A 57,671-nucleotide genomic window follows, 5' to 3' on the forward strand; every position below is an offset into this window, starting at 1 on the left:
GTTCTCCCTGAGACCTTGAGTCTCCTGAAGGAACGTTAAAGACTATGACGTTGATAGGTCGGGTGTGTAAGCGCAGCGATGCGTTGAGCTAACCGATACTAATGAACCGTGAGGCTTAACCTTACAACGCCGAAGCTGTTTTGGCGAAGAGACAGACACGATTTTCAGCCTGATACAGATTAAACAGAATTTGCCTGGCGGCTTTAGCGCGGTGGTCCCACCTGACCCCATGCCGAACTCAGAAGTGAAACGCCGTAGCGCCGATGGTAGTGTGGGGTCTCCCCATGTGAGAGTAGGGAACTGCCAGGCATCAAATTAAGTAGTAAGCCGGTGCATTAATCCGGTGGTTACAGAAGTATTCGGTGGAGCGGTAGTTCAGTCGGTTAGAATACCTGCCTGTCACGCAGGGGGTCGCGGGTTCGAGTCCCGTCCGTTCCGCCACTTATTAAGACATTAAGCCTGCCCTTCCGGCAGGCTTAATGGCAAAAACTTTAGGGGCGTAGCTCAGTTGGTAGAGCACCGGTCTCCAAAACCGGGTGTCGCGAGTTCGAGTCTCTCCGCCCCTGCCATATAGAATCCTTTGCTTCGGCAAAGGATTTTTTTTTGCCTGCAAAACAGCTCAACACCTTCCTGAAGAATAAGCAGCCTGCGTTTCCGCAGGCTTTTGCGTTAATCCAGTATGCTGGTTTTTAACAGATCTTTTATCTGCGACTGCTTATCGCTGTTTTGCAGCCAAATGGCATACAGCGGTCTGGAGAGCGTTGTCGAATCGGTGACAACATGGAGTGTAGGATTATTATCCGCCCAGCGAACAGGTAACCAGGTACAGCCTTTCAATGCGGGAAGATGCTGGCATGCGATCTCCGCTGAGCTTGTCGTGAGCTGCGGGATATCATCGCTGGCAATTAACCCCGTCTCGTGTTGCTGAAAATCAGGCCCCCATTCCAGGCGTAAATAATTCAGGTCGGCCTTCATCATTGCAGGCTCCGATGCATAGAGCGCCAGGCTAAATTGTCCAACAATCTGGCTGCTAAATTCGTCCATCTTGGGGGCTTCTGTGGTAATCAGCAGATCAAGCTGCCGCTCGTGGAGTTGCTTAACCAGCGACTGACGTTGCGCAATCCTCGCCTCAAATTGCAGATGGTTGTGTGTGCGATATAGCCGCATAAGCCATTGGCTGAGCATGCATTCCCATAGCGATGCGCTGGCACCGATCGAGAATTCATTATGCCGGGAGGTGTGCGCAACCTCCTTTCGCGCTGCCTGCCAGGTATTCATCAGGGTTTCTGCATAAGGCAACAGCTTTTCACCAGCCGGAGTTAAACGAATATTGTTGCGATGGCGGGTAAAAAGGTTCACACCCAGTTGATTTTCCAGCTGTCGAATACGAAAACTGACTGCTGACTGCGTCAGGTAGAGGGCTTCAGCTGCTCGCCCAAAGTGTCGCGTTCTGCTCACTTCAAGGAAAGTTTTTAGCAATTCCGTATCCACATCTTTCTCCACAAAATTATTTGTCGTTATGATTTAAATGTTTTGTTTTACACTCTGTCAAGCGTAACTAATACTCCGCGCCATAAATAGCTCGGCCAAAGAATTAGGAGCGTGTAGGATGGCGGAAAGCTTTACGACGACTAATCGTTTTTTCGACAATAAACATTATCCGCGCGGGTTCTCTCGTCACGGCGATTTCACTATCAAAGAAGCTCAACTTCTTGAGCGCCATGGTTATGCCTTTAACGAGCTGGATCTGGGTAAACGTGAACCGGCAACCGAAGATGAAAAACAGTTTGTCTCTGTTTGCCGTGGTGAGCGTGAGCCGCAGTCTGATGCAGAACGTGTATGGATCAAGTATATGGCTCGCATTAAGCGTCCTAAGCGTTTCCATACGCTGTCTGGCGGCAAGCCGCAGATGGAAGGTGCAGAAGACTACACCGAGTCTGACGATTAAGAAGAGAAGGGGCTACGGCCCCTTTTTTTACGCCAGCATTTTTTGCAGATGCAACAGCAGCCGATCGATCGCACGGTAACTTAATGCCTCCTGCAAATGCCGCCTCTCTATTCCGGGGCAGCCCTCCACGTCGGCGACCGTGCGCGCAACTTTCAACAAACGCTGCCACGCGCGAATGGATAGCCCAAACCGCGTCAGTGCCTCTTCCAGCCAGCCTGCATCTTCAGCGTTGAGAGAACAAAACTGTCGGATCCCGCTGTTATCCAGCCGGGCATTCAGCCTGTTTTGACGAGCATACTGCCGCGCCTGCGCCGCAATAACCCGTTCACGCACAGCTGCTGAGCTTTCGCCTTTGATACCGGTTTGCCTCAGCAGACCGGGTGGGGGCAGGGGGATCTCGAGAGATAAATCAAAACGGTCGAGGAAGGGGCCGGACAGCTTACTCAGATAGCGCAGCGTCTGCTCTGGCGTACAGCGGTTATGGTTGCCCTGATAATGACCCGTAGGGCTAGGGTTCATCGCGGCGACCAGCTGAAACTGCGCAGGGTAGCTTATTTTGGCCCGTGTACGAGACAGATGGATTTCGCCGGATTCAATCGGCTCCCGCAATGCATCCAGCACGCGGCGTTCAAACTCTGGCAATTCATCCAGGAAGAGAATGCCGTTGTGCGCCAGTGAGATTTCACCCGGACCGGGGATCGAACCCCCGCCCACCATCGCGGTAAGAGACGCACTGTGATGTGGAGAGCGGAAAGGACGGCGGCGCCACTGTTTATGCAGCGACGTAGAACTGACCAGGCTAAATATCGCGGCGCTTTCCAGCGCTTCGTGATTATTGAGGGGTGGCAACAGACCGCTCAATCTGCTCGCCAGCATCGTTTTCCCCGTGCCTGGCGGACCTATCAGTAACAGGTTATGCCCACCCGCGGCCGTTATCTCTAACGCCCGTTTACCCTGTTCCTGACCCATAATATCGCTGAGATCCTCGGGCGAATCTGGCGCCACCTCGTCATTCTCCTGCGGCTCGGCAAGCTCGTGTCGGCCTTCCAGCCAGGCGCAAACCTCCTGCAAATGTCCCGCGACAAGACACCCCTTTTCGGCAATAAGGCTAACTTCAGAGGCATTTTCATTGGCCACAATGATTTGTCTTCCCGCGCGTATGGCTTCAAGCGCACCCGAGATTGCTCCGGGAACGCCTCTTAACGCGCCTGTAAGCGCTAATTCACCCACGAACTCGCACGAGCTTAGCCCTGGCGTGTTGAGCTGTTCAGAAGCCGCGAGAAGCGCTATAGCAATAGGTAAATCATATCGCCCTCCCTCCTTTGGCAAATCGGCGGGCGCAAGGTTAATGGTGATCTTCTTCGCCGGAAAAGCATAACCGCTATTAATAATTGCGCTGCGCACGCGATCCCTCGCCTCTTTAACGGTCGTTTCTGGTAAGCCGACCAGCGTCAGTCCGGGCAGTCCATTACTTAAATGAACCTCTACAGAAATAAGCGGTGCCTTCACGCCGATGGCCGCGCGTGTATAAACAACTGACAGTGACATAAGCCCTCCTTGGCGGTGACTATGCCAGCATCATTTTTTCCTGTTTAGCACTAATTCACTGAATTACGGCGCTCGTTCCAGCCTTTTAGCGGCAAAATGTAATCCTTACATGTCGGTGGAATCGGCCTCGCAGAAAAGAGATCATGCGCGCCTTGCCTGATGAAACAGGACAAAAAAATGAAAAATCTTCATTTCTATTTTTTCCCTATATAAAACAACGATTTTGAAATAAATAGTTCGCATGCTACAGATATAGGTCATAAAAAAATCTTGTGTCAGATGAAATATCTGTGGTAACTCTTTAGGTATTCCTTCGAACAAGATGCAAAAGAACTGAAAATGACAGCCCTTCTACGAGTGATTAGCCTGGTCGTGATTAGCGTGGTGGTGATTATTATCCCACCGTGCGGGGCTGCACTTGGACGAGGAAAGGCTTAGAAATCAAGCCTTAACGAACTAAGACCCCCGCACCGAAAGGTCCGGGGGTTTTTTTATGACTAAAAAACTTAAATGAGGAGCAGAGAATGACGACTAGCACAAAATTCTGTTTCTCCAGATTTATGACGGGGAACTAACTATGAATGGGGCACAATGGGTAGTACATGCGTTGCGCGCGCAGGGAGTCGAAACCGTATTCGGTTATCCGGGTGGCGCAATTATGCCGATTTACGATGCACTGTATGACGGCGGCGTGGAACACCTGTTGTGCCGACACGAGCAGGGCGCAGCGATGGCCGCCATCGGTTATGCCCGTGCGACCGGTAAAACCGGCGTCTGTATGGCCACCTCCGGTCCGGGCGCAACGAACCTGATCACCGGCCTGGCTGACGCGCTGCTCGACTCCGTACCCGTGGTGGCGATCACCGGCCAGGTGGCCTCTCCGTTCATCGGCACCGATGCCTTCCAGGAAGTGGATGTGCTCGGTTTATCGCTGGCCTGCACCAAACACAGCTTCCTCGTTCAGTCTCTCGAAGAGCTGCCGCGTGTGATGGCCGAAGCGTTCGAGGTTGCCAGCTCTGGCCGTCCTGGCCCGGTTCTGGTTGATATCCCGAAAGATATCCAGGTTGCACTCGGCGATCTGGAGCCGCATTTCTCTACCGTGGAAAGCGATAATGCGTTCCCGCATGCAGAGGTGGAAGAGGCGCGTCAGATGATGGCGCAGGCCAAACAACCGATGCTGTACGTAGGCGGCGGCGTGGGCATGGCGCAGGCTGTTCCGGCGCTTCGCGCGTTCATTGCGACCACGCAAATGCCCGCCACCTGCACGCTGAAAGGTCTCGGTGCGGTAGAGGCAGATTACCCGTACTACCTCGGCATGCTGGGGATGCATGGTACCAAAGCGGCAAACCTGGCGGTGCAGGAATGCGACTTGCTTATCGCCGTCGGCGCACGTTTTGACGACCGCGTTACCGGCAAGCTGAACACCTTCGCGCCGAACGCCAAAGTGATCCATATGGACATCGACCCGGCGGAGATGAACAAACTGCGTCAGGCGCATGTCGCGTTGCAGGGCGATCTTAACGCGCTGTTACCGGCGCTGGAGCAGCCGCTGGATATCACCCCATGGCGTCAGCACACCGCTGATATGCGTACTGAACACGCGTGGCGTTACGATCACCCAGGCGACGCCATCTATGCGCCGCTGCTGTTGAAACAGCTGTCAGACCGTAAACCCGCAGACAGCGTGGTAACGACGGATGTCGGCCAGCATCAGATGTGGTCAGCCCAGCACATGACCTACACCCGCCCGGAGAACTTTATCACCTCGAGCGGGTTAGGGACGATGGGCTTCGGCCTGCCCGCTGCCGTGGGCGCGCAGGTTGCCCGCCCGAACGATACCGTTATCTGTATCTCCGGTGACGGCTCCTTCATGATGAACGTCCAGGAGCTCGGCACCGTGAAGCGTAAGCAGTTACCGCTGAAGATCGTCTTGCTCGATAACCAGCGTTTAGGCATGGTTCGCCAGTGGCAGCAGCTGTTCTTCCAGGAGCGTTACAGCGAAACGACCCTGACCGATAACCCCGATTTCCTCACCCTGGCCAGCGCCTTCGGCATTCCTGGCCAGCACATCACCCGTAAAGACCAGGTTGAAGCGGCACTCGACACCATGCTGTCAAGCGAAGGGCCATACCTGCTTCATGTCTCAATCGACGAGCTTGAGAACGTCTGGCCGTTGGTACCGCCCGGTGCCAGTAACTCACAAATGCTGGAGAAATTATCATGATGCAACATCAGGTCGCCGTGCAGGCTCGCTTCAACCCGGAAACGTTAGAACGCGTATTGCGCGTGGTTCGCCACCGTGGCTTTCAGATTTGCTCTATGAATATGGAAACGGCCACCGACGCGCAGAACATCAGTATCGAATTAACCGTTGCCAGCCCGCGGCCGGTCGACTTACTGTTTAGTCAGTTATCAAAACTGGTAGACGTTGCCCATGTTGCCATCTGCCAGAGCACAACCACATCACAACAAATCCGCGCTTAAGCGTGACAGGACGAAAAAATGACGACAAAAAAAGCTGATTACATTTGGTTCAATGGTGAGATGGTTCGCTGGGAAGACGCGAAAGTTCACGTGATGTCCCACGCGCTGCACTACGGCACCTCCGTGTTTGAAGGGATCCGTTGCTACGACTCTCACAAAGGGCCAGTGGTGTTCCGCCATCGCGAACACATGCAGCGTCTGCATGACTCAGCCAAAATTTATCGTTTCCCGGTCTCCCAAAGCGTTGATGAGCTGATGGAAGCCTGCCGCGAGGTGATTCGCCAGAACAAACTGACCAGCGCCTATATTCGTCCGCTGGTCTTCGTGGGTGATGTCGGCATGGGCGTCAACCCGCCCGCTGGCTATAACACCGATGTGATCATTGCCGCGTTCCCGTGGGGCGCCTACCTGGGCGCGGAAGCGCTGGATCAGGGGATCGACGCAATGGTTTCTTCCTGGAACCGCGTGGCGCCAAACACTATCCCGACTGCGGCTAAAGCGGGCGGTAACTACCTTTCCTCACTGCTGGTCGGCAGCGAAGCGCGCCGTCACGGCTATCAGGAAGGTATCGCGCTGGATGTGAATGGCTACATCTCCGAAGGCGCGGGTGAAAACCTGTTTGAAGTGAAAGACGGCATTCTGTTCACCCCGCCATTCACTTCGTCCGCGCTGCCGGGCATCACCCGCGACGCCATCATCAAGCTGGCAAAAGATCTGGGTATCGAAGTGCGCGAGCAGGTACTGTCCCGCGAATCCCTGTACCTGGCTGACGAAGTGTTCATGTCCGGTACCGCGGCTGAAATTACGCCGGTGCGTAGCGTAGACGGCATTCAGGTGGGCGAAGGCCGCTGTGGCCCGGTCACCAAACGCATTCAGCAAGCCTTCTTCGGCCTGTTCACCGGCGAAACAGAAGACAAATACGGCTGGTTGGATCAGGTTAATCACTAAATATAAATTTGGGACGGCACGCACCGTCCCATTAAATAGTCAGACGGGAGTAAATAAAGCATGCCTAAGTATCGTTCAGCCACCACCACCCACGGCCGTAATATGGCGGGTGCCCGCGCACTGTGGCGCGCCACCGGAATGACCGACGCCGATTTCGGCAAGCCAATTATCGCCGTGGTGAACTCCTTCACCCAGTTTGTACCGGGCCACGTGCACCTGCGCGATCTCGGTAAGCTGGTTGCCGAGCAAATCGAAGCCTCCGGCGGCGTGGCGAAAGAGTTCAACACCATTGCGGTGGATGACGGTATCGCAATGGGCCACGGGGGAATGCTCTATTCACTGCCGTCGCGTGAGCTGATCGCCGACTCGGTGGAGTACATGGTTAATGCCCACTGCGCCGATGCGATGGTCTGTATCTCCAACTGCGACAAAATCACCCCGGGGATGCTGATGGCTTCCCTGCGCCTGAACATTCCGGTGATCTTCGTCTCCGGTGGCCCAATGGAAGCGGGGAAAACCAAGCTCTCCGACAAAATCATCAAGCTCGACCTGGTCGATGCGATGATCCAGGGCGCGGACCCGAAAGTCTCTGACGAGCAGAGCGACCAGGTGGAGCGCTCCGCGTGTCCGACCTGCGGCTCCTGTTCCGGTATGTTTACCGCCAACTCCATGAACTGCCTGACCGAAGCGCTGGGCCTGTCTCAGCCGGGCAACGGCTCGCTGCTGGCGACCCACGCCGACCGTAAACAGCTGTTCCTTAACGCGGGCAAGCGCATCGTTGAGCTGACCAAACGCTACTACGAGCAGGACGACGCCAGCGCGCTGCCGCGTAACATCGCCAGCAAAGCGGCGTTCGAAAACGCCATGACGCTTGATATCGCCATGGGCGGTTCCACCAACACCGTTCTGCACCTGCTGGCCGCCGCGCAGGAAGCTGAAATCGACTTCACCATGAGCGACATCGACAAGCTCTCCCGCAAAGTGCCGCAGCTGTGTAAAGTCGCGCCGAGTACCCAGAAGTACCACATGGAAGATGTCCACCGTGCGGGTGGCGTGATTGGTATTCTCGGTGAGCTGGATCGCGCCGGGCTGCTGAACCGCGACGTGAAAAACGTGCTCGGCCTGACGCTGCCGGAGTCGCTGGAGCAGTACGACGTGATGCTGACCAAAGACGACGCGGTGAAAAACATGTATCGCGCCGGTCCGGCGGGCATCCGTACCACCCTGGCGTTCTCACAGGATTGCCGCTGGGACACGCTGGATGACGATCGCGCCGAAGGCTGCATTCGCTCGCTGGAACATGCCTACAGCAAAGACGGCGGTTTGGCCGTGCTGTACGGTAACTTCGCGGAAAATGGCTGCATTGTGAAAACCGCAGGCGTGGACGACAGCATCCTGAAATTTACCGGCCCGGCAAAAGTGTATGAAAGCCAGGACGAAGCGGTAGATGCTATCCTCGGCGGCAAAGTGGTGGAAGGCGACGTGGTGGTCATTCGCTACGAAGGGCCGAAAGGCGGCCCCGGCATGCAGGAGATGCTCTACCCGACCACCTTCCTGAAATCGATGGGCCTCGGCAAAGCCTGCGCGCTGATCACCGATGGTCGATTCTCTGGCGGCACGTCAGGCCTCTCCATTGGCCACGTCTCGCCAGAAGCGGCAAGCGGCGGCAATATCGCGATCATCGAAGATGGCGACCTGATCGAAATCGACATTCCGAACCGCGGCATTCAGTTGAAGCTGAGTGACCAGGAGATTGCGGCCCGTCGTGAGGCGCAGGAAGCCCGCGGCGACAAAGCCTGGACGCCGAAAGATCGTCAGCGTGAAGTCTCCTTCGCCCTGCGCGCTTACGCGAGTCTTGCCACCAGTGCAGATAAAGGCGCGGTGCGCGATAAATCTAAACTGGGGGGCTAATGATGGCCGAGTCACAACCCTTATCCGCCGCCCCGGAGGGGGCGGAATACCTGAGAGCGGTGCTACGCGCGCCGGTCTATGAAGCGGTGCAGGTCACGCCCCTGCAAAAAATGGACAAACTCTCTTCACGTCTCGACAACGTCATTCTGGTGAAGCGTGAAGACAGGCAGCCGGTGCACAGCTTTAAGCTGCGCGGCGCCTACGCGATGATGGCCGGGCTGACGGACGAGCAGAAAGCGCGCGGGGTGATTACCGCCTCGGCGGGCAATCACGCGCAGGGCGTGGCGTTCTCCTCGGCGCGTCTGGGGCTGAAGGCGCTGATCGTGATGCCGGTCGCCACCGCAGATATCAAGGTCGACGCGGTGCGCGGGTTCGGCGGAGAAGTGCTGCTTCACGGCGCTAACTTTGACGAAGCCAAAGCCAAAGCGATTGAGCTGGCGCAGCAGCAGGGCTTCACCTGGGTGCCGCCGTTCGATCACCCGATGGTGATTGCCGGGCAGGGTACGCTGGCGCTGGAACTGTTGCAGCAGGACGCCCATCTCGACCGCGTTTTCGTCCCGGTGGGCGGCGGTGGCTTAGCCGCAGGTGTGGCGGTACTGATCAAACAGCTGATGCCGCAGATCAAAGTGATTGCGGTTGAAGCGGAAGACTCTGCCTGCCTGAAGGCGGCGCTGGACGCCGGACATCCGGTCGATCTGCCGCGCGTCGGGCTGTTCGCCGAGGGCGTGGCGGTGAAGCGCATTGGCGACGAAACGTTCCGCCTGTGCCAGGAGTATCTCGACGATATCGTCACCGTCGACAGCGACGCTATCTGCGCGGCGATGAAAGATCTCTTCGAGGATGTGCGTGCGGTGGCGGAACCATCCGGCGCGCTGGCGCTGGCGGGAATGAAAAAATACATCGCCCAGCACAATATTCGCGGCGAGCGTCTGGCGCACGTGCTTTCCGGTGCCAACGTGAACTTCCACGGTCTGCGCTACGTTTCCGAGCGCTGTGAGCTGGGTGAGCAGCGTGAAGCGCTGCTGGCGGTGACCATTCCGGAAGAGAAGGGCAGCTTCCTGAAGTTCTGTCAGCTGCTGGGCGGTCGTTCGGTAACGGAGTTCAACTACCGCTTTGCCGATGCCAAAGATGCGTGCATTTTTGTCGGCGTGCGTCTGAGCCGTGGCGTGGAGGAGCGCAAAGAGATCCTCAGCCTGCTGCATGACGGCGGTTACAGCGTGGTCGATCTCTCCGACGACGAGATGGCGAAGCTGCACGTGCGTTACATGGTCGGCGGCCGTCCATCCAAGCCGCTGAAGGAACGCCTGTTCAGCTTCGAGTTCCCGGAATCGCCGGGCGCGCTGCTCAAGTTCCTGCACACGTTGGGCACGCACTGGAACATCTCTCTGTTCCACTACCGCAGCCACGGCACCGACTATGGCCGCGTACTGGCGGCGTTCGAGCTGGGCGAGCACGAGCCGGATTTCGAAACGCGCCTGAACGAGCTGGGCTATGAGTGCCATGACGAAACCCACAACCCGGCGTTCCGTTTCTTCCTGGCGGGTTAGGTTGTTCGGGAAAATGCCTGATGGCGCTGCGCTTATCAGGCCTACGTTCTAAGGGTTGAACTGCGTGTAGGCCGGGTAAGCGCAGCGCCACCCGGCTTTAGTGGTTCGGCAATATCGTCCAGAACGCATCAATAAGCGGCTCATGCAGCCGCTTTTTTTGTGCGCACACGCCTAGCTCGAACGGCGTTTTCTCGTCACTGCGTTCTAAAATCATCACGCGATTGCGCACCGGCTCTGGGCTGTTTTCCAGCACCACTTCCGGTAGCAGCGCTACGCCGCAGCCGAGCGCCACCATCGATACCATCGCCTCATGGCCGCCGACCGTGGCGTAAATCGACGGGTTACTGATCTTCTGGCGGCGGAACCACAGCTCAATGCGGCGGCGCACCGGCCCCTGATCGGCCATGATAAACGGCACCGTGGACCAGTCCGGTTTCTCCACCGAAACCTGGTTGCGCACCGGGCAGGGCAGCGCCGGGGCAATCAGCACTACCGCCAGATTCTCCAGCATCGAGAACGCCACCGCCCCCGGCAGCGTTTCAGGTTTTCCGGCAATCGCCAGATCCGCTTCGCCCGTAACCACTTTTTCCATCGCGTCGGCGGCATCGCCGGTGGTGAGCTTAATTTCAACCGACGGATGTTCCGCGCGGAAGCGGTCAAGAATGGGGGGAAGATGGCTGTAGGCAGCGGTCACGGAACAGAAAATATGCAGCTCGCCGGAAAGCGACGGCCCTTGCTGGTCGATGGTGTGTCGCAGCTGCTGGTACTGTAATAACGTCTGCTGAGCAAAGATGCGCAGCTCTTCACCTGCTTCCGTGAGGGTGACGGTGCGGTTATCGCGCACGAACAGCGGCTGGCCGAGGTCTTCCTCAAGGCGCTGGATCTGGCGCGACAGCGTGGAGGGGCTGACGTGCATCGCCCGGGCGCTACGGCCAAAGTGACGGCTTTCCGCCAGGTGCAGGAACATTTTCAGATCGCGTAAATCCACCGATTCCACTCCCTCTTTTTACATTGCATAAATTGCAATGTGACGTTGTGAATATATCAATTTCCGCAATAAATTTCCTGTTGTAATGTGGGTACATTCTCGCTGAAACGCGAACCGAACAATAAGACACACAACATCACGAGGTATCACCCATGGCTAACTACTTTAATACACTGAACTTGCGCCAGCAGCTGGCGCAGCTGGGCAAATGCCGCTTCATGGCGCGCGATGAATTTGCTGATGGCGCGAGCTACCTTCAGGGTAAAAAAGTGGTCATTGTCGGCTGTGGCGCACAGGGTCTGAACCAGGGCCTGAACATGCGTGACTCCGGGCTGGATATCTCCTACGCCCTGCGTAAAGAAGCGATTGCTGAGAAGCGCGCGTCCTGGCGTAAAGCGACCGAAAATGGCTTCAAAGTGGGCACCTACGAAGAGCTGATCCCGCAGGCGGATCTGGTGGTTAACCTGACGCCAGACAAGCAGCACTCTGACGTTGTGCGTTCCGTACAGCCGCTGATGAAAGACGGCGCCGCGCTGGGTTACTCCCACGGCTTCAACATCGTTGAAGTGGGCGAGCAGATCCGTAAAGACATCACCGTAGTGATGGTGGCACCGAAGTGCCCGGGCACCGAAGTGCGCGAAGAGTACAAACGTGGCTTCGGCGTACCGACGCTGATCGCCGTTCACCCGGAAAACGATCCGAAAGGCGAAGGCATGGCGATTGCCAAAGCCTGGGCAGCGGCCACCGGCGGTCATCGTGCGGGCGTGCTGGAATCTTCCTTCGTTGCGGAAGTGAAATCTGACCTGATGGGCGAGCAGACCATCCTGTGCGGCATGCTCCAGGCTGGCTCTCTGCTGTGCTTCGACAAGCTGGTGGAAGAAGGCACCGACCCGGCATACGCGGAAAAACTGATTCAGTTCGGCTGGGAAACCATCACCGAAGCGCTGAAGCAGGGCGGCATTACGCTGATGATGGACCGTCTGTCCAACCCGGCAAAACTGCGCGCGTTCGCACTCTCTGAACAGCTGAAAACCATCATGGCGCCGCTGTTCCAGAAACACATGGACGACATCATCTCAGGCGAGTTCTCTTCCGGCATGATGGCGGACTGGGCCAATGACGATAAGAAACTGCTGACCTGGCGCGAAGAGACCGGTAAAACCGCGTTCGAAACCGCACCACAGTATGACGGCAAGATCACCGAGCAGGAGTACTTCGATAAAGGCGTCCTGATGATCGCGATGGTGAAAGCGGGCGTTGAGCTGGCGTTCGAAACCATGGTGGATTCGGGCATCATTGAAGAATCTGCGTACTACGAATCGCTGCACGAGCTGCCGCTGATCGCAAACACCATCGCCCGTAAACGTCTGTATGAGATGAACGTGGTGATCTCCGATACCGCCGAGTACGGTAACTACCTGTTCTCTTACGCCTGCGTACCGCTGCTGAAAGAGTTCATGACCACCCTGCAAGCGGGCGATCTGGGCCAGGCGATTGCGGAAGGAGCGGTTGATAACGCGCAGCTGCGTGACGTCAACGAAGCGATTCGCAGCCACGAAATCGAGAAAGTGGGCCAGAAACTGCGTGGCTACATGACCGATATGAAACGTATCGCGGTAGCAGGCTAAACACGACGAATCGGGTGGCGTAAGCCACCCGAACTGTTTTAGCTACGCAATATCGCGCCGGGATAACCCAGCTGGCGCCACGCCTCATACACCACCACCGACACCGCATTCGACAGGTTCATGCTGCGGCTGTCCGGCATCATCGGAATACGAATTTTCTGCTCAGCGGGCAGGGCATCCAGAATGGTGGCCGGCAGGCCGCGGGTTTCCGGACCAAACATCAGATAATCCCCGTCCTGATAGCGTACGGCGCTGTGCGCTGGCGTACCTTTGGTGGTCAGGGCGAACATGCGCTGTGGTTTTTCGGATCCCAGAAACGCGGCGTAATCGTGATGACGAACGACGGCGGTAAACTCATGGTAGTCCAGCCCCGCGCGGCGCAGACGTTTGTCGTCCCACGTAAAGCCCATCGGCTCAATGATGTGCAGACGAAAACCGGTGTTGGCGCACAGGCGGATAATATTACCGGTGTTCGGCGGAATTTCTGGTTCGAATAAGACGATGTTAAGCATGCTGCCCCCTTAATTGCGGGGGCAGAATAGCAGAAAAGAGATGGACTAGGCGACGCCCGGCTCCTGCGCGCGGCTATACAGCATTTTGTAGACGGTTGCCGCCGCAGCCACGAGAGCAGGTACGCTGAGGATCATTAAAATACTGTCCGCCTGCCACTGCATGGAAAGAAGCTGGGCGCTGGTCATGGTGCCCGCCACGCCGCCGAAGCGGCCGATCCCCTGCATCCAGGCGATACCCGTCGCACGGCACTCGGTAGGGTAAAAGGTGGCGGCCAGGGTCTGCATGCCCGACTGCGCGCCGTTCATCGCGATCCCCATCAGGAAAATTAACCCGCCAAACAGGGCGATATGGTTATGCTCAATGCCGAGTAAAAGAATCAGGCCCATCGTCAGCACGAAACCACACGCGACCACCTTGTGCGCTTCCCAGCGATCCATCATCCAGCCCGCGAGCAAAATGCCAGCGGTGCCGCCGAAGGTGAACAGCGAGGTAAGCCAGGCGGATTCCGCCAGCGCATATCCCATCCCCTGCATCAGCGTTGGCATCCAGCTCAGCAGGACGTAATAAATCACCAGCCCCATAAAATAGGTGACCCACAGCATCAGGGTGCCGGGCAGCCAGGGCATGGAAAACAGCTGCGACACGCTGCCTTTTTTCGACGCGACTTTCTCCTCCGCGAGGAAAAAGCCCGTGACGCTATCCAGCGTGCTGCGGGCGAACCGGCTGGCGATGCGGCGAACCTGGGCGACGTCTTTCCCGCGCTGCACCAGAAACTTCACCGACTCCGGCAACAGCAGCGCCAGCAGCACCGTTAAAATCAGCGGCGCAATCGCGCCGGTCAGCAGCACGCTTCGCCAGCCATGGTGAGGGATAAGCCAGGACGAGATTGCTCCGCCGCCCGCCGCACCCAGAGGGAAGCCGCAGTACATGGTGTTAATTGCCATGGCGCGGCAGCGCTGGGGGGCAAATTCGGAGATCAGCGTGATGGCGTTAGGCATCGCGGCACCCAGCCCGAGACCGGTCAGAAATCGCCATAGCGTCAGGGTATTCAGACTTTGCGCCCAGGCCGTGCCCAGGCTCGCCAGGCCGAAGAACAGACACGAAAAGACCAGCACGCGCTTGCGTCCCATCCGGTCCGATACCGGACCTGCAATCAGGGCACCCAGCGACAGCCCCAGCAGCGCCGCACTCAGCACCGGCCCCAGATCCTGTTTATGTATTCCCCACTCCGTCGACAGCGTAGGCGCAATGTAACCCATCGCTGCGGTATCAAACCCATCAATCGCCAGCACCAGAAAGCCCAGCACAATTAGAAGCCAGTGAAACCCTGAAAAAGGACTTTCATCGATCACCTGCTGAATATCCACCTTACCTGAATACGCCATACGCTCCACTCCGATCTGATGTTGTTTTTGTGTTCTTGTATTTGCTTGTCTATACAATTGCGGACGGCAGGTGGATGTCAAATTTTCTTATCCAGAATGTTAAGCAGGTGTTATTTTCGACAAAAAAAGCGCCCGAGGGGGAAGTCGGGCGCGGAAGAAGGGAAGGCTAACCGGGGGAGATCAGGCCGCGTTTCCCTGAGAAAGAGGGGCCAGCGCCGCAGGCAGCTTACTGAGCTCCTGCACCAGAGAGTCTTTGCTGATTTCGCTAATCGACTTCGCACCGGTCAGCGTCATCGCCACCTTCATCTCTTTCTCGATCAGGTTCAGCAGATTCGCCACGCCCGCCTGGCCGCTGGTGGCCAGCGCGTACAGGTAAGCACGGCCCAGCAGCACGCTGTCCGCGCCCAGGGCGATCATGCGCACCACGTCCAGCCCGTTACGGATGCCGCTGTCGGCCAGGATCGCAATATCGCCTTTCACCGCATCGGCAATGGCCGGCAGGGCGCGGGCGGAGGAGAGCACCCCGTCAAGCTGGCGGCCACCATGGTTAGAGACCACGATCCCATCGGCGCCAAAACGTACCGCGTCGCGGGCATCTTCCGGGTCGAGGATCCCTTTGATCACCATCGGGCCGTCCCAGAATTCGCGGATCCACTCCAGGTCTTTCCATGAGATCGACGGATCGAAATTGTTCGCCAGCCAGCCGATGTAATCTTCCAGCCCGGTCGGTTTACCCAGGTAGGCCGAAATATTGCCCAGATCGTGCGGACGGCCGTTCACGCCCACATCCCACGCCCACTGCGGGTGCGTCACCGCCTGCCAGTAACGGCGCAGGGCCGCGTTAGGGCCGCTCATGCCGGAGTGGGCGTCGCGGTAGCGCGCGCCGGGGGTCGGCATGTCGACGGTAAAGACCAGCGTTGAGCAGCCCGCCGCTTTGGCGCGCTCCAGTGCGTTGCGCATAAAACCGCGATCGCGCAGGACGTACAGCTGGAACCACATCGGGCGCTTGATGGTCGGGGCGACTTCTTCAATCGGGCAGACGGACACGGTGGAAAGGGTAAACGGAATGCCTTTGGCATCTGCGGCGGCGGCGGCCTGCACTTCACCGCGACGGGCATACATGCCGCATAAACCGACAGGTGCGAGCGCTACCGGCATGGAGAGCGTTTCGTTAAACAGCTTCGTCTCAAGGCTCAGGTCAGACATGTTCTTCAGCACGCGCTGGCGCAGGGCCACCTCCGACAGGTCTTCCACGTTGCGGCGCAGGGTGTATTCGGCATACGCCCCGCCGTCAATGTAGTGGAACAGGAACGGGGGCAAAATGCGCTGCGCCGCGGCGCGATAATCACTGGCTGCTGAAATAATCATGCTTTGTTCTCCCTGGAAATATCACTCTCGCCAGGCAGACGGGTAATACGCGCCTGTCGGGCCTGATCTTCATCGAATCGTTTAATGGTGGTATGCACGAAGCCGAGATGCGCCATCATCGCCTTGCGCGCGGCCTCGGCATCACCGGCCAGAATGGCGTTGAGCACCGCCTCGTGCTGTTCGGTCAGTTGAGCAAACACCGGCGGGACCAGATACATGCGCTGGCGGCTCTGCTTTACGGAGGATTGCAGCAGGTCGAAGAACCCGCGCATGGTTTGCAGCAGTACCACGTTGTGCGAGGCCTCGGCAATCGCCAGATGGAACCGCACGTCCGCCTGGGAGGCGATGTCCGGGTCGCTGCTTTGCGTGGCCTCAAAACAGGCTTTGAGCTTCTCTTTGTCGGCGTCGGTTGCCCGCATCGCCGCGTGCCACGCTGTACTGGTTTCGATGGCGTGACGCGCTTCGAGGATGTCGAAGCTGTAGTCCGGGTCGTTTTCCATCAGCGTCTTCAGCGGCTGCACGATGTTTTGTTCGGACCAGTCGTCATGCTGCCAGCGCACGAAGGTGCCGCCGCCGCGACGGCTCAGCAGCACCCCTTCACTAACCAGCGTCGCCAGCGCCTCGCGCAGTGAGTTGCGCGACACGCCAAGCTGAGCGGCAAGCTGACGCTCGGCGGGCAATCTCATGCCCGCTTCCAGCTGTTGTTCTTCTATCAGCGCCCGTACGCGAGTGGCAATCTCGTCGGACAGGCGTCTGGGCATCACTATCATGGAATCATCCAGGTTAAGACATAGGCCTGCAATGTGGTGATCACGCCCACCATGCAGGTAAATATCAGGCTGTGTTTAACGGTAAAGCGGAACAGATCCGACTCTTTGCCTACCAGCCCCACCGCGGCACAGGCAATGGCGATGGACTGCGGCGAGATCATCTTCCCGGTCACGCCGCCGGTGGTGTTCGCGGCGACCAGCAGCACGTCCGAGACGCCAATCTGCTGCGCAGCCGTGGCCTGTAGGGCGGCAAACAGGGCGTTAGATGACGTATCTGAACCGGTCAGGAACACCCCCAGCCAGCCGAGGAACGGCGAGAAGAAGGTAAACGCGTGGCCGGTATGCGCCAGCGCTAACGCCAGCGTCGACGACAGGCCGGAGTAGTTCGAAATAAACGCGAACGCCAGCACCATGCCGATGGAGTAAATCGGCAGCATCAGCTCTTTTATCGTCGCCGCAAAGGTCTGCACCGCGGCGGCAGGCTTCATGCGCAGCCACACTACGGAAAGGATAGCGGCAAACAGGATGGCCGTGCCGGTGGCTGAGAACCAGTCGAACTTAAACACTGCCGCATATGGCGTGGCGTCGTGCACCACCGGCGGCATACGGGCGACCATTTTGTCGAGGAACGGCACGGAGATATTAATCACCATGTCGTACAGCGCGCCGCCCGGGGCGAACAGTGCTTTAAACGGCGGAATGCTCCACAGCGTCACGGTGGCGGTCAGGAACAGGAACGGTGACCATGCGCGCACAATCTGTCCGGCGGTATAGCCGGTGCGCGCCAGAGTCTGATCCACATGTGAGGCACCCATATCGGCAAAGCGGAAGATGCGCACCGGCTGCCAGCGTTTCAGGAACAGCGTCAGACAGACCAGCGACACCAGGGAAGAGATGATGTCCGGCAGTTCCGGGCCGAGGAAGTTGGAGCTGAGATACTGGGCAATGGCGAACGAACCGCCCGCTACCATCACCGCAGGCCAGGTCTCCTTCACGCCGCGCCAGCCGTCCATAATCGCCATGATCCAGAACAGCACGATAATGGTCAGGAACGGCAGCTGGCGACCTACCATCTGGCCGATCTCGAAGCTGTCCAGCCCGGTCACCTGGCCCGCCACCAGAATCGGAATGCCCATCGCGCCAAACGCCACCGGGGCGGTGTTCACAATCAGGCACAGGCCAGCGGCATACAGCGGGTTAAAGCCCAGCCCGACCAGCAGAGCGGCGGTGATCGCCACCGGCGCGCCAAATCCTGCCGCCCCTTCAAGGAACGCCCCGAAGGAGAAACCGACAATCAGCATCTGTAAACGCTGGTCCGGTGTAATAGAGAGAATCGACGAGCGAATAATGTCGAACTGCCCGGTTTTGACCGAGATTTTGTAGACAAAGACGGCGGCGATGATGATCCACGCAATCGGCCACAGGCCGTAGAAGAAACCATACACCACGGAGGCCAGCGCGCGATCGACCGGCATTTTATAGAAGAACAGCGCCACCAGCAGGGCGATGGCAACGGTGTACGTTGCGGCAAGGTAGCCCTTCAGCTTGAGCTTTATCAGCGCAAAGAAGAAGAACAGGATCGGTAGCGATGCGATCAGGCTCGACAGCCAGATATTCCCGGCCGGATCGTAGTTTTGTTGCCAGAGGCTCATGCAGGTCTCCTGAGGACCACACAGGTGTTCGTCGGGTGAGTCTCTGCTCATCTCAGCGTCACACTTAGTGTAAAAGTGGTCCGTCCAATATTGTGATGTAGGGTTAATGGCAATAAATGGTTAACCAAGTGTTGCTATTCGGCAATGGTTTTGTGAAGTGGAGCATCAAAACTGTGAACGATGGATAGCTTTGCACATGATTGGTAGGACCAAACCCGCAAAATTAACTCACCGTGTGCGATGGGAGCGGTAGTCAGGTGGAGAGCATTACATTCGTTTTTGAGCAGATACGACGCGTAAAAGATGTTGAATAAAATGGGGAGGTGATAATATTACGTGAATTGAATGAGGTTTGTTTGCTTTATTTGTGTTTTTGAAAAGCTGTATATATGTGAGCAGAGTGATTTATTTCCTATAAATAAAATTTTTTTTGGTTAAAAATGCGAAATCTAAGCTGTAGCAAAAAATTTTAATTAAGGTAAATTTCACATATAGATTTTAACAGTGTATTACAAACGATCAATTGCTGATCGATAAAGAAATATCCTGTTTAACCGTGATTTTTCAGGATAAAGGGCAAGAATTTTTTGCTGAAGTGACATTTTTTGGCTAATAATATTCTGAAATAAATTGATCAAACAATGATCAGTTGGCTCTCTTGTAATTTAGTTACGGTATTAAAAGCAAATTAATAATTATCAGGGCAATCGAAAGGGGTTAAATTTGTTAGCTGAGTGTTAATTCCAGAGTGTTTACAGACGCGGCGTACTGCTTTTCAATACGTAGACGTTAAAAGGCATATGATTTACTATTTATTCAGAAGCAACGTTACAGAAGACATTAAATTTATTACTAACCACAACGTATTCAGTGTTATTTTCGGCCAGAAGTCATTTCCTCAGTTGCAGGATATCTGTGTATGGCCTTCTGAAAATATACGGATTATCACCATGGGATGGACCCTGCTTTATTCTATAAGGTCGCGTCACCCATTCTGCTAAAACCCTTTTGGTGGCGTTTTTAAATCCTTATAGCGGTTATTGTACCTGGTACAACAAGTCTATATCTGTTTAATTTACAGAGGGGAAAGTGTTCCAAATGAAAATCAAAAATGTGGCGCTGGCGATTGCCGCGGCGGGGCTGCTGTTATCTTCTCAATCAGTACTGGCAAGCAGTGATTCTGGTGTTAATGCTTCCCTGGATACAGGCGCTGGCTCGCAGAGCACAGGCGGCGTGATCAACTTTACCGGGAAAATCACCCTTATTTCCTGTGATATTACCCCTGCGTCAAAAAGCAAAACGGTAGACCTCGGCGCGTGGGCGAAAAGCTACTTCGACGCTCACAGCGAAACGACGCCGCGTGAGTTCAAAATCAACGTAGAGAACTGCCCGGAGACGGTTGAATCGGTTGCGGTACTGTTTGACGGAACCAAAGATACGGTGAATGACACACTGCTACAGGTTACGCCAGGCGAAGGTATGGCGACGGGCGTCGGCGTGAAGCTTTATAACAGCGATCGCAGCACCGCGATTAAACCGGGTACGGTATCTGAAACAACCGCACCGGATGCTGAAGGCAATGCTGAATTAACGTTTTATGCCTCTCTCGACAAAGACGGGTCGGAAATTAACGCGGGCGACGTCAATGCCGTTTCCAACTTCCTGATGGTTTATAACTGATTTCACTCTCAGCCACCTCCAGAGATAATAATGATGAAACGTTTATCGTATATTATGCTCACTGCATTAATGGTTAGTTCTGCGTCAGTTTCCGCTGGCGTTGTAATGGGGGGAACACGGATCGTATACCCACAACACAGCAAGGAGGTGGCATTTTCTGTTTCTAATATGGAAAGTGCGGTTCCCTATCTTATTCAGTCGTGGGTTGAAGGTGATGGGCAGGATAAAAATAACGCTGCGCCATTTATTGTCACACCACCTCTGTTCAGACTTGATCCGGAGCAGACCAACACGCTGCGTATTCAATATACCGGCGCTCCGCTGCCCACAGATCGTGAATCTGTATTCTGGCTCGATATTAAAGCGATTGCGCCAAAGCCAAAAGAGAGCAGCAACGAATTACAAGTTAACGTTAAATCGAAATTTAAAATTTTCTACCGCCCGGACAACCTTAAAGGGGACGCTGCCACTGCCTGGCAGAAAATAACGTTTTCGCGGACGGGAAAAGGGCTTAAGGCCGCCAACCCGACGCCATACTACGTCTCTTTTTATCGACTGTCCGTTGGCGGGCATAAAATTGAGCAGCCGGGCATGATCGGTCCAGGGGAAACCCGTGAATGGCCTGTGTCCGCCTCCGGGGGCGTAAGCTGGTCGGCTATTAATGATTTTGGTGCCATCACCGCCACCCACACCCAGCCTCTTTAAGACCATGTCTTTTCGCCTGTTTCGTTACGCGCCGCTTTCGGTGTTGCTGCTTAGCTTCAGCCGCGCGGGGATGGCCGAGGATTACTTTGATCCCGCCGCGCTGGAGCTTTCCTCTACCGAACAGAAAACGGCGGATCTGCACTATTTCTCTGAAAAGGGCGGGCAGATGCCAGGCACCTGGCTCGTGACGCTGGAGATTAACGGACGCGAGGAGCGGCATCAGGAGATCACCTTCGTCAATGAGAAAGGCAGCCTGCAACCCGTTTTAAGCGTATCGCTGCTGGAAGCGCTTGGGGTGAATGTCAGGGCCATTCCTGCATTCTCACGGTTGCGGGAGGGAGAAACGTTCACGCACCTCGCGGATTTCATTCCGGCAGCGCGAACCTCCTATGATTTCAACCAGCAGCGTCTCTTTCTCAGCCTGCCGCAGGCGGCGATGAAACACCGCAGCCGTGGCTACGTGCCGCAGTCGCAGTGGGACGATGGTATCCCGGCGGCATTTACTGATTACAGTCTGTCGGGCGGCCAGGCACATCATCAGCGTGGCGTCACGACATCCAGCTATCTGAGCCTGCGTAACGGTATCAATCTGGGGGCGTGGCGGTTGCGCAACACCTCCGCCTGGAGCCACAGCGACGCGGGCGGCGACCATTTTCAGTCGCAAAGTAGCTGGCTGACCCGGGATATTCGCCGTCTTAACAGCCAGCTACGGATCGGCGATGCCTGGACCGCAGGCGACGTCTTCGATAGCGTGGCGTTTCGCGGGGTACAGCTTACATCAAGCGAAAGCATGTTGCCCGACAGCCAGCGCGGCTTCGCACCAACCATCCGCGGCGTCGCACACAGCTTCGCTAAAGTCTCCGTTTCGCAAAATGGCTATGTGATCTATGAAACCTGGGTGGCCGCCGGGCCATTTATCATTAACGATCTGTTCCCCGGCGCACAAAGTGGCGATCTACAGGTGACGGTCACGGAAAGTGACGGCTCAACGCGCGTCTTTACCCAACCCTATTCTGCGGTGCCGTTTATGCGACGCCTGGGCAGCCTGAAATACAGCCTCAACGCCGGACGATTTCACTCCGGCTCCGGCGATGCGCGTTCACCTGAGTTTGTTGAAGGCGCTTTCTTCTACGGTCTGCTCTCCAGGATGACGGTGTATGGCGGTTTTCGTACGGCGAGCAACTATCAGGCCGGTGCAATTGGCGTAGGCAGAGGGTTTGGCGCATTTGGCTCGCTGGGCATTGACGATACGCTGGCAAAAAGCCGTTTACCCAATGGCAAAAGCGCGATGGGGCAGGCGTGGCGCATTCAGTATCAGAAAGATTTCAGCGCTACCGGCACCGCCTTCAACCTGGCGAGTTATCGCTATGCCTCGCGCAATTACTATGAATTCAGTGAACTGAATCAGTCTGACAGCCAACAGCTGCAACTCAATAATCGCCGTAGCCGCTCGCAGGTCACCTTCTCACAGACGCTGGGTCAGTTCGGCAGCCTCAGCGTCTCGGCATGGATGCAGGATTACTGGCATACGTCCGGGCAGGATAAAACCATCCACATTGGCTGGTACACCAGCTGGCGAGGCATTACCTGGGGCGCGGGGTATGACTACACCGACTCAGCGCTTGAGCAGCATCCCGATCGTACCGTGTCGTTTAACGTCAATGTTCCGCTTGGTCACTGGTTACCGGACAGCTCGGTCAGTTACTTCATCAACCACAACAATCGTGGGATGACCACTCAGCAGGTGTCACTCAACGGCAGTGCGCTGGCGAATCGCAACCTTAATTACAGCGTTCAGCAGAGTAAGGCCAGCGAGGGACAAGCCGACAGTACCAGCCTGGCGCTGCAATACAACGGTGGCTACGGCAACGTCAGCCTCGGTTATGACCACAGCCGAAGCGGTAGCAACGCGAGCCTCGGACTCGCCGGAGGCGTTATCGCCACGCAGTATGGCGTCACGCTTAGCCAGCCGCTGGGCGATACCGTCGCCCTGCTACGCGTGCCCGGCGCGGCGAACGTTGAGCCGGAGGGCTACAACGGGATCCATACCGACAGCCGCGGCTATGCGGTCATGCCAACGCTCTCGGCGTATCGCAAAAATACCGTCAGCCTTGATACGGCGACGCTGGGTGAGAACGTCGACGTTGAGCAGAGCGGTCTGACGCTCATTCCCACCAGCGGCGCGGTGGTGCTGGCCAATTACAAAACCCACATTGGTTATCGCGTTCTGTTTTCCCTGCGCTACCACGGCGAACCGTTGCCGTTTGGCGCGCAGGCTGAAGTGGTGGAGCAGAACCGCCATTCTGCAAACCGAAGCATGGTCGCTGACGGCGGTCAGGCCTACCTGAGCGGGGTACCAGAGCGCGGCACCCTGCGCGTCAGCTGGTATCAGGACGGGGAGCAGCAGCAATGCCAGACACCTTTCAGACTGGGGAAAGCTCATATGGCCCCCGGTATCGCCACGCTATCCGTTGAGTGCCATTAGAGGAATATCATGCGTCGTTTTATTCACTGGTTTTTCTATCTGAGCCTTCTTTCGCTTTTTGGCATGCTGAGTTTTCATGCCCATGCTCAGACCTCATCTTGCCGCACCACGCGCGATCAGTGGGTCGTTCAGGTGCCCTACGCCATAGGGTATGCGCCCGGCACGGCGGACTGGACGCCGATATCTGCGCCGATACAGTCTACCGGGGCGGATTTCTACAGCTGTGATGGCGGGAATGATGCCTGGCGTAGTATCGGCTTTGTCGACGTGGATAACCCCGTCGGCACCGTGGTTGGTGAAGACGGCGCGTCACGTCACGTCTATAAAACTCAGATCGACGGCATCGGCTATGCGCTGGGGTTCCGGGAACAGCAGTACTGCGGCGCCGATGCGGTACGCTATATTGACGGCACAAGTCAGGTGAATGGCAATGAGTCCAGGCGCATTTGCGACGCATCGCAAAACCCCGCCTTTGCCAGCGCCTCAATGTATAAAATGCAGTTCTGGGTGGTGTTTTACAAAATTCCAACGACCAGCGCCATGCCTGACGATAACGCCAATTCCCAGGAGCAAAATGTCGGATCGCTGATATTGCAGGCGGGAGAAAATCAAGCCAGCGCCACCAACGTGGCGACACCGGTACAGATCCATCTCGCCAGCTTCACCGTCAGGCGTACCAGCTGTTCAGTGGGCTCTCGCAGCATTCTTGTTCCCATGGGGAGCGTGAGCCAGCGTGAATTTCATGGCATAGGCTCCCGCGCCGGAGGCGGACGCTTCAGCATTCCGGTGACCTGCGAAAATAACACGGCGGTGAAGATGGGTTTCTTTGGCGATACCACGCCGGGCAACGATCGGGCGCTGGCATTGACGAAGCAGGAGGATAGCGCCAGCGGTGTCGGGATCGAACTGCTTTACGGTGACAATACCGGTTCGGTTCAGGGGCAGGTGGTACCGTGGAACACCCCACAGGTGTCAGCATTTGGGCAAGTGGGGGATAACCAGACGCAAACCTTCTGGTTTGATGCGCATTACCTTCAGACGGAAGAGAACGTGACGGCGGGAAAAGCGGATGCGATGGCGACGTTTAACCTGATTTACAACTGAGTTTCCCCTGCCGCAGCGGCAGGGGAGGACGATCAGAACGCGGTCTTACAAAAACCCGTCATCTCTTTCAGGCCCATTTCGCGACCAAGCTCAGTCATCGGGTGCACCACCACCAGGCCACGGACGCTTTTCTTCAGCTTGCCCATGTCGGCCTGCTCTTTTTTGGTGATCGCGCGGCGATGCGGCATGTTCATCAGCTTCTGCGCTTCTTTACTCAGCTTCTGGCCTTTCACTTCGCGCAGGCGTTCAATTTCCGCCTCCAGCTTCACGGACTCTTTTTCCAGCTCGGCATATTTCTCGGCAGAATCGACCAGGGAGAGGCCAGCCATCTGATGGCGGATCAGATCCAGACGGTCGCTCAGGCGTTTAATTTCGTTCTTTTCGACTTCTTTCATGACAAATAACTCTGAAAACGGGGAATTTACAGGGAAGGATACACCAATGTGTGCGGGCTTACTTCTGAAACGCTTTTTTTAAGCTGATTTTAGAAATCAGCTCAGTCAGGGAAAGCACCATGGTGGAGCGCACAACCTGTTGATAACGCAGCTTTTGCATCGCGTACAGATCAGGGTCGCTGTTATCAAACTGAGGTGTGGGAGGGAGCGCGGATACGCAGTGCAGTTCGCCGAAGGGCCCCAGTATCTCATCATCGGTAAAGGTGTACTCATTACCGTCATGATTGAGCTCTTCGCGCAGCGCCATTAACAGCTCGGCGTCTTCATACTCCTGGCGGTTCAGCACGCCAAGACCGTAAATCAGCTTCAGCCGTACCGATAAATCGCCCAGCGGTCCGTCTCCGTCCAGTAACGGTTCTACAGCATACTTTACCGCGTAGTCGTCTTTGCGAAACACCTGAAGCACCAGAATGTTCACCGCCTCGGTTAACAGCTCGACGGCGGCAATCAGGAAACTTCGTACGGTTTTGCCAGCATTCAGACGCTCAAGCACACGATTTTCAAAGGCCTGGGTTTGTTCCATTATTGCCTGCATATCTGACAATCTGTTATTCGGGCGCAGGCTAACCTGCGCCGGACTCTGCATCATTTGGTTGCGTTGTATGCGCTGACCGCCTCCGCAACTACGTCACTGTTGGCATCCAGACCGGAGATCTGCGCCAGCGCAGCCTGCGCGCCTTTGTCATCAATCAGCTGAGCCAGCTCAATCGCCTGCGGGTCCTGCTCGCTGCGGTAGTGCATGGCGGCAGCGATGCCCTTCACCAGGTTAGCGTGCGGCAGGCCGTATTCCAGCGTGCCCAGCAGCGGTTTAATCAGGCGGTCGCCCGCGCTTAGTTTACGCAGCGGCTGACGACCCACGCGCTCAACGTCATCTTTCAGATACGGGTTTTCAAAACGACCGAGGATTTTCTGGATGTATGCCGCGTGTTTATCAGCATCAAAACCGTAGCGTTTGATCAGCACCGCGCCGCTCTCTTCCATTGCCCCTTTGACCACCGCACGGATGTTCTCATCGAGGATCGCGTCACGAATCGTCTGATGACCGGCCAATTTTCCGAGGTACGCGGTTATAGCATGCCCGGTGTTCAGCGTGAAGAGTTTACGTTCGACAAATGCCATCAGGTTATCGGTTAATTCCATTCCCGGAATGGTCGGCAGCGCGCCCTTAAACTGGGTTTTATCAACGATCCACTCGCTGAAGGTTTCCACGGTCACTTCCAGCGGGTCGTTGGTGGCGGATGCTGACGGCGGAACGATGCGATCCACGGCGGAATCCACAAAACCCACGTGCGCTTCAACCCAGGCTTTATCTTCGTCGGCGACGGCCGCAAGAACGTGGCCTTTCAGCTGCGTGGTGCCGCGCACCATGTTTTCACAGGCGATGATGTTCAGCGGTGTTTCAACGCCCTGTGCTTTACGCTTCGCCAGGCCTTTCGCGACCGCCGGGGCGATACGCTCAAGCACCACCGGACCCACGGCGGTGGTGACCAGATCAACGCTCGCGATGAGGTCAATCACGTCGTCGCCAATGCTGCTTACCGCGTTGACGCCAGAGACCGTTTCAACCTGTTCGTTTTCACCCACCACGTGAACCTGATAGCTATGACGGGCATTCAGGGCATCCAGAACCACCTGATTCACATCGGCGAATGTCAGGGTAATGCCCGCGTCTGCCAGCAGTTTACCGATAAAGCCACGACCGATATTACCTGCGCCAAAATGTAATGCTTTCATAGTGTTAACCTTCATCAATGTTTTTACCCGAGAGGGCTGGGGTGAGGAACGTTTTCCCCTCACCCTAGCCCTCTCCCCGGGGGGAGAGGGAAGAGGCGCTGTTACTTGTTCAGCAGGGCCAGAACTTCTTCAACGCTGGTGGTGTTGGCCAGACGCTCAATAACCGTTTCGTCATCCAGCGCGTTGGTCAGGCTGGTAATCACCTGGATATGCTCGTTGTTGCGAGCGGCGATACCAATCACCAGACGGGCGATGTCGTCCTCTTCTTCACCGAAGCGCACACCATCAGGATACTGACAGAACACCACGCCGGTTTTCAGCACGCGGTCTTTGGCTTCCACCGTACCGTGTGGAACCGCGATGGATTCACCCAGGTAGGTTGGGGTCAGCTTTTCGCGTTCCAGCATCGCCTCAACGTACTCAGGCTGAACGTAGCCGCCTTTCACCAGCTGCTCACCGGCGAAGCGAATGGCCTCTTCTTTATTGGTCGCCGTGCGGCCAAGGAAGATGTTTTCAGCGCCCAGTTTGAACAGATGCGCGTTGCTCTCGTCGAAGCTGTCTTGCAGGCTGGTACGCACTTTCACTTCGTTATCTTCATGGCGCTGCGCCGCCACCAGGCGTTCGGTCAGGCTGGCGTACAGGCCGCTGTCGAGGAAGTTGGTCAGGGAAATGTGCTGTGCCTGCGGTACCTGACGCATAGCGCGTTCGGTCAGATCGCGGTGCGTAATCACCAGGTCAACGTCCGGCGGCAGGCTGTTAATCGCGCTGTTGGTGACGGAGATGTTGGTCAGACCCGCATCCTGCACTTTCTTCCGCAGTACGCCCGCACCCATTGCGCTGGAGCCCATACCGGCATCACAGGCCACGATGATTTTACGCACGTGGCTCAGGTCGTTAGAGACATCACCCGCCGCCAGCGGCGTTGCGCCTTTGGATTCGGCTTTCATGTCATGCATACGACGGGTTGCCGCTTCGATATCGTCGTCTTCTTTCACCTTGCTGGTTTTCAGCAGGATAGCGGAGGCCACGAAGGAGACCGCCATGGCCGCACAGATCGCCGCGATGTTCGCGAAGTAGGCGCCTTTCGGGGTCATCGCCAGCACCGCCAGGATAGAGCCTGGAGAAGCAGGAGACACCAGACCACCGCCCAGTACGCTCAGGGTGAACACGCCGGTCATACCGCCAAGGATAACGGCCAGGATCAGACGTGGGTTCATCAGCACATACGGGAAGTAAATTTCGTGAATACCGCCCAGGAAGTGAATGATCGCCGCGCCGCCAGCAGACTGTTTCGCGCTGCCGCGACCAAAGAACATGTATGCCAGCAGAACGCCCATACCTGGACCCGGGTTCGCTTCAATCAGGAAGAAGATGGACTTGCCGAGATCGTGTGACTGCTGAATACCCAGCGGTGAGAAGATACCGTGGTTGATGGCGTTGTTCAGGAACAGGATTTTCGCTGGTTCAACGAAGATAGACGCCAGTGGCAGCATGTCGTGCGCCACCATGAAGTTAACGCCTGCGGCCAGCAGCTTGGACAGCACTTCAACCGCCGGGCCAATGCCGAGGAACGCCAGAATCGCGAGGATCATCCCGATGATGCCCGCAGAGAAGTTGTTCACCAGCATTTCGAAGCCGGATTTGATCTTGCCATCAACCCAGACGTCAAATTTCTTGATCGCCCAGCCGCCCAGAGGACCGGCAATCATCGCACCGAGGAACATCGGCATATCCGCACCGACGATCACCCCCATGGTTGTGATGGCCCCCACGACGCCACCGCGGTCACCGCCCACCAGACGACCACCGGTATAACCGATGAGCAGTGGCAGGAGATAGGTAATCATTGGGCCAACAAGTTTTGCCAGCGTTTCGTTAGGCAACCACCCTGTCGGAATAAATAATGCGGTGATAATACCCCACGCGATAAACGCGCCGATATTTGGCATCACCATGTTGCTGAGGAAACGACCAAAGCTTTGCACTTTGATCTTGAAATCGGATGACATAAAACACCCCTTCTTATGTTTACGCTTAGGCTTGTGGCCCGAGGTTTATCGTTAATGTGCGGCGGCAGAGGTAGCCGGGCCCTGTTCTGATGCTGTGAAATCTGGCACTGAATCGTTCAACTGTCCAGACAACGAAATTTTGTGTGATCTGAATCACATGAATGTAGGGGGTGAGGACATTAATGAAGTGATCGCGATCACATAATGAGTGTGTAAAAAAAATACATCGCTCAGAATTACGCCAAAATGGGCGGCGTTTTGTGATTTACATCACAATGTTACGTTGGCTGTTTGTTTCCAGATTGTGATTTGATTCACAAAATATTTTTATGCAGATTTCTCCCGTATCCCCTCATGGCAGGAATGCGATACGCACACCTGCCTTTTTCCACGGCTTGATCCATACTGACCTCTTTGTGGGCATTAAGGATAAGCAATGAAACTCATCGGCAGTTATACCAGTCCTTTCGTGCGTAAGATTTCGATTCTCCTGCTGGAGAAAGGGATTGAATTTGAATTCGTGAATGAACAGCCCTACAACGCAGAGAACGGCGTTGCGCAGTACAACCCGCTGGGGAAAGTCCCGGCACTGGTAACGGACGAGGGCGACTACTGGTTTGATTCCCCGATCATTGCGGAGTACATCGAACTGCTTGGCGTTGCGCCAGCCATGCTGCCAGCGGATCCAAAAGCAGCGCTGGCGATGAAGCAAATTGAAGCCCTGGCGGATGGCATTATGGATGCGGCATTAACGTCCGTACGCGAGCAGGCAAGGCCCGCCGCCCAGCAGTCAGAAAATGAGCTGCTGCGCCAGCGCGAAAAAATCAGCCGCAGCCTGGATATGTGCGAACAGCTGATCCGCGACGGGAAAATTCAGAGCGATAGCCTGAATCTGGCGACGATCGCCATCGCCTGCGCCATTGGCTACCTCAATTTCCGCCGCGTCTCGCCGGGCTGGTGCGTGGATCGTCCGCTGCTGGTCAAACTGGCGGAGACGCTCTTCCAGCGCGAAAGTTTTGCCCGGACTGAACCGCCAAAGGCTTGATGCGGGTTATAACACTTCCTGGCGGGAGGCGGTACAATCCCCCCACATGTTAACTCCCTCTCCCGTCGGGAGGGGGGAAGATATTTACTCGCCAGGCGCATTCATGACTACTCATCATTCCCTCTACAGCCAGATCCCCGCTACCGATCGTCTGCTTCGTGACCCGCGCATCACTGCGGTGCTGGAGCAGTTTGGCCATACTGCAACGGTCGACATGCTACGCCAGCTTCAGGACGATGCGCGTCGCCATATTCAGGCTGAGAACGCGCTACCCGGCTGGTGCGTGGCGTGGGAGCAGGAAGTTGAACGCAGGCTGAGCAAGCACGGGCAAAGCGCGTTGCGCCCGGTTATTAACCTGACAGGCACGGTTCTGCACACCAATCTGGGCCGGGCACAGCAGGCCGAAGAGGCAACAGAGGCCGTCACCCGTGCCATGCGCTCGCCGGTGACGCTGGAGTACGATCTGGACGGCGCCGGGCGTGGGCATCGCGATCGCGCACTGGCGGATCTTCTCTGCCAGATCACCGGCGCGGAAGATGCCTGCATTGTGAATAACAACGCGGCGGCGGTGCTGTTAATGCTGGCGGCCACCGCGAGCGGAAAAGAGGTTGTCGTCTCTCGCGGCGAGCTGGTGGAGATCGGCGGGGCGTTTCGTATTCCGGACGTCATGCGCCAGGCGGGCTGCACGCTGCATGAAGTGGGCACAACCAACCGTACCCATGCAAAAGATTATCGCGCGGCGGTGAATGAAAACACCGCCCTGCTGATGAAAGTACATACCAGCAATTACCACATTGAGGGTTTCACCAAAACGGTGGAAGAGGCCGAACTGGCCGCCATCGGGCGCGAGCTAAACGTGCCGGTGATTGCCGATCTCGGCAGCGGGTCGCTGGTGGATATGCGCCAGTACGGTCTGCCGAAAGAGCCCATGGTGCAGGAAATGGTTGCCGCGGGCGTAAGCCTGGTCAGTTTCTCCGGTGATAAATTGCTGGGCGGGCCGCAGGCGGGGATTATCGTCGGCAGGCGCGAGCTGATTGCGCAGCTACAGCAGCACCCGCTGAAGCGCGCCCTGCGTGCCGATAAAATGACGCTGGCCGCGCTGGAAGCCACGCTGCGGCTCTATCTCCACCCGGAGAAACTGGCTGACCGCCTGCCCACGTTGCGTTTGCTGAGCCGTGATGCGGCCTCCATTCGCGCGCAGGCGGAAGCGCTACTGCCGCAGGTTGCTCCTCATTACCCTGAGTTTGACGTTCGTATCGAGCCTTGCCTGTCGCAAATTGGCAGCGGCTCGCTGCCGGTGGACAGGTTACCGAGCGAAGCGCTGACGTTCACCCCGCGCGACGGACGCGGAAGCCAGCTTGAGGCGCTGTCGGCGCGCTGGCGTGCATTACCGACGCCGGTGATTGGCCGGATCGGTGACGGGCGCATGTGGCTGGATTTACGCTGTCTGGAAGATGAAGTGCGGTTTCTGGAGATGATGTTGAAATGATTATTGCCACCGCCGGTCATGTTGACCACGGCAAAACCACGTTATTGCAGGCCATTACGGGCGTGAATGCCGATCGCCTGCCGGAAGAGAAAAAGCGCGGCATGACCATTGACCTGGGTTACGCCTACTGGCCGCAGCCCGACGGTCGCGTGCTGGGCTTTATCGACGTGCCCGGCCACGAGAAGTTTCTGTCCAATATGCTCGCGGGCGTGGGCGGGATCGATCACGCTCTGCTGGTGGTCGCGTGCGATGACGGGGTGATGGCGCAAACGCGCGAGCATCTGGCGATCCTCCAGCTGACGGGAAACCCGCAGTTGACCGTCGCCCTCACCAAAGCGGACCGTGTGGATGAGGCGCGTATCGACGAGGTGCGTGAAGAGGTGCTGGCGGCGCTGAGTGAGTACGGTTTTAAGGATGCCGCACTGTTTGTCACCGTGGCGACAGAAGGCCGCGGTATCGACGCTCTTCGCGACCATTTGCAGCAGATCCCGTCTCGTGAACATGCCAGCCATCACCGCTTCCGTCTGGCGATAGACAGGGCGTTTACCGTGAAAGGAGCTGGGCTGGTGGTGACCGGCACCGCGCTGAGCGGCGAAGTGAACGTGGGCGATACCCTGTGGCTGACGGGCGTGAACAAACCGATGCGCGTGCGCGGGCTTCACGCGCAAAACCAGCCGGTGGAACAGGCCCACGCCGGGCAGCGTATCGCGCTGAATATTGCCGGTGATGCCGAAAAAGACCAGCTTAACCGCGGCGACTGGCTGCTGGCCGACGCACCGCCGGAGCCTTCTGAACGGATCATCGTTTCACTCCAGACCCACACGCCGCTGACCCAGTGGCAGCCGCTGCATATCCACCACGCGGCCAGCCACATCACCGGACGCGTGTCGCTGCTGGAAAACGATCTCGCCGAACTGGTGTTCGACTCCCCGCTCTGGCTGGCGGATAACGACCGCCTGGTTCTGCGCGATATTTCGGCGCGGGAAACGCTGGCGGGCGCGCGCGTGGTCATGCTGGATCCGCCCCGTCGCGGCAAGCGTAAGCCCGAGTATTTACAGTGGCTGGCCGCACTGGCCCAGGCCCGCGATGATAAGTCTGCGTTAGATATCCACCTTGAGCGTGGTGCGGTGGATCTGGCGGCGTTCGCCTGGGCGCGCCAGCTCAGCAGCGAAGGATTGCGTCTTCTGACGCAGGAGCCAGGTTTTATTCAGGCCGGCAACAGCCTGCTGAACGCGCCGGTGGCGGCGCGCTGGCAGCGCAAAGTGCTGAGCACGCTGGCGACCTACCATGAACAGCATCAGGATGAGCCCGGCCCGGGCCGTGAACGTCTGCGGCGCATGGCGTTGCCCATGGAAGACGACGCGCTGGTGCTGTTGCTGATTGAAAACATGCGTGAAAGCGGCGTGATTGCAAGTCATCACGGCTGGCTGCACCTGCCGGAGCACAAGGCCGGTTTTACCGCTGAGCAGGACGCGGTCTGGCAAAAAGTGGCGGCGCTGTTTGGCGATGAACCGTGGTGGGTGCGCGATCTGGCGCGTGAAACCCATACCGATGAGCAGCTGATGCGTCAGGTACTGCGCCATGCGGCGCAGCAGGGGATGATTGTGGCGATCGTGAAAGATCGTTATTACCGCAACGATCGGATCGTGGCATTTGCGAACCTGATCCGGGAGCTGGATCAGGCGCGCGGATCAACCTGCGCCGCAGACTTCCGCGATCGGCTGAACGTAGGACGCAAACTGGCGATTCAGATCCTGGAGTATTTCAACCGCATCGGGTTTACGCGTCGTCGTGGCAATGACCATGTGCTACGCGACGCGCAGTTATTTCCCTAAGCGTTAAGCGCTGCGCGCCTGCTTCTGCTTAGCCAGCCAGACCGCACCCAGCCTTCCCGCCTGGTTACCCAGCTCGCAGGGAAGGATGGGCACCCGGAGCGCTTCCCACTCCTCGAATCGCTGTAGGTATTTATCCAGCAGGAGATAGATTTTCTCCTGCTCGCTAATGCCGCCGCCAATCAGCACCGCCTGCGGATCAAACATGGAGATCACGCTGTAGATGCCCCGCGAGAGGAAATGCGCCCACTCTTCTATGGCCTCACGCAGATGCACGTCGCTGTCCATGCGTCTAAACAGCTCCTCACCGTCAGGCATCTCATCTTCCGACACGGCCAGCGCGCGGCGGCAGGCTTTCATCAGGCCGCTGGCGGACGCCACTTCGTGCATCGGCTCGCCGTTGTTGCCAACGGGCAGCACGCCAAACTCACCCGCCCGGTAGTGCGACCCACGGTAGAGATCGCCCTCCATGACGATACCGCCGCCGATGCCGGTGCCGATGGTGATGCAGACGAAATGCTCATAGTCCTTACCGGCGCCCTGCCAGCGTTCGCCCAGCGCCGCGCAGTTGGCGTCATTTTCGGTTGTTACGGGGAGATCGGTCAGCTGTGCGAAAAGCTCGCACAGGTTTTCACCGTCAAGGTAATCCAGCGCCCCGGCCTTGGCCGCTTCGCCGGTATGGTGATTGATGTGGCCCGGAAAACTCACGCCGATGCCGACGATCTCATGCTCCTGGCGGTACTTATCCACCACCGCTTTCCACTTCTGTTTGAAGGTGCTTTCATCGTCAGGCGTATCATATTCATCGGATGTCAGTTCTTCGCCGTTTTCGTTGATCACGCCGTGTTTGATGTGGGTTCCGCCCACGTCAAAGCCGATAAATAGCTGCATTGCATTGTTCCTCATGAGCCCCTGAGCTATTAAGTATGGCTCCGGCGGCAGAAACGAAACGTAAAGTACGGTAATCCGTGATACGGCTCGTAAACCCGTTACCGACTGGCGAGAAAATCACCAGCCGGAACTACCCTTGTTGTACACCTACTGCAAGGAGACGGTCATGACAAACAATCCTCCCTCATCGCGTATCCAGCCAGGCGAGTATGGTTTTCCTCTTAAGCTGAAGCCCCGCTATGACAACTTCATCGGCGGCGACTGGGTGGCGCCCGTCGACGGTGAGTACTATTCCAACCTGACGCCCGTTACCGGCCAGCCGCTGTGTGAAATTGCCAGTTCGGGCAAGCGGGATATCGATTTAGCGCTGGATGCGGCGCATAAGGCGAAAGATAAGTGGGGACAAACGTCCGTTCAGGACAGAGCGGCCATTTTGTTCAAAATCGCCGATCGGATGGAGCAGAATCTGGAGCTGCTGGCGACCGCGGAAACGTGGGACAACGGCAAGCCGATCCGGGAAACCATGGCGGCGGACGTGCCGCTGGCGATTGACCATTTCCGCTATTTTGCGTCCTGCATTCGTGCCCAGGAGGGGGGAATAAGTGAAGTTGACAAAGATACCGTGGCGTATCACTTCCACGAGCCGCTCGGCGTGGTGGGGCAAATTATTCCGTGGAACTTCCCGCTGCTGATGGCGAGCTGGAAAATGGCGCCCGCGCTGGCGGCGGGTAACTGCGTTGTGCTGAAACCTGCACGCTTAACGCCGCTTTCGGTACTGCTGCTGATGGAGGTGATTGGCGACCTGTTGCCGCCGGGGGTCATTAACGTGGTCAACGGGGCCGGGGGAGAGATCGGCGAATATCTGGCTACTTCAAAGCGTATTGCTAAAGTGGCGTTTACCGGCTCAACGGAAGTGGGTCAGCAGATCATGCAGTACGCCACCCAGAACATCATTCCGGTCACCCTGGAGCTGGGCGGGAAATCGCCGAACATCTTCTTTGCCGACGTGATGGATGAAGAGGACGCCTTCTTCGACAAAGCGCTGGAAGGGTTTGCGCTGTTCGCGTTCAACCAGGGTGAAGTTTGCACCTGTCCGAGCCGCGCGCTGGTGCAGGAATCCATTTATGAGCGCTTTATGGAGCGGGCGATCCGGCGCGTGGAGTCGATTCGCAGCGGTAATCCGCTGGATAACGTCACCCAGATGGGAGCGCAGGTATCGCATGGCCAGCTGGAAACCATCCTCAACTATATTGATATCGGCAAAAAAGAGGGGGCCGATGTGTTGACCGGCGGTCGTCGTAAGGTGCTGGGCGGCGATTTGCAGGAGGGTTACTACCTTGAGCCGACCATCCTGTTCGGTAAGAACAACATGCGCGTTTTCCAGGAGGAAATTTTTGGACCGGTGCTTGCCGTCACCACGTTTAAAACCATGGACGAGGCGCTGGAGCTCGCTAACGACACGCAGTATGGCCTGGGGGCGGGCGTCTGGAGTCGTAACGGTAATCTGGCCTATAAAATGGGCCGCGGCATTCAGGCCGGACGCGTATGGACAAACTGCTATCACGCCTATCCGGCTCATGCGGCGTTTGGCGGCTACAAACAGTCGGGCATCGGGCGTGAAACCCATAAGATGATGCTGGAGCACTACCAGCAAACGAAATGTCTGTTGGTCAGCTATTCCGATAAACCGCTGGGGCTGTTTTAATCTCCGGGCTCAGGCCGTCCCGGGTGGGGTGACCTGAGCCGGGTTAAAGCCGGGTGGCGGCTTCGCCTTACCCGGCCTACTTTTTACTCCCTCTCCCGTGGGAGAGGGCTGGGGTGAGGGCAACAGGCCGCAGTTATTCAGCTTTCATCCACCCATATCCGCATTTCCCCTTCTCCCCGGTTTGCCCAGCTGAACCACGGAATAAAGGTCAGCGTCCGGGGCTGACGTTCTACCGGCGAGTGGTCGTACTGCCACAGGGCATCAGTGTCCTTCGCCTGACACCCGATCCCTTCCGCCTGTATCAGCATCTTGTGCGCGAAAATGCCTTTGCCTTCAAATACCCGAAACGCGCTGTCCTGGGGCAAAGAAAGGTTATGCAGATTTGCGCCGTTATCGGCTTCTTCCAGGCAGTAAACCAGCGGTCCACGCTGCAATGCGACTTTCCCCGCCTGCTGGCGCACCTGCGGGTTGCCGTACACGCGGTGGACCGGCATCGGTAACGTCAGCGTCAGCGTGTCGCCTTCCTGCCAGCTTCGGTTGAGGTATAAGTATCCACGGGAGACCTCGCCTGTAATGGCCTGACCATTGAGCGAAACAGCCGGTTCCGCACACCAGTCCGGCAGCCTCAGGGCCAGCGTGTGAGTCACCGGAACTGGTGAGGTAATCTCGATTTTCACCTGCTCATGCCACGGATAGTTCCCGCTAATCCGCAGCTGGAGGATGTTATCCCCAACCGGAATGGCGACGTCGTTCCCCACGTACAGGTTGATCAACAGCGCGTCCGGGCGAACGGTATAAATGTAGTGCCCCAGCGAGGTCAGCACGCGCGCAATATTCGGCGGGCAACAGGCGCAGCCGAACCAGCGCTGGCGCACCGGTTTGACGTGGTCATAGATATGGTTAAAGGCCAGGGTTTTCGGGTGCACTTCCAGCGGATTCACATAAAAGAAATGCTTACCGTCCAGCGCCATGCCGCCCAGCACCGTGTTGTACAGCGCGCGCTCCATCACGTCGGCGTAGTGGCCGTCCGCCTCCATTTCCAGCATCCGGCGGGCAAACATCATCAGGCCGATGGAGGCGCAGCTTTCGGCGTAGACCGTATCGTTGGGCAGATCGTAATCGCTGCTGAACGCCTCGCCGCTGCTTTGGGAGCCAATCCCGCCGGTGATGTACAGCTGGCGCTGTGCCATGTTGTTCCACAGCCGCAGGCAATCCTGACGTTTCCCCTCGTCGCTGCTCAGGCGCGCCAGATGTGCCATGCCCGCCATCAGATAGACAAAACGCACGGCGTGGCCGATGGCCGTTTGTTGTTCCGCAAGGGGCAGATGCGCCTGGCTGTAGGCTTTGTCCTTGACCATCCACGCCGGGCCATAGGTGTTCCAGTATGACGTTCTGCCGCGCTTCTCGTATTCGATATCGTAGAAGTGAGGCTGCGCGCCGCGTTCCTCAATAAAGTATTTCACCAGATTGAGATAGCGTTGCTCCTGCGTGACGTCGTACAGCCGCATCAGCGCCAGCTCGATTTCCGGGTGGCCGGGGTAACCGTGCAGCTGGTTTTCGCCTGGGCCAAACACGCTGTCGATATGATCCGCCAGCCTGCACACCACGTCCAGCAGGCGGCGCTTTCCGGTTCCCTGGAAATACGCCACACCCGCTTCAATCATATGCCCGGCGCAGTACAGTTCGTGGCATTCGGCCAGATTGGTCCAGCGCTCGGCCGGGGCTTTCACCGTGAAATAGGTATTGAGATAGCCATCTTCGCACTGCGCCGCTGCGACCAGAGTGATCACCTCGTCGGCGGTTTTTTCCAGTTCAGCATCCGGCTTCTGGCACAGCGACCACGCCACGGCTTCGAGCCATTTCGCCACGTCGCTGTCCTGAAAGACCATCCCGTAGAACTCCCCCTGTTCCAGACCAGCGGCGATGCGGAAGTTGGCGATCGCGTGGCTGGGTTCGGCCTCCGCCACGCGATCGTTAAGCGCCTCCCACTGGTAGGGGATCACCACATCGCGGACCAGCCGTTGGTACTGACCAAGAAACGGGTCGTTGATTTTCAGCTGATGCAGGTCGGCTTCCATTATGGTCATATCGTTCTCCTCAGGACTGTACATGACGCTGGCGCAAATCGGTGGCAATGCGCGACATCACGGGATTGTTAAGCCTGCACCAGCGGATAGCGACCGCCAGCAGCAGGTGGAAAAGGGCAGGAAGCAGCGTCTCCATGGCGGTGATGCCCTGCAATGAGGCGGGTGTCTGGTTACCTGCGCCTGGCTGATAGGCCACGGCAATAAACACCAGGCTGATGATCCCGGCGCTGGATGCCCACGCGAGCTTGATGAAAAACAGATTGAAGGCGAAGTTCATCCCCGATGAGCGCACGCCGGTTTTCCATTCGCCGTAGTCATCGGCAAAGGCCATCAGCGAGAAGTGCAGCGGCAGGGTGAAGCCCAGGATCACGCCGTTACTTAAAATCACGATCAACCAGAGCGTCTGGTGCGCCGGGCCACCCGGCAGGAACCACATTCCCACCGCAAGCGCAGCGAGTATCAGGTTGGTGTAGTAGTAGAGTTTGACGGTATCAATCCGCCGCGACAGCGGACTGACGATCACCGCGCCCAGAATAGCGGCAAAGGTCACCATGGTGAAAAACAGCGAGGTGTACGCCGTGCTGCCCTGAAGCACGTAGGTGATGAAGTACATGTATCCGCCGCCGCGAATGTTGAAGACGTTGATCAGCAGAAACGACATCACCAGCATCAGCAGCAGCTGATCGTTTTTCCGCAGGCCCGTCAGGTGCTCGCGCAGGGTGAATTTACCCATCAGCGCAAGCGGGACGCGCTCGCGCACCCAGAAGAAGCAGCACAAAAACATCACCACGGCGATGGCGCACAGCACGCCGACGCCCAGCTGATAACCCCGGGCGGCATTGCCCTGTCCCAGCTCTGATACCAGCCACGGCAGGCCAACGGAGACCAGAAAGCCCGCCACGCCGCACAGTACGAAGCGCCAGGACTGGCAGGATATAACCTCGTTGTGACGGGTGGTCATGGTGTTGATCAGCGCGCAATATGGCACGTTGATGGCGGTATAGCCCACTGAAAGCAACAGATAGGTGCCGAACGCCCAGGCGATTTTCACGCCCATGCTGGCGTCCGGGACGGTGAAGGTCAGTACGCCGACGATCCCGATGGGAAGCGCGACCCACAGTTGCCAGGGACGAAAACGCCCCCAGCGGCTCTGCGTGCGGTCGGCAATCACGCCCATCACCGGATCGGAAATCGCGTCAAATACCCGAAGGGCAATAAACAGCGTGCCCACCAGCGCAGGCGTCAGGCCAAATACATCGGTATAGAAAAAGGTCAGAAAGTTCATGATCAGGCAGGTAATTACCGTGCCGCCCGCGTCGCCCAGGCCGTAGCCAATTTTCTCGCGGACTGACAGCTGGTCATCGGCTGCCTGTTTTGCAACTTCTGCGTCTGTAATCGGTGTGGAAGTCATGGGGTAACTCCTCGATAAACGATTTTTTATCGTATTTGTGCAAGGTACCCCATTTATTCTGCATTCAACGGGCAGACCAACAAGGGAAGGGAAAAGTATAAAAAGGTGACGATTCCGACCTGATGGTAAAACTGTGAGTTTGATCGAACCGTTCTGCTGATATTTATTAATAATCAAGGGATAAAGACAATATTAGCCACCAAAAAAGCGGAAAAATGAATATCCATGCTTGAATTATCCATAGCACTTCCGATTAGAGTTCAAAATGGCGGGTTATTTATCTCCCGGGGCGTGGGCCGTCATCCCGCACGAAAATTATCTTCGTGGGAGATAATTTTTGTCGAAAAAGGGACATTAACGATCCAGGAGGAAAATACGCTGTTTGAGGTAAACGCTGGCGAGAGTTTATTACTTTGGCCGAAGCGGCGGCATGTCGGCGTGGAAGATTTTCCGGGCGATCTCAAATTTTACTGGCTGCATTTTGAGGTGGATGAACGCTTGCCGGTGTTACCAGGCGCGACGCCGCTGTCGATTGAGCAACACTGTAGCGTGCGGGATCCGCAATATGTTATTGCGTTATTCCGTCAGTTTTTAAGCGAGCAGGAAAAATTACAGCGTAGCCAGGCGCTGGAGATAATTTTGCTGTTAATTTTGCAGCAGATATCGCTCTCGCCGGGATATGAAGATAAAGCGGATGATGCGGGCGCGGCAATGGCGTGGAAGGCCAAGCAGCTTATCCGCACGCACTTTCATTTGCCCCTGTCCACTTCGCAGCTGGCGAAAGAACTGCACTGCAACGCAGATTACCTGGGGCGGGTATTTCGTCGGACGTTTCATTTAACCCTGACGGAGGCAATTCACCGCCAGCGCGTCAGGGCCGCTGAAAAACTGCTGCTGAACGATGCGGCCTCATTAACTGAAGTGGCCGCCCGGTGCGGTTTTAATGACGTGGGTTATTTCCGGCAAATATTCTCAAAACATACCGGGTTAACGCCCGCCGTCTGGAAACGGCGGTACTGTAAAGAGCATATTAATTCCGGATGATCACTGGCCGTAATAGGCATTTGCGCCATGCTTGCGCAGGTAATGCTTATCCAGCAATTCCTGCTGCATAACCGGAAGCTGAGGTGCAAGCTGGCGCGAGAAAAGCCCCATATAGGCGCACTCTTCCAGCACCACGGCATTGTGTACCGCATCGGCAGCGTCTTTGCCCCAGGCAAACGGGCCGTGAGAGTGTACCAGCACCGCCGGGACCTGCATCGGGCTTATGTCGCGCTCCTCGAAGGTTTTGATAATGACTTCCCCCGTCTGGTATTCATATTCACCCGCGATTTCAGCCGTGGTCATCAGCCGCGTGCAGGGGATCGCACCGTAAAAATAGTCCGCGTGCGTCGTTCCCCACGCGGGTAAATCCTGCCCCGCCTGCGACCAGATGGTGGCGTGGCGGGAATGGGTATGCACAATGCCGCCAATTTCCAGGTAACGACGATACAGCGCGAGATGGGTCGGGGTGTCGGAGGAGGGCTTTTTACTCCCCTCGACCACTTTTCCCGTGGCGATATTTACCACCACCATATCTTCTGCGGTCATCACGTCGTACTCCACGCCGGATGGTTTGATCACCATCATGCCGCTGTCACGGTCAACCGCGCTGACGTTGCCCCAGGTGAACGTCACCAGCTGGTGGGCGGGCAGGGCGAGATTTGCCGCCAGCACCTCGGCTTTAAGTTGTTCTAACATGTCATGCCTCCTTCCTGCATTCGGGCTTCAATCCAGCGGCGCGCCTGGATGATCTCCAGTACCGGCTCTTTGGCTTTCTCGGTCCACATTTCAATCAGAAATGCGCCGCGATAGTTAAGTTGATTCAGCGTGTTAAACACGCCAACGAAATCGACGCAGCCCTCGCCAAAGGGCACATCGCGGAACTGTCCGGGGCTTTGCTCGGTCACGGGCCGGGTGTCTTTCAGGTGGATAGCGGCGATGCGGTCAATGCCCAGCGTCAGCTCGGCGGTGACGTCGTTGCCCCACGCGCTCAGGTTGCCGACGTCCGGGTAAACGCTGAACCACGGCGAGGCGAGCATGTCGTCCCACTTTTTCCACTTGCTGATGGAGTTCATAAACGCAGTGTCCATGATCTCTACCGCCAGCATTACCTGCGCGGCGGCAGCCTGCTCTACGGCCCACGCCAGCCCTTCGGCAAAGCGCTGTTGCGTGCCCTCGTCGTGCTCCTCGTAGTACACGTCATAACCCGCAAGCTGGATGGTGCGAATACCCAAATCACGGGCCAGCCGGATGGCTTTGGTCATGATCTCGCGGGCGCGTTCGCGCACGATTTCATCGCGGCTGCCAAACGGGAAGCGACGATGGGCAGACAAGCACATCGACGGGATGGCCACGCCGGTCTCCAGCATCGCTTCCACAAGAGAGGCGCGCTGCGTGGTACTCCATTCAAGGCGCGATAAACGCTCGTCGGTCTCATCCACCGACATCTCCACAAAATCGAAGCCGCAGCTTTTTGCCAGAACCAGGCGCTCCGGCCAGGAGAGATCTTTTGGCAGCGCTTTTTCGTAAATGCCTAACGGATGCTGACGCATGGTTACTCTCCCCAGATGTCGCGGATTTGCGAATGGAATGCCTGTGCCACCTGCGGCGGATTATCGGCGCCTGCCAGCGCGCGCCCGGCAATGAAGGCTTTGACGTTGATCTGCTTAAACAGCGACAGGTCAGCGGGGGTGATACCGCCAGTTATAGAAAGCTGCAAACCGATATCGGACAGCGCCTTCATTTTGCTGAGATCCGCCTCACCCCACTGCTGGCCGCTGGCCTGTGCGTCGCGCCCGCGGTGGTAAATCGCCTGCTTCACCCCGATGCGATGCCACGCGCGTGCGTCGTCCAGCGTCCAGTTGCCAAACAGCTCCATCTGGATCTCGCCGCCGCCGCGCAGTGCGACCTCGTGGCCACGTTCAACGGTGGCCAGCGGGGCGGCACAGATGATGGTCATCCAGTTTGCGCCTGCGCCAAACGCCTGCTCAGCCAGCGTTTCTCCGGCATCGGCGACTTTCCAGTCCGCCACGATAATTTTATCCGGACACTGCGCACGCAGGGCGCGAACGGCGTTTAGCCCTTCGGTCAGGCATAGAATGGTGCCGGCTTCGACGATGTCGACGTGATCGGAAAGCGTCGCGACATCGCGCTGCGCGGCCTGAAGCGAGGTGTGGTCGAGCGCCAGCTGCAATAATGGTCGGCTCATAGGTCGTACTCCTTAACACGGGCGTGATAGCCCTGTAATGCTGAAATCAGTAGCTGGTAACGGTGATATTTGCGCTGGTAGGCGGCATGGGCACGCATGTCAGGTTCAATCATCCGGATGTCATGCCTGAGGGCGCGCTGAGCGGCGTAAAAATCGGGATAGAGGCCTGTACCGACGAGCGCGGCCAGCGCCGCACCGGAACAGCCGGTCTCTTCCACCTGCGGGAGTTCAATCGCCAGGCCGCTGACGTCCGCGAGCATCTGCATCCACACGTCCGAATGGGTGGGGCCGCCCGTCACGCGCAGGGCCTGCACGTGGGGAAAGCGTTCGAGCATACGGTTGAGGTGGGTCATGTGGCTGAATACCACCCCTTCATAAACCGCCTGGAGGAGGTGCGCGCGGGTATGCAGCGCCTGCAAGCCATAGAAGCCGCTGGTCATCTCCAGCCCGGCGTTGCTGCCGTAGAGGAAAGGCAGGAAGAACACATCGCTTTCAGCTTTTGGCAGGCTGGCCACGGCGTGGTTAATCTCATCGAATGACATATCGCCCCATTGGGCCGTCAGCCATTCCAGGTTGCCGGACGACGTGGGGCTGGCTTCATGAACGATGAACTGCTGCGGATGGACGTAGCGGCCATAGACGTAGGGGAAAGGCTCGTTGTCGCGGATGCCGTGGGCAATCCCACTGGTTACGGCCCAGGTCCCCATTACGGCATTCAGCGTATGTTCGTCATGCAGCCCGGCGCAGATCGCGGTGGAAACCACATCAAACAGTCCACCAACGACGGGAGTACCCGCCGTGAGACCGGTCAGTGCGGCTGCCTGAGCGGTGATTTCCCCGCAAATTTCTGCTGAACCGATAATAGGCGGCAGGGCACCGTCAATGTCGCTGATGCCGAGCCAGCGCGTGAGCTGCGGATCGTACTGCCCGGTATTCATGTTGTAGAGATTGGATTCCGAGATGTTGCTCTCTTCGCAGCCTTTGACCCCGGTCAGACACCAGCGCAGGTAATCGTGCGCCATCATCACGCTGCCAATTTGCTGATACCGCTGCGGCTCGTTCTCTTTAACCCAGCGCAGGAGTGAGGCCGGATGCCCCGTCCACAGCGTCTGGCGAGTATGCGGATAGAGCTTTTCGGGTATACCGTCCTGCTGCCAGCGTTGCACGATCTCCAGCGCACGGCGATCGGAGGAGAGTATGGCGTTACCCAGGGGGCGATCCTGTTTATCGAGCAGAAACAGCCCCTTGCCCTGGGCTGAAATGCCAACGCCTTTGATCTGACCGCCGTCAGCGCCTGAATTTTTGAGCAGCAGGGCGACAGTTTTGTGGCAGTGCTGCCAGAGCTGGTGCATATCCCGCTCGGCGTAGCCGGCGCGGGGGCTGAGCGTGGCCACTGAGCGGCGTTCAATACAGACTTCTTTGCCCTGGCTGTTGTATAAACCGGCTTTCAGATAAGTACCGCCACAATCGATACCCAGCCAGAAGGGCTCTTTTTCACTCATCTTCTTCTCGCTTAATTGCCGGGTGGCGCTTCGCTTACCCGGCCTACGGTTTGGTTTAGTGGGTCAGGTGAGGGCCTCAGGCCGCACGTTTATGTGGAGTCACCGTGGGGTTGGGCTCTGCTCCGGCATCGCATTTCGCCGGTAACAGCAGGGCCAGCAGCGATGCCAGCGCCAGCGAAACTGCCAGGCAGTAAACGCCTGCGTCTTTGCTGTACAGGGTGATCAGTACGCCTACCGCATAAGGACCGCAGAACCCGCCGAGGTTGCCCAGGGCATTAATCACGCCGCGAGCGCCACCCGCCATCTCAGCGCTGAACAGACGCGCCGGTATGGTCCAGAACACCCCCGCTGCGGATTGCAGGAAGAAGCCACAGCCCACCAGCGCGGCATAGGCCAGCCAGGTGTGCTCTTTCAGCGCCACGGAGAGGAACATGCAGAGCGCAAAGCCAATCAATGGCAGGGAGACAAACAGCTTGCGCTTGCCGGTGCGGTCAGAGAGCGAAGAGAACAGGAACATACCGGCAATAGCGCCGATGTAAGGCAGAATGGCGAGCATTCCCACCTGGCCGATGCTGGTGTGCGTCAGCTCCTTCAGAATGGTGGGCAGCCAGAGGGTGTAACCGTAAATGCCAGTCTGGTAGAAGAAGTTGAGGGCGATCAGCTGCCACATGGTTTTGTCAGACAGCACCGCGCTGAGCGAGGCGTTTTTCACCTCTTTACCCGCAATGGCCTGCTGCTCTGCCGCCAGCGTTTGTACCAGGTAGTTTTTCTCGGCCTCAGAGATCCAGCGTGCTTCCTGCGGTCGGTCGTAGACGGTGAACGCCCACAGCACCAGCACAACAACGGACATCAGACCTTCAATAATGAACAGCCAGCGCCAGTCGAGAGCGGTAATAATCCAGCCCGACAGCGGGGCGGTGATGATCCCGGCGATGGGCACGAACATGATCACAATCGCGTTGGCGCGGCCGCGCTCGGCATCCGGGAACCAGTTACTGATCATCGTGAGCACAACGGGCAGCATCCCACCTTCCGCCACGCCGAGTAAGAAGCGCAGCACCAGCAGCTGATACTGGTTGGTCACAAGCCCGGTCAGAACCGAGATCACCGCCCAGGCAACCAGCGACCAGCCGATAAACTTCTTACCGCTGCCGTGCACGGCAATTTTGCCGCCGGGAACTTGCAGGAACAAATAGCCGATAAAAAAGATCCCCCCCGCCAGGCCCGCCATCGTGGCGGAAATGCCCAGCTCTTCATCCATACCGCCGGGCATCGCAAAAGCTATATTTACGCGGTCCATATAGGAAATAATGCAGGCGATAAGAATAGGGGGAATGATCCTTAGCCAGCGCTGGCGCGGAATGTCCGCGTGTAGAGCATTTGAAGAAATATTCATAGTTAATATCTCATTGAAGGTAACCGGAAAATGTATTCTTTATTTTTATTGTGACGCTTTATTCATAGCGCTAATGCCGTCGCGCAAAATAGCGATGCGATGGCTGACGTCAGCATTAGCATTTATTTCCAGTAATTTAATACCGGAGAATTTCAATGTTGCGGCGCTCGCCGCAGTAAACAGCGTTTTTACATGTTCAGTGGACATGAGACTGTCGGCGCAGAACGAAGAAAACGGCGCGTGCAGATCCTGCCATTCTCCATACTCACCGTGAGGGGTCGTGCCCGAAAACATCAGCGCCCCCAGCTTCCCGGCAGCGAGTGCCGCCTGAACATGTTCCAGCGGAAGGGCGGTGTTGCGACCTTCGATGGCCGAACGTGCCCAGTTGATACAGACGCTGATATCGGTCTCTTTCACTACCTCCAGCACCTGCTCTAAGGGCAAGAACCCTTTACGCGGCGCCGGGCCATTCATCGCATCACAGTGTTCCAGCACCAGATCGCAGCCCCAATCCCAGCTCGCGATTTCCCGTACTGAGCGGGAGAATGCTTCTGTCGCTTGCTCGACAGAATCATTACCCGCCTGCGGTGCGGCCTGCATTTCCAGAGCGATCACTTTCCCGGGAAAGCGGGTATTAACGGCATCAATCTTTTGATGCAGATGGCGGTAATATTCAATACACGCTTTACGCTGTTCTTCGTCCGCGGACGCCAGGCCAAACGCGCCGTTGCTGCCGCGGCGGCGCATGGTTTCCATAACGGCTGTGACAACGATCTGCCAGTCGCCCGGCGTATGACAAAACAGCCATTCATCACCAAACGGATGGAGGTTTTCAAGGCAAGGTTGTTCCAGCCCGCGAATATTTGGCGTGTCGGAAAGTTCCCGCCAGAAGGCGTGTTCTTCCTGCTCCCCTTTCTGGTGAAACGAAGGTGCGCAGGGGTACGCACCAATAATAAAACCGGTGTTGGTCATTTCGCATTCCTGTATTTATCAGAAAATTAATCTAATTCGCTGATGGCCACTTTCACCACAATTTTACGAATTGCGGATCCCTTGTTTTTAATACAGGCAGGACGATGAACATCCTGCGGGAAAAATATGGCGTAACTGCCAGGTATCATTTCGATAAATGACTCATGTTCGCTGTCGTGATAAAAAATAATATCCCGTTGCTCCAGCAATGATTCGCTGATTTTGTTATTCCCGGTATCAATAGCAATACCGATTTTTTCTTCGCCCCAGGCCAGAAACTGGATATCCAGATAGCGGCGATGGACTTCAGGGCGGTTCTCGTGTTGTTCCTTTGTGGTGAGGTCGAGAACCTGGGCAAAAATGTTGCGGCCTTCAATTTCGATCACGCCCGGCGCCAGGGTGGTGAAATCCGTGGTACGCAGAAAATTAAGCGCCTTTTCTATCGCCAGCGGCAGGCGACATGGATTTGGCTGTGCAATATGTCCGAATATCATGACCCACTCCTTACAGAGACTGGATTTTCGCCCACACACTGTCGTCAACCGTGATGCCGTTGCGGCGATTCTCCTCCAGCAGGCGTGTGAACTCATGGCCTGGCAGACGGACGGCGACATTTTCATCAGCGCGTTCTGCGGTGGTGATGAAGTCCATGATGCGCTGTAGTTTGGCATCGCGGGTTGGACCGTCGATCAGGCGATCCACTTCGATGGCGATAAAGATCTGCGATACGCCGTATTCGTCGCTGTTGTCCTGGGTCACTTCCGCGACGGACGCGCCGTCAGAGAGCAGGGTGGCGATCATGTCGAGCACAATCGACAAGCCGGAACCTTTCCAGTAGCCCATGGGCAGAATGCGACGGTTTTTCTCAATCACGCCCGGCTCTCTGGTCAGATTGCCTTCATCGTCAAAGCCGCCGTCGACCGGTAATTCGCGTCCGGCCAGGCGATTCACCTCCAGCATGCCGTAGGAGAACATCGACATCGACATATCGACCATGGTGATTGGATTCGACGGGATAGCGACGATCAGCGGGTTTGTGCCGATGCAGCATTCTTTTGATCCCCACGCGGGCATCACGGCAATAGAGTTGGTCCAGCAGATGCCGATATAGCCTTTCTCCGCCGCCTGCCAGCCGTAGCTGCCGCCGCGCATCCAGTGGTTAGCGTTACGCAGCGCCACCAGGCCGATCCCGTGATCGGACGCCAGCTCGGTAGCACGGTCCATCATCTTCTTCGCCGTCAGGTTGCCGATGGAACGCTGGGCATCCCACTGTTCGATGGCGCCTAATGTCGTTACGCGTTTCGGCTGGGCGTCAGGGATGATGTCGCCTGCGTCAAGCTGCTGAATAAATCGCGGGAAGCGGTTGACGCCGTGTGAATAAACGCCGGACTCCGTGGTGCGGGCGAACATCTCGGCGCAGGCGTCTGCGGTATCCGCTTTTACACCGCGATCGAGCAGAACCCGATTGAACGCCGCTTTCAACTCTTCGAAGGTCACTTTCATCCCTGTTCTCCTGTTTTTTTAGGGGCAAGTGCGAGTGCTTTTTTATCGCTAAATTTCACTATACGAAATCTGATTTCAAATATAACGATCAAATTTTGTCAGATCAACGACATTCACGTTTTTCAAAATCGATTAAAATCAAATGGTTGTGTTTTTTCTGTTGAGATCGTGAACTAAACCACACTTTGCGCTACCATCAGGGCGCGATAAACAGGAGCCATTTGATGAGCATAAAAGAGAGCGAAATGACGCAAGAAAAAGAGAGGCCAGCAGGTAGCCAGAGCTTGTTTCGCGGCCTGATGCTGATTGAAATCCTCAGTAACTATCCGAACGGGTGTCCGCTTGCGCATTTATCAGAACTGGCGGGGCTGAATAAAAGCACCGTGCACCGGTTATTGCAGGGGTTGCAGTCGTGCGGGTACGTGACGCCGGCGCCGGCGGCAGGGAGCTATCGTCTGACCACCAAATTTATCGCCGTCGGGCAAAAGGCGCTTTCATCGCTCAATATTATTCACGTGGCGGCGCCGCACCTCGAGGCGCTGAACATTGCCACCGGCGAAACGGTCAACTTCTCCAGCCGTGAAGATGACCACGCGATCCTGATTTATAAGCTTGAGCCGACAACCGGTATGCTGCGCACGCGCGCATATATCGGCCAGCACATGCCGCTCTATTGTTCTGCGATGGGCAAAATCTATATGGCGTTTGGCCATCAGGATTACGTGGCGAGCTACTGGGAAAGCCACCAGGAACAGATCCAACCTTTGACCCGCAACACCATCACCGAACTGAGCGCGATGTATGATGAGCTGGCGGAAATTCGCGATCACAGTATGGCGATGGATAAAGAAGAGAACGAGCTGGGTGTGTCATGTATCGCCGTGCCGGTCTTTGATATTCACGGGCGCGTGCCCTATGCCATCTCCATTTCGCTGTCGACGTCGCGCATGAAGCAGGTGGGTGAGAAAAACTTGCTAAAACCGCTGCGTGACACGGCGGAAGCTATCTCGAAAGAACTGGGGTTTAACGTGCGCGAGGCGTAACTGATGAACCGATTTATTCTGACGGATCCAGAAAAATGTATCGGGTGCCGCACCTGTGAGGTGGCGTGCATGATGTCGCATCAAAGCAGCGCCACGCCAGAAGCGTTTACGTCACGGATCCGCGTGGTTAAGGGGGGAACCTTCACTACGGCGGTGGGCTGCCACCAGTGTGAAGATGCGCCCTGCGCGAATGTCTGCCCGACGGGGGCCATTCACCGCGCTGCGGGAGCCTGGCTCGTTGAGCAGGCTCGCTGTATCGGCTGCAAAAGCTGTATGGTGGCGTGCCCGTTCGGGGCAATGCAGGTTCGGGTCGTGGAAGATCGCGTTCAGGCGCTGAAATGTGATTTGTGCGCGCATCGCGAGGGCGGTCCCGCCTGCGTCGAAGCCTGTCCCACCCACGCGCTGCGCTGCATAGACCCCGCAAGATTACGCGCGGAACGGCTGCGTAATCTGGCCTGAGGTTTTATTAACCGGCCTCGCGCCAGGCGTTCTCAATCTCTTCGGCGAGAATTTTCACACCCGCTTCGATTTTTTCCGGGTCCGGGACGTAGTTCATGCGCATGCACTGGTGCGTGTGCGGCCACGGCTTATCCAGCCCCGGGAAGAAGTAATCCCCTGGCACCATCAGTACGCCACGTTTTTTCAGACGCTGATAAAGCAGCTCTGTCGTAATGGGCAGATCCTTAAACCACAGCCACAGGAAAATTGCCCCTTCCGGTTTATGGATCAGGCAGCGTTCTTCCGGTAAGTAGCGGCGAAGGATGGCGATGGTTTCCTGAACGCGCTGAGAGTAAAACGGCTTAATCACCTCATTCGACAGGCGCAGCAGGTCGTTACGCCTGATCATCTCGCACATCATCGCCGGGCCGATGCCGCCAGGGGAAAGGCTGATAATGCCGTTCATATTGGTAATGGCGGTGATGATTTTCTCGTTAGCAATGATAATGCCGCAGCGGCTGCCCGGCAGGCCCAGCTTGGAGAGGCTCATGCAGAGGATGATGTTCGGGTTCCATAGCGGACGCGCTTCGCTGAAGATGATCCCCGGGAACGGTACGCCATAGGCGTTATCGATCACCAGCGGGATGCCGTGCTGATTCGCCAGCGCATCCAGCTTCATCAGCTCGTCGTCGGTGATCACGTTGCCCGTCGGGTTGGTGGGACGTGATACGCAGATCATGCCCGTCTCTTCACCGATATGCAGATGTTCAAAATCGACGTGATATTTGAACTGGCCCTCTGGCAGCAACTCGATATTCGGACGTGCGGAAACAAACAGGTCTTCTTCGAGGCCGGCATCGGCATAGCCGATATACTCCGGTGCCAGCGGGAACAGCACTTTTTTCGTGGTGCCGTCGGCGCGGCGTCCGGCGAACAGATTGAATAAGTAGAAAAACGCGCTCTGACTGCCGTTTGTCAGTGCAATATTCTGTGGTTCGATATCCCAACCCAGCGCTTCCCGCAGCATTGCCGCCAGAAGCGTCAGTAGTTCTGTTTTACCCTGAGGGCCGTCGTAATTACATAGCGCATCGGTTGCTTTACCGTTTTCCAGCATCTCTGCCAGCAGCGTCTGGAAGTAGGTGTTCATCTCCGGAATTTGAGCCGGGTTTCCGCCACCAAGCATGATAGCGCCTGGGGTGCGCAGCCCGTCGTTGAGGTCCTCCATCAGGCGGGTAATGCCTGAATGGCGGGTAAATTTGTCGCCGAATAGTGAAAACGTCATAGCAGGTGATCTGTCGGGCTTAATATGAAAGGCAGTAACCATAACGCCAGCACCGTGTTGGTGCAAATCGGCGAATGTGGTCGGATTTGTTGTTTTATGTGGTAGGTTTGTATTTGTGTGGTGAATTGTTCTGGTGAATGCCCCTCACACCGGCCCTCTCCCCCTGGGGAGAGGGTTAGGGTGAGGGGGTCTATTGATTACCCGCCCACACCACCATCACCTTATCGCCCTTGTGCTCGCGCACAAAGCCGTAGCCTTCTTTCATCGACAGCGTTGTTTGCTTGCCTTCACCCACCGCCGGATGACGGGCGCGGAACTGCCCCAGAAGCTGCCAGTGGGCGACAGTTAACGCCTGTTTACCCGTGACGTCCTGCCAGTTCATATCCGAACGGGTTCCCTGTAGCGGATCGGAGCCCGTCGGGCCGAATGGACGCTCTGATTCATCGCCGTAATAGATCTGGACGCTTCCCGGTGCCAGCAGCAGTAACTCAGCGGCGCGCTGGCCCCCTTCACGGAACAGACGCGTATCGTGGGAGGAGAGATAGCTCAGCACATTAAAACTTTGCAGCTTTTCTGCCATTTGCTGCCAGGTCAAATCCATATCGGCCAGACAGTCCACCGCTTTCGCCGCCTGCTCCTGATAGTCAAAGTTGATCATCGCATCGAAGCCGTGGCGGTAATAATCGCTCTGCATCACGCCGTGGCCCCAGGATTCACCGGTCATCCAGAATGGCGCATTGTCGAGTTTTTTGTCCGGGTTGGCGGCTTTCCACGCGGCCAGCGCCTGGCTGGCCTGGTTTTTCAGTTGCTGCCAGGCTTCAGGCTCAACGTGCTTAGCGGTATCGACCCGGAAGCCGTCGATGCCGTAGTCACGTACCCACTGGCTGAGCCAGTGGGTCAGGTAATCTCGCGGCGTGAAATTCGTCATCACTTTCGCGTTGGTGTCGGGCTTGTGTTGATAAAAGTTCGGCAAACCTGACGGGATCTTAGATTCCGTTTTCAGATCCGGCAGGAAGGCCAGCGACATGGTCAGATCGTCAAAGCCCGGGTTGTCATAATCACCGATATCGGTACGGATCCATTTTTTACCCCACCATTTTTCCCATGCGGCTTTGTCACTGAAGTTGATGTAATCGTTGAAGCTGTGCCAGCTTTGACCGGCGCCTGGCTTCCAGTCAGTCCAGCGCTCGCCGAGGGTTTTTTTCAGCTCATCGCCCTGCAAATAGAGCGCGCCAAACTGATACTCCTGCATATCTGCAAGCGTCGCATAACCCGCGTGGTTCATGACAATGTCAAACAGGACGCGGATACCGCGCCTGTGCGCGTCGTCGACAAGCTGGCGTAAATCATCTTCGCTGCCCATGTTGGCGTCGAGTTTCGTCCAGTCCTGAGTGTAATAGCCGTGATAGGCGTAGTGGGGGAAATCCCCTTTGGTGCCGCCGCCAACCCAGCCGTGGATTTGCTCCAGCGGTGAGCTTATCCAGAGCGCATTCACGCCGAGTTGCTGAAGGTAATCTAGTTTGCTGGTAAGCCCTTTCAGATCGCCGCCGTGGAAAGTACCAATCTCCTGCATACCGTCTTTATGGCGGCCATAGCTGTTGTCGTTGGTGGGGTCGCCATTTACGAAGCGATCGGTCAGCACGAAATAGACGGTGGCGTTTTGCCAGCTGAATGGCGCGGGTTTGTCCGTCTCGGCGCGCTCAAGCAGCAGCAGGCCATTGCTGTTGGCGGCTGGCTGAAGAATTACTTTGCCGTTTTGAACGGTCGCGGTCTGTTTGCTGTAAAAATCACGCACCACCGTGCCTTCCGGAAAGGTGTTAACGACATCGATCGTGATCGGTTTGCCGTCCCACTTCGGGCACTGGCGGGTAACGTTTGCGACAGGCTGTGGCGCCGCACTTTGTACCGTCAACATCAGCGTCGGCGTTCCCGAGCGCGTATCAATACGCATCTGATAAACGCCGTCACGGAATAACCGCCACTGCGGTGGGGTCCCTTCGCAGGGTTTGAGCGACAGCATCTCGTTGAGTTTAATGGCACCTGTCGGCTGCCAGCACGCGTTATCAAGACTCATCGTCAGCGGGCGGGTACCCTTCGCAAGCGTTGCCTGGCTGGTAAAGACGCCGGTACCTTCAGCGCTAAACGCGTTAAATCCCGGCGATGACCAGTCGGCATGCGCGAATGCGGGTAACATCAGAACAGCTAATGCAGTGCGTTTCATTCCATTTTCCTGTCGCGGCATTTTTGACCAGTGTGCCACTCAGCTCAGGGGAAAAACTCCTCCTCTGAGTCTTTCTGCCAGGAGGACGCGAAGGGATGAGTGATCCCGCGCAAAATTAGGCAGTTATCTGCGATATCGCGCACATTTTTCCAGTGCTGGTGATTTAATGAGCATGTTCCGGATGACATAGTTTCGGAATTGGACTATTTGTATACGTGCTCTTGAGGACTATTTTTGGTATGATTTGAGATTCCGCTCTCAAATTTTTGAAGAAAATAAGGTGTTGGAATGTTTATATCCGACCAGGAGACCTAATGATATCGACTCCCATTCGACGATATGGGGCCGCGATACTCATGTTACTCACCATGGCATTTTCAGGTGAGGTGCTTGCAAAGACGCACGCGGATACAACGAGTAAGAAAGCCCACGTAATAAAGACGACAAGCAGTAAGGTTAGCAGTAAACAAGAGTATTCTCGCAATAGTGCAAAGAGTAGTTCACTTCCTGATTTGCGAAAATACCCTTCCGGGACACCAAGGAAAAAAGCGTTTCTCCGGACGGTAATGCCTTACATTAAAAGTCAAAATGCCGCGATTACTGCGGATCGTAACTGGTTGATTTCCAAACAGTACGATAGCCGCTGGTCGCCGTCTGAGCGCACTCGCCTGAAAGACATCGCCAAACGCTATAAAGTGAAGTGGAGCGGGAACACGCGTCGTGTGCCATGGAACACTCTGTTAGAGCGTGTGGACATTATTCCAGGCAGTATGGTCGCGACAATGGCCGCCGCCGAAAGCGGTTGGGGCACCTCGAAGCTGGCGCGCAACAACAACAATCTGTTTGGCATGAAATGCGCAAAAGGTCGTTGTACTAATGCACCCGGCAAGGTGAAGGGCTATTCACAGTTTGAATCGGTGAAAGATTCCGTGAATGCCTATGTGGTGAACCTGAACACCCATCCGGCCTACTCCTCGTTCCGTAAGTCACGCGCTCAGCTGCGTAAGGCGGATCAGGAAGTAACGGCTACGGCGATGATCCACAAGCTGAAAGGTTATTCCACTCAGGGACAGCGTTATAACAATTACCTGTTCTCCATGTACCAGGATAACCAGCGTCTGATTGCCGCACATATGTAATGAAAAACGCCTTCCACTTGAAGGCGTTCTTTTTTCTAGAGCAGGACTTCACTGTACCGTTCCCGGTACTCCTTCGGCGTGGTGTCATACTCTTTTCTGAACACCGAATAGAAATACTGAAGCGACGGATAGCCGCACATCTGTGAAATCTCGTTGATCGACAGCGAGGTGGAGATCAGCAGACTGCGCGCTTTCTCCAGCTTTTCCGCATGGATCACGGCGTGAATCGTCTCACCGACTTCCTCTTTGAACCGCTTCTCCAGATTCGAACGTGAAATGCCGACCGAATCGAGCACCTGATCGACCTTAATCCCTTTGCAGGCATGATTGCGAATGTAGTGCATCGCCTGAATCACGGCCGGATCGTTTAAGGAGCGGTAGTCAGTTGAGCGACGCTCGACCACGCGAACGGGCGGAACCAGCAGACGCTGGAGCGGCAGGGATTCGTTGTCTAACAGTCTGTGCAGCAGCTTTGCGGCCTGATAGCCCATCTGACGGGTACCCTGAGCCACGGATGAGAGCGCCACGCGCGACAGATAGCGCGTAAGCTCTTCGTTATCAATACCAATCACGCACAGCTTTTCAGGCACCGGAATATGCAAATGTTCGCACACCTGTAATACGTGGCGGGCACGGGCGTCCGTCACGGCGATAATCCCTGTCTGGGGCGGCAGAGTTTGCAGCCAGTCAGCCAGGCGATTTTGTGCGTGCTGCCAGTTTTCTGGCGCGGTTTCCAGCCCCTGATAAACGACGCCGCGATACTTCTCCTGGGCAACCAGCTGGCAGAAGGCATATTCACGCTCCATCGCCCAGCGCTTTCCGCTGGTGGCGGGCAATCCGTAAAACGCAAAACGATGTACGCCTTTCTCCTTTAAATGGAGGAAGGCGGTCTCGACCAGAGCATGGTTATCCGTGGCGATGTAGTGAACGGGGGGGTAATGTTCCGGTGTATGGTAAGAGCCGCCAACGCCCACGATAGGCACGTCGACGCCACTCAGCAACTGTTCAATCACGGGGTCGTCAAAGTCAGCGATGACCCCGTCTCCCAGCCAGTCTTTGATGTTCTCCAGACGGGTACGAAAATCTTCTTCGATGAAAATATCCCATTCGGATTGCGACGCCTGCAAATATTCGCCAACCCCTTCAACCACCTGCCGGTCATAGGCTTTGTTGGCATTGAATAACAACGTAATGCGGTGACGCTTTTCAAACATGGCTCATTTCCCAAATTAGTCACGATAGTGTTATCAGGCGCGCCGCTTGGTGGCAGAGTCCATCCAGACTGCCAGCAAAAGAATGGCACCCTTGACGATATACTGCCAAAACGTCGGCACGTCCATCATACTCATCCCGTTATCCAGCGAAGCCATAATAAATGCGCCCATCACCGCCCCCGCCACGCTGCCAATGCCCCCGGCGAGGCTGGTCCCGCCAATCACGCAGGCGGCGATGGCGTCCAGCTCGGCAATGTTACCCGCAGACGGGGAGCCCGCCCCCAGTCGCGAACTGAGGATCAGCCCCGCGATGGCCACCATCAGGCCGTTGATGGCAAAGACGGCGAGTTTGGTGCGCTCTACGTTAATGCCGGATAAACGCGCGGCTTCCAGGTTGCCGCCGATGGCATAAATACGGCGACCGAATGCGGTACGTGTGGCCATAAACATTCCCCCTAACAGCAACAGCGCCAGCAGCAGAACGGGCGTTGGGACGCCGCGATAATCGTTTAACAGCCAGATGGCCCCCAGCACAATCACCGCAGTAAGCGCCTGACGGCCGACAACCGAGGTTGAGGCAGGCGAGGCCAGCCCCAGCGCCTGGCGACGCATGCGTCCTCGCCATTGCCACGCGACAAACGCCATCAGCCCAACCACGCCGATCGTAAAACCGACGCCATCAGAGAGGTAGCTTTGGCCAATCTGGGACATCGAGGCGCTGGTCGGGGAGACGGTGGTGCCGTTGGTGATCCCAATCAGAATGCCGCGGAAGGCCAGCATCCCCGCTAAGGTGACGATAAACGACGGGACTTTACGGTAGGCCACCCACCAGCCATTCCACGCCCCCAGCAGCAGACCCAGCACCAGCGTGACCGCAATCGTCAGCGGCAGCGGCCAGCCTAGCCAGACGTCAAAAATTGCCGCCACGCCGCCGAGCAGACCCATCATCGATCCTACCGACAGGTCAATTTCCGCTGAGATAATCACAAAGACCATCCCCACCGCCAGGATCCCGGTGATGGCGGTCTGACGCAGCAGGTTAGAGACGTTACGTGCGCTCAAATAGGAGCCATCGGTCATCCAGGTAAAGAACAACATGATCACGATAATGGCGGCAATCATTACAAAAACTTGCAGATTCAGCGATTTAAGTCCTGCGAACGCACCGGGCGTCGGAACAGCGACTTTGATATCAGACGGGTTGCTTTTCGACATGGCGTTCGCTCCTTAAGGCAGCTTCCATCACCTGCTCTTGCGTCAGGTTCTGGTTGTTCAGGTTGGCTTTGAGTTTCCCTTCATGCATGACCAGCACGCGGTCGCTCAGCCCCAGCACTTCAGGCAATTCGGACGAGATAACAATGACGGCAATCCCTTGCTGCACAAGCTGGTTGATCAGCTTGTAGATTTCATACTTCGCGCCGATATCGATCCCGCGGGTGGGTTCGTCCAGAATTAAAATGCGCGGATTAAGCAGCAGGCAGCGCGCCAGAATCGCTTTCTGCTGGTTGCCGCCGCTCAGGCGTCCTATCGCCAGCTCCGGCGAGGAGGTTTTCACCTTAAGCCGGGCAAGCGACTGGAGAATACACTGCTGTTCTGCGGCATCATCCAGGCTGCTCAGCGCGCCGGAAAACTGGCTGAGCGCCGCCAGCGTGATATTTTTTCCCACCGCCATTACCGGCACGATGCCGTCTTTTTTGCGATCTTCTGGCACCATGGCAATGCCCTTAGCAATAGCCTGCTGGCAGTTGTCGATTTTTACCGGCTGACCGTCGATATAAATTTTGCCTTCCCAGCGCCCCGGCCAGACGCCAAAGAGACACTGCACGGCCTCGGTTCTTCCCGCACCCACTAAACCCGCAATGCCGAGAATTTCGCCGCGGTGCAGCGAGAAGGAGAGGTTATCCACGCGCTTGATATGGCGGTTAACGGGATGCCACGCCGTCAGGTTTTCCACGCGCAGGAGCTCTTCGCCGATGGTGTGCGGTTCGTTGGGATACAGCGCGGTGAGTTCGCGACCCACCATCATGGTGATGATGTCATCCTCGCTCATGCCTTCTGCTTCACGCGTGCCGATGTGCTGCCCGTCGCGGATGACGCAGATGGTGTCGGAAATGGCTTTCACCTCATTGAGCTTGTGCGAAATATAGATGCAGGCGATACCGTGGTTTTGCAGATCGCGGATGATATTGAGCAGAACGGCGGTTTCCTGTTCGGTGAGTGAAGCGGTTGGTTCGTCGAGGATCAACAGGCGCACCTGTTTGTTCAGCGCCTTGGCGATCTCCACCAGCTGCTGCTGGCCTAAACCTAAGTCGCCCACGCGCGTATCCGGTGAGATAGCCAGGCTCACCTGAGCCAGCAGTTTTTCGCAGCGCAGCGTCATGGTGTCGTA

The 57,671-nt window shown here is 56.7% G+C and carries 49 protein-coding genes, 2 tRNA genes, 1 rRNA gene and 1 other annotated feature (1 of these 53 only partly in view); of the genes, 24 read left to right on the plus strand and 28 right to left on the minus strand.

Going from position 1 to position 57,671, the window contains the following annotated elements; genetic code table 11:
• The first annotated feature begins 27 nt into the window (after nt 1-27).
• Nucleotides 28-109, plus strand: a sequence feature (23S ribosomal RNA rRNA prediction is too short).
• 84 nt (nt 110-193) lie between these two features.
• From rrf to SK58_RS02750, 3 genes are all read left to right on the plus strand, one after another.
• Nucleotides 194-309, plus strand: a 5S ribosomal RNA gene (gene rrf, locus SK58_RS02740).
• Nucleotides 310-364: 55 nt separating this feature from the next.
• Nucleotides 365-441, plus strand: a tRNA-Asp gene (locus SK58_RS02745).
• Nucleotides 442-493: 52 nt separating this feature from the next.
• Nucleotides 494-569, plus strand: a tRNA-Trp gene (locus SK58_RS02750).
• Nucleotides 570-669: 100 nt separating this feature from the next.
• On the opposite strand, the gene hdfR is transcribed toward SK58_RS02750, so the two are convergent.
• Nucleotides 670-1,491, minus strand: coding sequence for an HTH-type transcriptional regulator HdfR (hdfR, locus tag SK58_RS02755; RefSeq protein WP_023304628.1), 822 nt, complete (start codon nt 1,489-1,491; stop codon nt 670-672).
• Between the two features lie 118 nt (nt 1,492-1,609).
• On the opposite strand from hdfR, the gene SK58_RS02760 reads away from it, so the two are divergent.
• Complete coding sequence (locus SK58_RS02760; RefSeq protein WP_006808641.1) at nt 1,610-1,948, plus strand: MaoP family protein; 339 nt, start codon at nt 1,610-1,612, stop codon at nt 1,946-1,948.
• A 27-nt stretch (nt 1,949-1,975) separates the two neighbouring features.
• Here the strand turns inward: SK58_RS02760 and SK58_RS02765 are convergent, their stop codons facing one another.
• Entirely contained in the window at nt 1,976-3,496 is a 1,521-nt protein-coding gene (locus SK58_RS02765; protein WP_048219332.1) for a YifB family Mg chelatase-like AAA ATPase, read from the minus strand.
• 339 nt (nt 3,497-3,835) lie between these two features.
• Between SK58_RS02765 and ilvL the strand changes: the two genes are divergently transcribed.
• The 7 genes from ilvL to ilvA all read left to right on the plus strand — a co-directional run bounded on the left by ilvL (nt 3,836) and on the right by ilvA (nt 10,386).
• Nucleotides 3,836-3,934 (plus strand): ilv operon leader peptide, encoded by a 99-nt coding sequence (gene ilvL, locus SK58_RS22065; RefSeq protein WP_001311244.1) that lies wholly within the window; start codon nt 3,836-3,838, stop codon nt 3,932-3,934.
• An 86-nt stretch (nt 3,935-4,020) separates the two neighbouring features.
• Nucleotides 4,021-4,071, plus strand: coding sequence for a peptide IlvX (gene ilvX / locus SK58_RS23105; protein WP_166792073.1), 51 nt, complete (start codon nt 4,021-4,023; stop codon nt 4,069-4,071).
• A gap of 2 nt (nt 4,072-4,073) precedes the next feature.
• Nucleotides 4,074-5,720 carry an acetolactate synthase 2 catalytic subunit gene (gene ilvG, locus SK58_RS02770; protein WP_040118233.1) on the plus strand — a complete coding sequence of 549 codons (1,647 nt, stop codon included), beginning with the start codon at nt 4,074-4,076 and terminating at the stop codon, nt 5,718-5,720.
• Complete coding sequence (gene ilvM, locus SK58_RS02775) at nt 5,717-5,980, plus strand: acetolactate synthase 2 small subunit (protein WP_003860184.1); 264 nt, start codon at nt 5,717-5,719, stop codon at nt 5,978-5,980. Before ilvG ends, ilvM begins: the two co-directional genes overlap by 4 nt.
• A gap of 18 nt (nt 5,981-5,998) precedes the next feature.
• Complete coding sequence (gene ilvE / locus SK58_RS02780) at nt 5,999-6,928, plus strand: branched-chain-amino-acid transaminase (protein ID WP_003860182.1); 930 nt, start codon at nt 5,999-6,001, stop codon at nt 6,926-6,928.
• Nucleotides 6,929-6,988: 60 nt separating this feature from the next.
• A complete protein-coding gene (ilvD, locus tag SK58_RS02785; protein WP_040118232.1) occupies nt 6,989-8,839 on the plus strand; it encodes a dihydroxy-acid dehydratase in 1,851 nt (616 codons plus the stop codon).
• A gap of 2 nt (nt 8,840-8,841) precedes the next feature.
• Complete coding sequence (gene ilvA, locus SK58_RS02790; protein ID WP_026094330.1) at nt 8,842-10,386, plus strand: threonine ammonia-lyase, biosynthetic; 1,545 nt, start codon at nt 8,842-8,844, stop codon at nt 10,384-10,386.
• 97 nt (nt 10,387-10,483) lie between these two features.
• Here the strand turns inward: ilvA and ilvY are convergent, their stop codons facing one another.
• Nucleotides 10,484-11,374, minus strand: coding sequence for an HTH-type transcriptional activator IlvY (gene ilvY, locus SK58_RS02795; RefSeq protein ID WP_017693777.1), 891 nt, complete (start codon nt 11,372-11,374; stop codon nt 10,484-10,486).
• A 152-nt stretch (nt 11,375-11,526) separates the two neighbouring features.
• Here ilvY and ilvC point away from each other — a divergent pair, with 152 nt between their 5' ends.
• Nucleotides 11,527-13,002, plus strand: a complete 1,476-nt coding sequence (ilvC, locus tag SK58_RS02800) for a ketol-acid reductoisomerase (RefSeq protein ID WP_006808634.1) — start codon at nt 11,527-11,529, stop codon at nt 13,000-13,002.
• A 38-nt stretch (nt 13,003-13,040) separates the two neighbouring features.
• Here the strand turns inward: ilvC and trmL are convergent, their stop codons facing one another.
• The 5 genes from trmL to lldP form a co-directional block, all read right to left on the minus strand.
• The gene (gene trmL / locus SK58_RS02805) at nt 13,041-13,514 is read right to left on the minus strand and encodes a tRNA (uridine(34)/cytosine(34)/5-carboxymethylaminomethyluridine(34)-2'-O)-methyltransferase TrmL (protein WP_017693778.1); all 474 of its coding nucleotides are present in this window, start codon (nt 13,512-13,514) and stop codon (nt 13,041-13,043) included.
• Nucleotides 13,515-13,559: 45 nt separating this feature from the next.
• Nucleotides 13,560-14,900 carry an MFS transporter gene (locus tag SK58_RS02810; RefSeq protein ID WP_032651952.1) on the minus strand — a complete coding sequence of 447 codons (1,341 nt, stop codon included), beginning with the start codon at nt 14,898-14,900 and terminating at the stop codon, nt 13,560-13,562.
• A 180-nt stretch (nt 14,901-15,080) separates the two neighbouring features.
• Nucleotides 15,081-16,268, minus strand: a complete 1,188-nt coding sequence (gene lldD, locus SK58_RS02815) for an FMN-dependent L-lactate dehydrogenase LldD (protein WP_040118230.1) — start codon at nt 16,266-16,268, stop codon at nt 15,081-15,083.
• Nucleotides 16,265-17,038, minus strand: a complete 774-nt coding sequence (lldR, locus tag SK58_RS02820) for a transcriptional regulator LldR (protein ID WP_006808630.1) — start codon at nt 17,036-17,038, stop codon at nt 16,265-16,267. The genes lldD and lldR overlap by 4 nt, the downstream gene beginning before the upstream one ends.
• Entirely contained in the window at nt 17,035-18,690 is a 1,656-nt protein-coding gene (gene lldP, locus SK58_RS02825; RefSeq protein WP_003860175.1) for an L-lactate permease, read from the minus strand. The genes lldR and lldP overlap by 4 nt, the downstream gene beginning before the upstream one ends.
• Nucleotides 18,691-19,788: 1,098 nt before the next feature.
• Here lldP and SK58_RS02830 point away from each other — a divergent pair.
• The 4 genes from SK58_RS02830 to SK58_RS02845 are packed head-to-tail and all read left to right on the plus strand — an operon-like array spanning nt 19,789 to nt 24,664.
• Nucleotides 19,789-20,370: a fimbrial protein gene (locus SK58_RS02830; RefSeq protein WP_040118229.1), complete on the plus strand. Its 582-nt coding sequence runs from the start codon at nt 19,789-19,791 to the stop codon at nt 20,368-20,370.
• A gap of 30 nt (nt 20,371-20,400) precedes the next feature.
• Nucleotides 20,401-21,075, plus strand: a complete 675-nt coding sequence (locus SK58_RS02835) for a fimbrial biogenesis chaperone (protein WP_017693782.1) — start codon at nt 20,401-20,403, stop codon at nt 21,073-21,075.
• Between the two features lie 4 nt (nt 21,076-21,079).
• Entirely contained in the window at nt 21,080-23,560 is a 2,481-nt protein-coding gene (locus SK58_RS02840) for a fimbria/pilus outer membrane usher protein (protein WP_040118228.1), read from the plus strand.
• A 9-nt stretch (nt 23,561-23,569) separates the two neighbouring features.
• The gene (locus SK58_RS02845; RefSeq protein ID WP_015572768.1) at nt 23,570-24,664 is read left to right on the plus strand and encodes a fimbrial protein; all 1,095 of its coding nucleotides are present in this window, start codon (nt 23,570-23,572) and stop codon (nt 24,662-24,664) included.
• Nucleotides 24,665-24,696: 32 nt separating this feature from the next.
• Here the strand turns inward: SK58_RS02845 and SK58_RS02850 are convergent, their stop codons facing one another.
• The 4 genes from SK58_RS02850 to SK58_RS02865 all read right to left on the minus strand — a co-directional run bounded on the left by SK58_RS02850 (nt 24,697) and on the right by SK58_RS02865 (nt 28,862).
• A complete protein-coding gene (locus SK58_RS02850; RefSeq protein WP_015572767.1) occupies nt 24,697-25,059 on the minus strand; it encodes a YibL family ribosome-associated protein in 363 nt (120 codons plus the stop codon).
• A gap of 58 nt (nt 25,060-25,117) precedes the next feature.
• Nucleotides 25,118-25,708 (minus strand): mannitol operon repressor MtlR, encoded by a 591-nt coding sequence (gene mtlR / locus SK58_RS02855; RefSeq protein ID WP_017382580.1) that lies wholly within the window; start codon nt 25,706-25,708, stop codon nt 25,118-25,120.
• The gene (mtlD, locus tag SK58_RS02860; RefSeq protein WP_017382581.1) at nt 25,705-26,853 is read right to left on the minus strand and encodes a mannitol-1-phosphate 5-dehydrogenase; all 1,149 of its coding nucleotides are present in this window, start codon (nt 26,851-26,853) and stop codon (nt 25,705-25,707) included. Before mtlD ends, mtlR begins: the two co-directional genes overlap by 4 nt.
• Nucleotides 26,854-26,954: 101 nt before the next feature.
• Complete coding sequence (locus SK58_RS02865; protein WP_015572764.1) at nt 26,955-28,862, minus strand: PTS mannitol transporter subunit IICBA; 1,908 nt, start codon at nt 28,860-28,862, stop codon at nt 26,955-26,957.
• 436 nt (nt 28,863-29,298) lie between these two features.
• Between SK58_RS02865 and SK58_RS02870 the strand changes: the two genes are divergently transcribed.
• The 3 genes from SK58_RS02870 to selB all read left to right on the plus strand — a co-directional run bounded on the left by SK58_RS02870 (nt 29,299) and on the right by selB (nt 33,231).
• Nucleotides 29,299-29,907 (plus strand): glutathione S-transferase, encoded by a 609-nt coding sequence (locus SK58_RS02870; RefSeq protein ID WP_015572763.1) that lies wholly within the window; start codon nt 29,299-29,301, stop codon nt 29,905-29,907.
• 103 nt (nt 29,908-30,010) lie between these two features.
• Nucleotides 30,011-31,396: an L-seryl-tRNA(Sec) selenium transferase gene (gene selA / locus SK58_RS02875; protein ID WP_023304616.1), complete on the plus strand. Its 1,386-nt coding sequence runs from the start codon at nt 30,011-30,013 to the stop codon at nt 31,394-31,396.
• On the plus strand, nt 31,393-33,231 hold the full coding sequence (selB, locus tag SK58_RS02880; RefSeq protein ID WP_048219334.1) for a selenocysteine-specific translation elongation factor: 1,839 nt from the start codon (nt 31,393-31,395) through the stop codon (nt 33,229-33,231). The genes selA and selB overlap by 4 nt, the downstream gene beginning before the upstream one ends.
• A 3-nt stretch (nt 33,232-33,234) precedes the next feature.
• Here selB and SK58_RS02885 read toward each other — a convergent pair whose 3' ends face one another.
• On the minus strand, nt 33,235-34,119 hold the full coding sequence (locus SK58_RS02885; protein WP_015572761.1) for an ROK family protein: 885 nt from the start codon (nt 34,117-34,119) through the stop codon (nt 33,235-33,237).
• Nucleotides 34,120-34,285: 166 nt separating this feature from the next.
• Here SK58_RS02885 and aldB point away from each other — a divergent pair, with 166 nt between their 5' ends.
• On the plus strand, nt 34,286-35,824 hold the full coding sequence (gene aldB, locus SK58_RS02890; protein WP_006808612.1) for an aldehyde dehydrogenase AldB: 1,539 nt from the start codon (nt 34,286-34,288) through the stop codon (nt 35,822-35,824).
• A gap of 137 nt (nt 35,825-35,961) precedes the next feature.
• Here aldB and SK58_RS02895 read toward each other — a convergent pair whose 3' ends face one another.
• Complete coding sequence (locus SK58_RS02895) at nt 35,962-37,911, minus strand: glycoside hydrolase family 127 protein (RefSeq protein ID WP_023304614.1); 1,950 nt, start codon at nt 37,909-37,911, stop codon at nt 35,962-35,964.
• Between the two features lie 10 nt (nt 37,912-37,921).
• A complete protein-coding gene (locus SK58_RS02900; protein ID WP_047718917.1) occupies nt 37,922-39,322 on the minus strand; it encodes an MFS transporter in 1,401 nt (466 codons plus the stop codon).
• Between the two features lie 225 nt (nt 39,323-39,547).
• Between SK58_RS02900 and SK58_RS02905 the strand changes: the two genes are divergently transcribed.
• Nucleotides 39,548-40,366: an AraC family transcriptional regulator gene (locus SK58_RS02905; protein ID WP_032649828.1), complete on the plus strand. Its 819-nt coding sequence runs from the start codon at nt 39,548-39,550 to the stop codon at nt 40,364-40,366.
• Here SK58_RS02905 and araD read toward each other — a convergent pair whose 3' ends face one another.
• From araD to yiaK, 8 genes are all read right to left on the minus strand, one after another.
• On the minus strand, nt 40,367-41,062 hold the full coding sequence (gene araD, locus SK58_RS02910) for an L-ribulose-5-phosphate 4-epimerase (protein ID WP_023298864.1): 696 nt from the start codon (nt 41,060-41,062) through the stop codon (nt 40,367-40,369). It lies immediately after the preceding gene.
• Entirely contained in the window at nt 41,056-41,916 is an 861-nt protein-coding gene (locus SK58_RS02915; protein WP_017693794.1) for an L-ribulose-5-phosphate 3-epimerase, read from the minus strand. Before SK58_RS02915 ends, araD begins: the two co-directional genes overlap by 7 nt.
• A gap of 2 nt (nt 41,917-41,918) precedes the next feature.
• Nucleotides 41,919-42,572: a 3-keto-L-gulonate-6-phosphate decarboxylase UlaD gene (gene ulaD, locus SK58_RS02920; RefSeq protein WP_017693795.1), complete on the minus strand. Its 654-nt coding sequence runs from the start codon at nt 42,570-42,572 to the stop codon at nt 41,919-41,921.
• Nucleotides 42,569-44,074, minus strand: coding sequence for an FGGY-family carbohydrate kinase (locus SK58_RS02925; protein ID WP_015572756.1), 1,506 nt, complete (start codon nt 44,072-44,074; stop codon nt 42,569-42,571). The genes ulaD and SK58_RS02925 overlap by 4 nt, the downstream gene beginning before the upstream one ends.
• A 76-nt stretch (nt 44,075-44,150) precedes the next feature.
• Entirely contained in the window at nt 44,151-45,470 is a 1,320-nt protein-coding gene (locus tag SK58_RS02930) for an MFS transporter (protein WP_022652031.1), read from the minus strand.
• A 45-nt stretch (nt 45,471-45,515) separates the two neighbouring features.
• On the minus strand, nt 45,516-46,442 hold the full coding sequence (locus tag SK58_RS02935) for a DUF4862 family protein (RefSeq protein ID WP_048219336.1): 927 nt from the start codon (nt 46,440-46,442) through the stop codon (nt 45,516-45,518).
• 26 nt (nt 46,443-46,468) lie between these two features.
• Nucleotides 46,469-46,936: a YhcH/YjgK/YiaL family protein gene (locus SK58_RS02940; RefSeq protein WP_015572753.1), complete on the minus strand. Its 468-nt coding sequence runs from the start codon at nt 46,934-46,936 to the stop codon at nt 46,469-46,471.
• Between the two features lie 10 nt (nt 46,937-46,946).
• Nucleotides 46,947-47,945 carry a 3-dehydro-L-gulonate 2-dehydrogenase gene (yiaK, locus tag SK58_RS02945; protein WP_015572752.1) on the minus strand — a complete coding sequence of 333 codons (999 nt, stop codon included), beginning with the start codon at nt 47,943-47,945 and terminating at the stop codon, nt 46,947-46,949.
• A gap of 224 nt (nt 47,946-48,169) precedes the next feature.
• Here yiaK and yiaJ point away from each other — a divergent pair, with 224 nt between their 5' ends.
• Together yiaJ and SK58_RS02955 are read left to right on the plus strand one after the other, a co-directional pair.
• Nucleotides 48,170-48,988 (plus strand): IclR family transcriptional regulator YiaJ, encoded by an 819-nt coding sequence (gene yiaJ / locus SK58_RS02950; RefSeq protein WP_015572751.1) that lies wholly within the window; start codon nt 48,170-48,172, stop codon nt 48,986-48,988.
• Between the two features lie 3 nt (nt 48,989-48,991).
• Nucleotides 48,992-49,447 (plus strand): 4Fe-4S dicluster domain-containing protein, encoded by a 456-nt coding sequence (locus SK58_RS02955; RefSeq protein WP_032620465.1) that lies wholly within the window; start codon nt 48,992-48,994, stop codon nt 49,445-49,447.
• A 7-nt stretch (nt 49,448-49,454) separates the two neighbouring features.
• On the opposite strand, the gene avtA is transcribed toward SK58_RS02955, so the two are convergent.
• Both avtA and SK58_RS02965 read right to left on the minus strand, forming a co-directional pair.
• Nucleotides 49,455-50,708 (minus strand): valine--pyruvate transaminase, encoded by a 1,254-nt coding sequence (gene avtA, locus SK58_RS02960; RefSeq protein WP_015572749.1) that lies wholly within the window; start codon nt 50,706-50,708, stop codon nt 49,455-49,457.
• Between the two features lie 190 nt (nt 50,709-50,898).
• Nucleotides 50,899-52,929, minus strand: a complete 2,031-nt coding sequence (locus SK58_RS02965) for an alpha-amylase (RefSeq protein WP_048219338.1) — start codon at nt 52,927-52,929, stop codon at nt 50,899-50,901.
• A gap of 314 nt (nt 52,930-53,243) precedes the next feature.
• On the opposite strand from SK58_RS02965, the gene SK58_RS02970 reads away from it, so the two are divergent.
• On the plus strand, nt 53,244-54,068 hold the full coding sequence (locus SK58_RS02970) for a protein bax (protein WP_023295596.1): 825 nt from the start codon (nt 53,244-53,246) through the stop codon (nt 54,066-54,068).
• A 35-nt stretch (nt 54,069-54,103) separates the two neighbouring features.
• On the opposite strand, the gene xylR is transcribed toward SK58_RS02970, so the two are convergent.
• The 3 genes in view from xylR to SK58_RS02985 are tightly spaced (at most 33 nt apart) and all read right to left on the minus strand, a layout consistent with a single transcriptional unit that may run on beyond the window.
• Nucleotides 54,104-55,282 carry a D-xylose utilization transcriptional activator XylR gene (xylR, locus tag SK58_RS02975; protein WP_003860152.1) on the minus strand — a complete coding sequence of 393 codons (1,179 nt, stop codon included), beginning with the start codon at nt 55,280-55,282 and terminating at the stop codon, nt 54,104-54,106.
• Nucleotides 55,283-55,315: 33 nt separating this feature from the next.
• The gene (xylH, locus tag SK58_RS02980) at nt 55,316-56,497 is read right to left on the minus strand and encodes a xylose ABC transporter permease XylH (RefSeq protein WP_003860151.1); all 1,182 of its coding nucleotides are present in this window, start codon (nt 56,495-56,497) and stop codon (nt 55,316-55,318) included.
• Nucleotides 56,475-57,671, minus strand: the 3' portion of a protein-coding gene (locus tag SK58_RS02985) for a xylose ABC transporter ATP-binding protein (protein ID WP_015572746.1). Its footprint extends 345 nt past the window's final position; only the last 1,197 of its 1,542 coding nucleotides appear in the window; its start codon lies off the right edge, out of view; its stop codon occupies nt 56,475-56,477. Before SK58_RS02985 ends, xylH begins: the two co-directional genes overlap by 23 nt.

Source organism: Enterobacter sp. BIDMC93 (assembly GCF_001037805.1).
In the GTDB taxonomy this organism is placed as follows: Bacteria; Pseudomonadota; Gammaproteobacteria; order Enterobacterales; family Enterobacteriaceae; genus Enterobacter; species Enterobacter hormaechei_C.

Bases quoted from the DNA above. Each gene is read 5' to 3' on its own strand.
- SK58_RS02760 (WP_006808641.1), top strand. From the start codon at position 1,610: ATGGCGGAAAGCTTTACGACGACTAATCGTTTTTTCGACAATAAACAT.
- SK58_RS02765 (WP_048219332.1), bottom strand. From the start codon at position 3,496: ATGTCACTGTCAGTTGTTTATACACGCGCGGCCATCGGCGTGAAGGCA.
- ilvL (WP_001311244.1), top strand. From the start codon at position 3,836: ATGACAGCCCTTCTACGAGTGATTAGCCTGGTCGTGATTAGCGTGGTG.
- ilvG (WP_040118233.1), top strand. From the start codon at position 4,074: ATGAATGGGGCACAATGGGTAGTACATGCGTTGCGCGCGCAGGGAGTC.
- ilvM (WP_003860184.1), top strand. From the start codon at position 5,717: ATGATGCAACATCAGGTCGCCGTGCAGGCTCGCTTCAACCCGGAAACG.
- ilvE (WP_003860182.1), top strand. From the start codon at position 5,999: ATGACGACAAAAAAAGCTGATTACATTTGGTTCAATGGTGAGATGGTT.
- ilvD (WP_040118232.1), top strand. From the start codon at position 6,989: ATGCCTAAGTATCGTTCAGCCACCACCACCCACGGCCGTAATATGGCG.
- ilvA (WP_026094330.1), top strand. From the start codon at position 8,842: ATGGCCGAGTCACAACCCTTATCCGCCGCCCCGGAGGGGGCGGAATAC.
- ilvC (WP_006808634.1), top strand. From the start codon at position 11,527: ATGGCTAACTACTTTAATACACTGAACTTGCGCCAGCAGCTGGCGCAG.
- trmL (WP_017693778.1), bottom strand. From the start codon at position 13,514: ATGCTTAACATCGTCTTATTCGAACCAGAAATTCCGCCGAACACCGGT.
- SK58_RS02810 (WP_032651952.1), bottom strand. From the start codon at position 14,900: ATGGCGTATTCAGGTAAGGTGGATATTCAGCAGGTGATCGATGAAAGT.
- lldD (WP_040118230.1), bottom strand. From the start codon at position 16,268: ATGATTATTTCAGCAGCCAGTGATTATCGCGCCGCGGCGCAGCGCATT.
- lldR (WP_006808630.1), bottom strand. From the start codon at position 17,038: ATGATAGTGATGCCCAGACGCCTGTCCGACGAGATTGCCACTCGCGTA.
- lldP (WP_003860175.1), bottom strand. From the start codon at position 18,690: ATGAGCCTCTGGCAACAAAACTACGATCCGGCCGGGAATATCTGGCTG.
- SK58_RS02830 (WP_040118229.1), top strand. From the start codon at position 19,789: ATGAAAATCAAAAATGTGGCGCTGGCGATTGCCGCGGCGGGGCTGCTG.
- SK58_RS02835 (WP_017693782.1), top strand. From the start codon at position 20,401: ATGATGAAACGTTTATCGTATATTATGCTCACTGCATTAATGGTTAGT.
- SK58_RS02840 (WP_040118228.1), top strand. From the start codon at position 21,080: ATGTCTTTTCGCCTGTTTCGTTACGCGCCGCTTTCGGTGTTGCTGCTT.
- SK58_RS02845 (WP_015572768.1), top strand. From the start codon at position 23,570: ATGCGTCGTTTTATTCACTGGTTTTTCTATCTGAGCCTTCTTTCGCTT.
- SK58_RS02850 (WP_015572767.1), bottom strand. From the start codon at position 25,059: ATGAAAGAAGTCGAAAAGAACGAAATTAAACGCCTGAGCGACCGTCTG.
- mtlR (WP_017382580.1), bottom strand. From the start codon at position 25,708: ATGATGCAGAGTCCGGCGCAGGTTAGCCTGCGCCCGAATAACAGATTG.
- mtlD (WP_017382581.1), bottom strand. From the start codon at position 26,853: ATGAAAGCATTACATTTTGGCGCAGGTAATATCGGTCGTGGCTTTATC.
- SK58_RS02865 (WP_015572764.1), bottom strand. From the start codon at position 28,862: ATGTCATCCGATTTCAAGATCAAAGTGCAAAGCTTTGGTCGTTTCCTC.
- SK58_RS02870 (WP_015572763.1), top strand. From the start codon at position 29,299: ATGAAACTCATCGGCAGTTATACCAGTCCTTTCGTGCGTAAGATTTCG.
- selA (WP_023304616.1), top strand. From the start codon at position 30,011: ATGACTACTCATCATTCCCTCTACAGCCAGATCCCCGCTACCGATCGT.
- selB (WP_048219334.1), top strand. From the start codon at position 31,393: ATGATTATTGCCACCGCCGGTCATGTTGACCACGGCAAAACCACGTTA.
- SK58_RS02885 (WP_015572761.1), bottom strand. From the start codon at position 34,119: ATGCAGCTATTTATCGGCTTTGACGTGGGCGGAACCCACATCAAACAC.
- aldB (WP_006808612.1), top strand. From the start codon at position 34,286: ATGACAAACAATCCTCCCTCATCGCGTATCCAGCCAGGCGAGTATGGT.
- SK58_RS02895 (WP_023304614.1), bottom strand. From the start codon at position 37,911: ATGACCATAATGGAAGCCGACCTGCATCAGCTGAAAATCAACGACCCG.
- SK58_RS02900 (WP_047718917.1), bottom strand. From the start codon at position 39,322: ATGACTTCCACACCGATTACAGACGCAGAAGTTGCAAAACAGGCAGCC.
- SK58_RS02905 (WP_032649828.1), top strand. From the start codon at position 39,548: ATGCTTGAATTATCCATAGCACTTCCGATTAGAGTTCAAAATGGCGGG.
- araD (WP_023298864.1), bottom strand. From the start codon at position 41,062: ATGTTAGAACAACTTAAAGCCGAGGTGCTGGCGGCAAATCTCGCCCTG.
- SK58_RS02915 (WP_017693794.1), bottom strand. From the start codon at position 41,916: ATGCGTCAGCATCCGTTAGGCATTTACGAAAAAGCGCTGCCAAAAGAT.
- ulaD (WP_017693795.1), bottom strand. From the start codon at position 42,572: ATGAGCCGACCATTATTGCAGCTGGCGCTCGACCACACCTCGCTTCAG.
- SK58_RS02925 (WP_015572756.1), bottom strand. From the start codon at position 44,074: ATGAGTGAAAAAGAGCCCTTCTGGCTGGGTATCGATTGTGGCGGTACT.
- SK58_RS02930 (WP_022652031.1), bottom strand. From the start codon at position 45,470: ATGAATATTTCTTCAAATGCTCTACACGCGGACATTCCGCGCCAGCGC.
- SK58_RS02935 (WP_048219336.1), bottom strand. From the start codon at position 46,442: ATGACCAACACCGGTTTTATTATTGGTGCGTACCCCTGCGCACCTTCG.
- SK58_RS02940 (WP_015572753.1), bottom strand. From the start codon at position 46,936: ATGATATTCGGACATATTGCACAGCCAAATCCATGTCGCCTGCCGCTG.
- yiaK (WP_015572752.1), bottom strand. From the start codon at position 47,945: ATGAAAGTGACCTTCGAAGAGTTGAAAGCGGCGTTCAATCGGGTTCTG.
- yiaJ (WP_015572751.1), top strand. From the start codon at position 48,170: ATGAGCATAAAAGAGAGCGAAATGACGCAAGAAAAAGAGAGGCCAGCA.
- SK58_RS02955 (WP_032620465.1), top strand. From the start codon at position 48,992: ATGAACCGATTTATTCTGACGGATCCAGAAAAATGTATCGGGTGCCGC.
- avtA (WP_015572749.1), bottom strand. From the start codon at position 50,708: ATGACGTTTTCACTATTCGGCGACAAATTTACCCGCCATTCAGGCATT.
- SK58_RS02965 (WP_048219338.1), bottom strand. From the start codon at position 52,929: ATGAAACGCACTGCATTAGCTGTTCTGATGTTACCCGCATTCGCGCAT.
- SK58_RS02970 (WP_023295596.1), top strand. From the start codon at position 53,244: ATGATATCGACTCCCATTCGACGATATGGGGCCGCGATACTCATGTTA.
- xylR (WP_003860152.1), bottom strand. From the start codon at position 55,282: ATGTTTGAAAAGCGTCACCGCATTACGTTGTTATTCAATGCCAACAAA.
- xylH (WP_003860151.1), bottom strand. From the start codon at position 56,497: ATGTCGAAAAGCAACCCGTCTGATATCAAAGTCGCTGTTCCGACGCCC.